Annotated in this window: 36 protein-coding genes and 1 tRNA gene; 20 read left to right on the plus strand and 17 right to left on the minus strand. The window is 56.2% G+C overall.

The genetic code is table 11. The features are described 5' to 3' along the window. Positions 1 to 151: 151 nt before the first annotated feature. Positions 152 to 227 (minus strand) — tRNA-Glu (locus tag QZ383_RS14195). A gap of 151 nt (positions 228 to 378) precedes the next feature. Between QZ383_RS14195 and QZ383_RS14200 the strand changes: the two genes are divergently transcribed. The 5 genes from QZ383_RS14200 (at position 379) to QZ383_RS14220 (ending at position 7,022) form a co-directional block, all read left to right on the plus strand. Further along, on the plus strand, positions 379 to 1,764 hold the full coding sequence (locus QZ383_RS14200; protein WP_291446405.1) for an NlpC/P60 family N-terminal domain-containing protein: 1,386 nt from the start codon (positions 379 to 381) through the stop codon (positions 1,762 to 1,764). Further along, a complete protein-coding gene (gene coaE / locus QZ383_RS14205) occupies positions 1,761 to 3,335 on the plus strand; it encodes a dephospho-CoA kinase (protein ID WP_291446407.1) in 1,575 nt (524 codons plus the stop codon). Before QZ383_RS14200 ends, coaE begins: the two co-directional genes overlap by 4 nt. A gap of 139 nt (positions 3,336 to 3,474) precedes the next feature. After that, the gene (locus QZ383_RS14210) at positions 3,475 to 5,532 is read left to right on the plus strand and encodes an ATP-binding protein (RefSeq protein WP_291446409.1); all 2,058 of its coding nucleotides are present in this window, start codon (positions 3,475 to 3,477) and stop codon (positions 5,530 to 5,532) included. Positions 5,533 to 5,547: 15 nt separating this feature from the next. Continuing rightward, complete coding sequence (gene ybaK / locus QZ383_RS14215) at positions 5,548 to 6,036, plus strand: Cys-tRNA(Pro) deacylase (RefSeq protein ID WP_291446411.1); 489 nt, start codon at positions 5,548 to 5,550, stop codon at positions 6,034 to 6,036. Positions 6,037 to 6,170: 134 nt separating this feature from the next. After that, positions 6,171 to 7,022 (plus strand): PhzF family phenazine biosynthesis protein, encoded by an 852-nt coding sequence (locus QZ383_RS14220; protein WP_291446412.1) that lies wholly within the window; start codon positions 6,171 to 6,173, stop codon positions 7,020 to 7,022. 126 nt (positions 7,023 to 7,148) lie between these two features. Here the strand turns inward: QZ383_RS14220 and QZ383_RS14225 are convergent, their stop codons facing one another. From QZ383_RS14225 to QZ383_RS14270, 10 genes are all read right to left on the minus strand, one after another. After that, a complete protein-coding gene (locus QZ383_RS14225; RefSeq protein ID WP_022659169.1) occupies positions 7,149 to 7,337 on the minus strand; it encodes a rubredoxin in 189 nt (62 codons plus the stop codon). A 15-nt stretch (positions 7,338 to 7,352) separates the two neighbouring features. Beyond that, positions 7,353 to 7,892, minus strand: a complete 540-nt coding sequence (locus tag QZ383_RS14230) for a bacterioferritin (protein ID WP_291446414.1) — start codon at positions 7,890 to 7,892, stop codon at positions 7,353 to 7,355. 104 nt (positions 7,893 to 7,996) lie between these two features. Further along, positions 7,997 to 8,404, minus strand: coding sequence for a transcriptional repressor (locus QZ383_RS14235; RefSeq protein WP_022659167.1), 408 nt, complete (start codon positions 8,402 to 8,404; stop codon positions 7,997 to 7,999). Between the two features lie 283 nt (positions 8,405 to 8,687). Beyond that, entirely contained in the window at positions 8,688 to 9,686 is a 999-nt protein-coding gene (locus QZ383_RS14240) for a glucokinase (RefSeq protein WP_291446416.1), read from the minus strand. A 27-nt stretch (positions 9,687 to 9,713) separates the two neighbouring features. Further along, positions 9,714 to 11,171: a D-glycero-beta-D-manno-heptose-7-phosphate kinase gene (rfaE1, locus tag QZ383_RS14245; protein ID WP_291446417.1), complete on the minus strand. Its 1,458-nt coding sequence runs from the start codon at positions 11,169 to 11,171 to the stop codon at positions 9,714 to 9,716. A 19-nt stretch (positions 11,172 to 11,190) separates the two neighbouring features. After that, complete coding sequence (locus QZ383_RS14250; RefSeq protein ID WP_291446419.1) at positions 11,191 to 13,176, minus strand: glycosyltransferase; 1,986 nt, start codon at positions 13,174 to 13,176, stop codon at positions 11,191 to 11,193. 61 nt (positions 13,177 to 13,237) lie between these two features. After that, complete coding sequence (locus tag QZ383_RS14255; RefSeq protein WP_291446420.1) at positions 13,238 to 14,419, minus strand: ABC transporter permease; 1,182 nt, start codon at positions 14,417 to 14,419, stop codon at positions 13,238 to 13,240. Positions 14,420 to 14,689: 270 nt separating this feature from the next. Continuing rightward, a complete protein-coding gene (locus QZ383_RS14260; protein ID WP_291446422.1) occupies positions 14,690 to 15,877 on the minus strand; it encodes a glycosyltransferase in 1,188 nt (395 codons plus the stop codon). Positions 15,878 to 16,017: 140 nt separating this feature from the next. Then, complete coding sequence (locus tag QZ383_RS14265; RefSeq protein ID WP_291446424.1) at positions 16,018 to 16,503, minus strand: hypothetical protein; 486 nt, start codon at positions 16,501 to 16,503, stop codon at positions 16,018 to 16,020. Positions 16,504 to 16,688: 185 nt separating this feature from the next. Next, positions 16,689 to 17,780, minus strand: coding sequence for a glycosyltransferase (locus QZ383_RS14270; RefSeq protein WP_291446425.1), 1,092 nt, complete (start codon positions 17,778 to 17,780; stop codon positions 16,689 to 16,691). Positions 17,781 to 18,009: 229 nt separating this feature from the next. On the opposite strand from QZ383_RS14270, the gene QZ383_RS14275 reads away from it, so the two are divergent. From QZ383_RS14275 to QZ383_RS14285, 3 genes are read left to right on the plus strand one after another with little or no spacing between them, the layout of a single operon-like run. Further along, entirely contained in the window at positions 18,010 to 19,035 is a 1,026-nt protein-coding gene (locus QZ383_RS14275) for a hypothetical protein (RefSeq protein WP_291446426.1), read from the plus strand. Further along, positions 19,035 to 19,802: an alkaline phosphatase family protein gene (locus tag QZ383_RS14280; RefSeq protein WP_291446429.1), complete on the plus strand. Its 768-nt coding sequence runs from the start codon at positions 19,035 to 19,037 to the stop codon at positions 19,800 to 19,802. The genes QZ383_RS14275 and QZ383_RS14280 overlap by 1 nt, the downstream gene beginning before the upstream one ends. A 34-nt stretch (positions 19,803 to 19,836) precedes the next feature. Next, the gene (locus QZ383_RS14285; RefSeq protein ID WP_291446431.1) at positions 19,837 to 20,694 is read left to right on the plus strand and encodes an EamA family transporter; all 858 of its coding nucleotides are present in this window, start codon (positions 19,837 to 19,839) and stop codon (positions 20,692 to 20,694) included. 169 nt (positions 20,695 to 20,863) lie between these two features. On the opposite strand, the gene QZ383_RS14290 is transcribed toward QZ383_RS14285, so the two are convergent. Then, positions 20,864 to 21,292, minus strand: coding sequence for a cupin domain-containing protein (locus QZ383_RS14290; RefSeq protein WP_291446433.1), 429 nt, complete (start codon positions 21,290 to 21,292; stop codon positions 20,864 to 20,866). Positions 21,293 to 21,656: 364 nt separating this feature from the next. On the opposite strand from QZ383_RS14290, the gene trpS reads away from it, so the two are divergent. The 3 genes from trpS (at position 21,657) to QZ383_RS14305 (ending at position 23,813) form a co-directional block, all read left to right on the plus strand. Continuing rightward, positions 21,657 to 22,724 carry a tryptophan--tRNA ligase gene (trpS, locus tag QZ383_RS14295; protein WP_291446435.1) on the plus strand — a complete coding sequence of 356 codons (1,068 nt, stop codon included), beginning with the start codon at positions 21,657 to 21,659 and terminating at the stop codon, positions 22,722 to 22,724. Positions 22,725 to 22,886: 162 nt separating this feature from the next. After that, on the plus strand, positions 22,887 to 23,327 hold the full coding sequence (locus QZ383_RS14300) for a MarR family transcriptional regulator (protein WP_291446437.1): 441 nt from the start codon (positions 22,887 to 22,889) through the stop codon (positions 23,325 to 23,327). An 84-nt stretch (positions 23,328 to 23,411) separates the two neighbouring features. Continuing rightward, the gene (locus tag QZ383_RS14305) at positions 23,412 to 23,813 is read left to right on the plus strand and encodes a pyridoxamine 5'-phosphate oxidase family protein (protein WP_291446439.1); all 402 of its coding nucleotides are present in this window, start codon (positions 23,412 to 23,414) and stop codon (positions 23,811 to 23,813) included. Positions 23,814 to 23,921: 108 nt separating this feature from the next. Here QZ383_RS14305 and QZ383_RS14310 read toward each other — a convergent pair whose 3' ends face one another. Both QZ383_RS14310 and QZ383_RS14315 read right to left on the minus strand, forming a co-directional pair. Next, positions 23,922 to 25,265 carry a sigma-54 dependent transcriptional regulator gene (locus QZ383_RS14310; protein WP_291446441.1) on the minus strand — a complete coding sequence of 448 codons (1,344 nt, stop codon included), beginning with the start codon at positions 25,263 to 25,265 and terminating at the stop codon, positions 23,922 to 23,924. A 3-nt stretch (positions 25,266 to 25,268) separates the two neighbouring features. Beyond that, positions 25,269 to 26,759, minus strand: a complete 1,491-nt coding sequence (locus tag QZ383_RS14315) for a HAMP domain-containing sensor histidine kinase (protein ID WP_291446443.1) — start codon at positions 26,757 to 26,759, stop codon at positions 25,269 to 25,271. A gap of 232 nt (positions 26,760 to 26,991) precedes the next feature. On the opposite strand from QZ383_RS14315, the gene QZ383_RS14320 reads away from it, so the two are divergent. The 9 genes from QZ383_RS14320 (at position 26,992) to QZ383_RS14360 (ending at position 37,438) form a co-directional block, all read left to right on the plus strand. Beyond that, positions 26,992 to 27,381, plus strand: coding sequence for a universal stress protein (locus QZ383_RS14320; protein WP_291446445.1), 390 nt, complete (start codon positions 26,992 to 26,994; stop codon positions 27,379 to 27,381). A 22-nt stretch (positions 27,382 to 27,403) separates the two neighbouring features. Then, a complete protein-coding gene (locus QZ383_RS14325; protein ID WP_291446446.1) occupies positions 27,404 to 28,342 on the plus strand; it encodes a sulfite exporter TauE/SafE family protein in 939 nt (312 codons plus the stop codon). 2 nt (positions 28,343 to 28,344) lie between these two features. Continuing rightward, positions 28,345 to 29,103, plus strand: coding sequence for a TIGR02186 family protein (locus QZ383_RS14330; RefSeq protein WP_291446448.1), 759 nt, complete (start codon positions 28,345 to 28,347; stop codon positions 29,101 to 29,103). Positions 29,104 to 29,190: 87 nt separating this feature from the next. Next, positions 29,191 to 31,803, plus strand: coding sequence for a PEP/pyruvate-binding domain-containing protein (locus tag QZ383_RS14335; protein WP_291446465.1), 2,613 nt, complete (start codon positions 29,191 to 29,193; stop codon positions 31,801 to 31,803). After that, complete coding sequence (locus QZ383_RS14340) at positions 31,778 to 32,164, plus strand: response regulator (RefSeq protein WP_291446450.1); 387 nt, start codon at positions 31,778 to 31,780, stop codon at positions 32,162 to 32,164. Before QZ383_RS14335 ends, QZ383_RS14340 begins: the two co-directional genes overlap by 26 nt. Before the next feature lie 313 nt (positions 32,165 to 32,477). After that, positions 32,478 to 33,131, plus strand: a complete 654-nt coding sequence (locus QZ383_RS14345) for a DUF599 domain-containing protein (RefSeq protein ID WP_291446452.1) — start codon at positions 32,478 to 32,480, stop codon at positions 33,129 to 33,131. Between the two features lie 437 nt (positions 33,132 to 33,568). Next, on the plus strand, positions 33,569 to 34,177 hold the full coding sequence (locus QZ383_RS14350; protein ID WP_291446453.1) for a hypothetical protein: 609 nt from the start codon (positions 33,569 to 33,571) through the stop codon (positions 34,175 to 34,177). Positions 34,178 to 34,224: 47 nt separating this feature from the next. Beyond that, positions 34,225 to 34,791, plus strand: coding sequence for a twin-arginine translocation pathway signal protein (locus tag QZ383_RS14355; RefSeq protein ID WP_291446455.1), 567 nt, complete (start codon positions 34,225 to 34,227; stop codon positions 34,789 to 34,791). A 475-nt stretch (positions 34,792 to 35,266) separates the two neighbouring features. Then, positions 35,267 to 37,438: an EAL domain-containing protein gene (locus tag QZ383_RS14360; RefSeq protein ID WP_291446457.1), complete on the plus strand. Its 2,172-nt coding sequence runs from the start codon at positions 35,267 to 35,269 to the stop codon at positions 37,436 to 37,438. Positions 37,439 to 37,603: 165 nt separating this feature from the next. Here the strand turns inward: QZ383_RS14360 and QZ383_RS14365 are convergent, their stop codons facing one another. The 3 genes from QZ383_RS14365 to QZ383_RS14375 form a co-directional block, all read right to left on the minus strand. Further along, entirely contained in the window at positions 37,604 to 38,407 is an 804-nt protein-coding gene (locus QZ383_RS14365; RefSeq protein WP_291446459.1) for a P-loop NTPase, read from the minus strand. A gap of 88 nt (positions 38,408 to 38,495) precedes the next feature. Further along, a complete protein-coding gene (gene cooS / locus QZ383_RS14370; RefSeq protein ID WP_291446461.1) occupies positions 38,496 to 40,391 on the minus strand; it encodes an anaerobic carbon-monoxide dehydrogenase catalytic subunit in 1,896 nt (631 codons plus the stop codon). A gap of 243 nt (positions 40,392 to 40,634) precedes the next feature. Beyond that, positions 40,635 to 41,339 carry a Crp/Fnr family transcriptional regulator gene (locus QZ383_RS14375; RefSeq protein WP_291446463.1) on the minus strand — a complete coding sequence of 235 codons (705 nt, stop codon included), beginning with the start codon at positions 41,337 to 41,339 and terminating at the stop codon, positions 40,635 to 40,637. Between the last annotated feature and the right edge of the window lie 1,074 nt (positions 41,340 to 42,413).

A 42,413-nucleotide genomic window follows, 5' to 3' on the forward strand; every position in this document is an offset into this window, starting at 1 on the left:
AGTTGCCAGACCGCAAGTTGTTGTAACAAATCAAAAGGAGTTTTGCTGACATGCTTAAAGCTTTAAGCTTTACGGAACCCCCCGCCTAGCGGGGGGGGGTTCTACATACAAAAAAGGCGCTTACAGTTAAAACTGCAAGCGCCTTTGAATTTGGCGTCACCAACGGGATTTGAACCCGTCTTAGCGGCTTGAGAGGCCGCCGTCCTAACCGGATAGACGATGGTGACAACGAGGAGTTAAATAAGGCTCTCAAGCCTTATTTGTCAAGCAGTTCATGCACAGGGCTGTAAAATCAGCCGTTGCCGTACCTGCGTTCAAGGTGCTAGGTATGGAGTTGCCGCTTGCGGCGGCGCAAATTTGAAGGAAGGAGCAGCCCTCATGAAATCTCGTCTTCACCTTCCCCTGCTTATCGCCTGTTTTGCCTTGTTGGCCGCATGCGGCGGCAAGGTTATTCCCACGCGCGATGGCGACATGCCCACGTGGATGGGAACCCTGGAAGACCTCCGGCGTTACCCGCAGAATCTGGATGTGTACGCCAAGGCCGCTGGGGAAGACAAACTGCTTGTTTCTCCTGCCGAGCAGGCCAATCAGGCGGCCAGATTTATGCGCATCACCTTTGGCCCGTGGGAAATGACCAAGACCTCCATCCGCAAGCGTGATGTGGCTGTGCTGTTCAACAAGGCGCGCGGCTACAAAATTGGCGATGTACGCTGGACGCAGTCGGAATGGGATGCCATGAGCGCCAACGCGGCTCTGGGCTCCTACCCCTCGCGCAGCCAGGCGGCCATAACCGTGCGCAATGCGAACCTGCGCGAACTGCCCACCAATGAGGCGCGTTTTTCCGAACCCACGCCAAATCCCAAGTCCAATCCCTTTGATTATTTTCAGTATTCCCTTTTGCCCGTGGGCACGCCGGTACTTATCGCGCACACAAGCCGCGATGGCCGCTGGCACTATGTGGAATGCCCTGTGGCTGGCGGCTGGGTGGCGGACGAAGATCTGGCCCCTGTCAGCCCTGAATTCAAATACATGTACCGCAACAGCACTTTTGCGGCCCTGGTGCGCGACCGGGTGAACCTTGTCACGCCCACAGGTTCCATACTTGCCAACATCGGCGCATTGCTGCCCATGCGCGGCGGATACTCTTCGCCTGCGGACGCCGGTTCCGGCGGTCAGGCCGCAATTGAACTGCTTGCCCCCATACGCGGTGCGGACGGTATGGCTCAACTGACCCCGGTGTCACTTACCACAGCAGACGCCGTTCCGTGGCCCCTGCGCATGACCCCTGGCAACGTGGCCAAGGTGGGCAATTTCATGATCGGCCAGCCCTACGGCTGGGGCGGCATGTTCGGCGACAGGGATTGCTCTGCCCTCACACGCGAGCTGTTCACGCCCTTTGGCATCTGGCTGCCGCGCAACTCCGTGGCGCAGGCGCGCACTGGCGCAGTCAACATGCTTGAGGGCATGACCACTGCGGAAAAAGAAGAGCAGATTCTGCGCAACGGCGTTCCCTTCCTCAGCCTTGTGGGCATGCGCGGGCATATCATGCTGTATGTGGGCAAGTATAATGGCCGCCCCGTCATTTTCCACAATGTATGGGGCGTGCGAACGGTTGAGGGCAGCGACACCGATGGCCGCTTTGTTATTGGCAGGGCCGTTGTCACCTCCATCACCCCCGGTGCCGAGCTGAAAAACCTTTACCGTACAACGACGTTTGCCGACAGGCTCCGCACGTTGAGCACCCCGGCGGATACCCTTCAGTGACAGAACTGCGCCATACAACAACCGCCGACGATGCCGGCCAGCGGCTAGATCGCGTGCTGCATCAGGTTGCCTCCGAGATGTCGCGGGCAGCGTTACAAAAAGCCGTTCAGGCTGGGCACTGCCAGGTGGACGGTCTGCCGGAAACCCGCGTAAATGCCAAAATGCGGGCCGGGCAGACCATCACGTTGCGCCTACCGGAAACCGCCACGACCTTGCAGGCGGAGGAAGGACACCTCGAGCTACTCTGGCAGGACGAACACATGGTTGTGTGCAACAAGCCTGCGGGCCTGACGGTGCACCCCTGCCCTTCCTGCCCGGAGCAAACCCTGGTGCAACGCCTGCTGGGGCGGTTTCCGCAACTGGGCAGGATCGAAGGCCAGCGCCCCGGCATAGTGCATCGGCTGGACAAAGACACGAGCGGCATCCTGCTGGTGGCCCTGACAGAGCAGGATCGCCTTGTACTCAGCGAGGCCTTTGCCCAGAGGGAAGTACACAAGGAATATCTGGCCCTAGTGAGCGGCAGGCCGCCCGCAGCGGGCGAATGCCGCGAACCCATTGGCCGCCACCCCACGGCCAAGGTGAAGATGGCCGTTGTGCCGGAATCGCGCGGCGGGCGCGTAGCCCATACGGAATGGAAAACCCTGTGGACAGCTCCGGACAAGCGCTTCTCCTTGCTTGCCGTGCGCATCCATACCGGGCGTACGCATCAGATACGCGTGCACATGACCCACCTTGGGCACCCCCTGCTTGGCGACAGGCTCTATGCGCCCAAGGCGGTACAGGCCCTTGCCCCGCGCCAGATGCTGCACGCGTGGCGCATCAGCTTCATCCACCCGGCCACGGGCAATCTTATGAATTTTGCCTGCCCGCCGCCGGACGACATGCTCATGGCTGCGCTTCAGGGCTGCCGCCGCATGCGCCGCGTGGTGGTAACGGGCAATCCCGGCAGCGGCAAATCAGCCTTTTCCCAATGCCTGGCCGATATGGCCGTGCCTGTCTTCAGCGCCGATGCAACTGTTGCCGCCCTGTACTCCCCCCGAGGGGAGGCTGCGCAATGGATCGGGCAGATCGGCGGCAACGCCCTGCTTACTCCAACAGGTGCTGTGGATAAAACCGCGCTGCTTGAGGCCATGCGCGCCAACCCCGTGTTGCGCCGCGAGGTGGAAAACATGGTGCACAGCCTGACCCACAAGGCGCTGGAAACTTTCTGGATACAGCAGGAATCGCTGGGAGTGCCGCTGGCCGTGGCCGAGGTACCTCTGTATTTTGAAACAGACTGGCAAAACAGCTTTTCACCAGCACCGCACGTTGTCGGGGTGCGCTGCGCCATGCCCCTGCGCGCGCAGCGCATTGAAGCCAATCGTGGCTGGACGCAAGACAAGCTGGAAGCTATCGAAGGCTGGCAATGGGCGCAAGACCGCAAGATGGCCGCCTGCAACACAGTTGTGGATAACGAAGGTTCGCTGGAATCTTTATGCGCCCAGGCCCAGGAATTTTTGACAAGCATGCGCACTCAGGATCAGAAGGATGAACAGGCCCTTGCGCTGCACCTCGCAAGGCTGTGGCAGTAACTACTGGAGTCAGATACTGTCTATCCACTCAAGTTCCATGAGTTTTTCACCTAATTTGCCATTTCTTGACACAATTCGCGGTATTCGCGTATAGGCTATCTTTAAATTTTCAGACCAAAAGCATCAGTTGAAGCAAAACATGTCAGACGCACAACAGCCGCATCAGGGCAATCTAGCCAATCCTCTGGTGCTGGCCTTGGAAATATCAAGTTCAGCCCTTCTGCACGTCAGCAAAGAGCCTTTTCTCAGAGCAGCCATGGCCAGTATTGGCGAATCCTTGCACTGTGAGCAGGTGTCTCTTGTGGAATTTGACGATGAGCAGTGGTCTGCCCCTGTAGTCTGGCGGTCGAGCATTCGCAGTGCAACTGGTGATATGCCTGCGGCAACGCTCAACGACATGTCGCCGGTGCTGGGCATGTTTAAAGAGGGCAAAAGCCTGTGTGTTGCTGATACCTCGGCCATGCCTGAAGGCCCGCAAAAAGCCCTGTTTCTCTCCCGTGGAATCACATCGGCAATCTGCGTGCCCATCGCCCATGATGGCCAGCTTTTTGGCGGCATCTGCCTTTTACGGCACCGCTATCGCGGTCAATGGTCCATTGAGCATTCCAGCCTTTGCCATCTTTTGGGCAGCATCCTAGCCATCACCTTGACGCATTTTCGTCTTTACGGGCAGTTGCAGCGCAAGCACAGACAACTGCACGATATTCTCGATGCTTTCACTGATCCTGTCTGCATTGTTGACATGGAGACGTACAAGATCCTTTTCGTCAACAACAGTGTTGAAGAAACATATCCGCGCAAAGACGGCACGTTGTCCAACATCTGCTACAAAAGGCTCATGGGGCGGGATACGCCCTGCCCCTTTTGCACCAATGCCATAATTGCCGCCTCCAGCGAGCCCTATCAGTGGACGTATGAAAACAAGACCACCAGGCGCACCTATACGGTGGTGGACAAGGCCATCAAGTGGGACAACGATAAAACGGTTCGCCTCAGCATTTCACGCGATGTGACGGATCTGCTGCAAACCCAGCACGAAAAACAGGATGCCGTGGTGGCCTCGCAGGCCAAAAGCGAATTTCTGGCGCATATGAGTCATGAAATCCGCACTCCCATGAACGGCATTATCGGCCTCACCCATCTGGCCCTGCAATCCAATCCCAGCGACGAGCAGAAAAACTATCTGCAAAAAATCCGCACTTCCGCCACAAACCTGCTGGCCATAATCAACGATATTCTGGATCTTTCCAAAATCGAAGCCAACAAGATGGTGCTGGAAGACGCCAACTATCCGCTGGAAGACGTGCTAGAATTCGTGCACACATCGCTGCGCTTCCCCATTGAGCAGAAGGGGCTTGAGTATGAATGCAAACTTGGCGACGATGTGCCGTTGAAGCTCTGGGGCGACAGCCTGCGCCTCAAGCAGGTCTTGCTCAACCTCATGAACAATGCCGTCAAATTCACTGCCGAAGGGCGCATAACCCTGCGAATTGACCGCGAGCTTTCTGGCGACAAAGACAGCCTGCACTTCAGAATTGCAGATACTGGCATGGGCATCAGCCGCGAATACCAGCAGCACCTTTTTGATCCCTATACCCAGGCCAATGCGAGCATCAGCCGCCGCTTCGGCGGCACGGGCCTCGGGCTGAGCATCTGCAAGCGCATTGCGGAGCTCATGCACGGCGCGCTGTGGTGCGAGAGTGAACTGGGCAAGGGCTCCACCTTCCACCTGAGCATCCCCTGCACCGCTGCCCGCAATATCTATTGCCCGCAGGAGCAGGCAGTTGTCACGGCAGAGCCGCTGGACGGAGCGGCGGAGTGCAGCATTCTGGTGGCGGAAGACAACGAAATCAACGTGGAAGTATTGCGCGCCATGCTACGCCAGCTGGGCTTTGAATGCGATGTTGCGCCCAACGGCAAGGAAGCCCTGCGCATGGCCATGGAAACCCCATATGATATTGTGCTGATGGACGTTAACATGCCCGTCATGGACGGTCTGACCGCCACACGCGAACTGCGGCAGATGCTGCCGGGAAATGACGAACAAAAAGTCCTGCCCATCATTGCCCTCACCGCCGCGACCTTACCTGACAACATCGCCGAAATCATCAACGCGGGTATGAACGATCACATTGGCAAGCCCTTCAGCATGGCTACCCTGCGCAATAAACTCGCCAAATGGCTTAAGCTGCACTGAGCACCCCGACAAATCATGGCTGCCGCAAAAGTTTCCAAAACCAATGCCGCCAGAATTCTTGAAGGCCTAGGCATTCCCTACGAACTGCACACCGCTGACGTGGACGAAAATGACCTGTCAGCCGTGACCATGGCACACAATCTGGGCGTTGACCCTGCCTGCGTTTTCAAAACCCTGGTAGCCAGAGGCGACAAAACAGGCGTGCTCATGGCCTGCATCCCCGCTGCTGCGGAGCTTGACCTCAAGGCGCTGGCCGCCGCATCCGGCAACAAGCATGTGGAAATGGTTCCGCTCAAGGATGTTCGCCCCCTCACTGGCTACATGCGCGGCGGCTGCTCCCCGCTTGGAGCCAAGAAGGCCTACCCGGTTTTTGTGGACGAAAACGCCATCCTGCTTGAAAATATCTTTGTGAGCGCAGGCCAGCGCGGCGTTCAGCTGCGTCTCAAGCCGGATGATCTGCTGCGCGCCGTTGAAGGGCAATACGCCCCTGTGGCGCGCATTTAGTCGCCGCGCCCGTTATTTTCCAGCATAAAATCAGCCCGCCGGGGCAGACACGCACAAGCTGCCGCTTGGGTATCATCACCAGCACTTCACGGCGCATGCTCGGCCCATCTGCCCATCGTGCAAGGAGATCATTCGTGCAGTATTATCACGCAAACGTGTTTTGCAAAGAACCCATGACCGGCAACGGGCTGACTGTTTTTATTACCAAGGCCTTTCCTGAGAACGCAGTCATGCAGCAAATCGCCAGGGAATTCAGGCAATTTGAAACAATATTCCTTGTGCGGCGCGGCGATGCCGCTTTTGACGCGCGCATCTTTACAGTTGAGGAAGAACTGGATTTCGCCGGGCATCCAGTTCTGGGCGCAGCAGCGGTTGTGCAGCACGAATTTTTTCAGGACTCCTCCAGCACGGTTCTGTTCAACCTGAACAGCAAGCAGGTCTCTGTTTTTTGCACGGCGCAGGACGATTCTTATGACTGCTGTATGGATCAAGGGCCAGCGGACTTCATCTGCGCCCCGGAGCCGGAAGCGTACGCTCACTATTTGCAGCCGCTGAATCTGGCCACGAACCATATTGCCGCCGGATTTCCCCTGGAGGTTGTTTCAACTGGACTGCCCTACCTTCTGGTACCCATTGCCTCAGGCCTGGAGCAGGCACGCATCCTCGTGACGAATTACGAATCGCGACTTGCACAGATCGGCGCAAAATTCGCCTATGTTTTTGACGTCAACGCGGTAGAAGGCAGAACCTGGGACAATGCAGGTATGGTGGAGGACGTTGCCACTGGCAGCGCCGCTGGGCCGGTAGGGGCCTATCTGTACAAGCACAACAGATTTTCTCCCGCGCAGGAAATACTTCTCCGGCAGGGGCGTTTTGCAGGCCGCGACTCAAAAATCAGCATCCGCAGGGACAAAGCCAGCGGCAACATGCTGGTGAGCGGTCAGGTCCGTCTGCTCGTTCGCGGGGAATGTCTTCTGGGCATGTAAACCCATCCTGCCAAAAGCTCTCAAAAAAACAGCGCAAAAAACAATAGCCCGCTTCCTTCTCTGCCATTGGCAGCGCAAGGAAACGGGCCTTTTCAAAACGCACCACAAGGGTGTTGGATTTCTGGCTTAGCCTTCGTCACTCAAAGGGCGAAAACTCTTTTTTGTTGCCCCGCAAACAGGGCATTTCCAGTCTTCAGGCAGATCTTCAAAACGGGTTCCAGCCGGTATCTTGTGGCGTTTGTCGCCCCGGTCGGGGTCGTAAACGTAGCCGCAATTGACCATCTGGCAACGCCACATATCCTTGGGTTCAGCCATGCTCTTCCCCGCCTGTTAGCCCGCTGCGGGCGTTGCGGTCACAAAGCCCTTGCTGGCCGGGCCAGTGGTGGAAGGCGTACCGGCAATCTTGGCAAGGTAAGTGTCGCCAAGTTTTTTGATATGCCCGTCAATATTGTCGTAATAGGTCAGGTGGGCCTGTTCTTCGTCAATGATCCGTTCAAAGAGACGGGCAGAAACAATGTCGCCCGCATCCTTACAGATAGCGAGAAAACCGCTGTAAGCTTCGATGGTGGCTTCTTCCTGATTGGCGTCAGCCTCGTAGATAGCGGTCACTTCCTGCCCGGTAACAATCTTGCCGTCTTTCTGGGTAGTGGGCTCACCGCCCAGTTCCTTGATGCGTTCGGCAAAATTTTCGGCATGTCGCATTTCGTCAATGGCGATAAGCTTCATGTTGGCAGCAAGCTCGCCATAATCCATATCATCCAGATTATAGTGCTGGTTCATATACTGATGGATGGCGAACAGCTCCATGGCGCGCGCCTTGTTCAGTACTTCTATGACTTTAGCCTTCCGGCTTTCCCTGTTTTCAGCCATGACGCAAGCTCCTTGGTTATAACAGGTTCAAGATGCTATTTGCATAATACGAATAGCAAAATCTCACAAGCAGCCGCGCACACGGAAAAACATTCGGGCAATAGTTACTGGGTTATTTCAAGCGATCTCGCGCAGGTTTCGCACACGCCATCGTATTCCACCCGCGAACTCAAAATACTCGCAAAACCCATTGCCTGCATGCCTTCAACTGTGGGGGCCTGCTTGACGTCTTCAACATCACCAACCCGGCCACAATAAATGCAGCGAACATGCTGATGGTTTGAAATATCGCCATCAAAACGTTTAGTTGATCCGGCAGCTTCAAGACGGCGGATCTCGCCGCTGTCTGCCAGAAAATCCAGATTCCTGTACACAGTACCCAGGCTTATTCGGGGCAAACGCTCGCGCACGATGCTGTACAGCTCATCCGCAGTAGGATGGCTCTTGAGCTTGCGCAGTTCTTCCAAAATAACTGCCCGCTGCCGGGTCATTCGTGTTTGTGTTTGAGCCATGCCAGCCTCCAGTGTTGCTAAAAATTACTGTTATCGCGGAATACTGTCAAGCCCAAACTCAACCAAAAGACTAAGACTTCTGCCTGGCGAAAAACAGTGCGCAATGGCTGCTTATCGGAAACATGGTTCCCATGCAAAAAAGAGTCGTGCGGGCAGATCCAGTCTAGCCAGAGTACGCGCGCCACAAGGGCATAAAAAACATACCATCGCAGTGCGGGTAAATAAATAACTTTCAGAAAGGCGTCAAGGCGTAACCCCAAATTGCATCAGTCCGGAGTGGGCGTTATTCCGGGCTCTTTTCAGCCTGGGGCATGTGGCAGGAATGCTCCACAGCCGCGCACGCCGCACCCCACAGGCCGCTGTTTCCATCGGCGATAAGATAAATGGGAACAGAGGCCGCAATGCCTCCGATATCAGGCACCAGACCAAGCTCTTGCAAAAAGGCCGGATGCGTCAGGCACAGGGGATTTTTGGCGGCAATGCCGCCCGCAATCCACAACCCGCCATGGCAGATCGTGGTCAGTATCCACTGACGGCAAAAACGGCCCCAAAATCTGGCATACCACAACAGCGTGGGCGTTTCGTGCGACAGGGCCTCAGCGCCCACGGCGGGAGGATAAAAAAACTGGCCCGAAAGATAGTAGTGCAGCACGGAGAGCCCTTCGCCGGAAAGCACATTTTCCGCCGTGGGGTAATCGCGTCCCAGTTCACGGGCTAGGAAGGCCTGATAGGCCTGTTCTTCCGGCCCCACAAAAGCAAAGGCCGTATGCCCGGCCTCAGAGGGCACGGCCAGCCAGCTTCCGGCAGAGTCAGGCCCGTCCGAGCTTACCAGCATGGCAGCGCCAAGGCCTGTGCCAGCGCCAAGCACGGCCCGGGTCTCTCTGGATTGCTCAATGGATCGTGTGCTGCTGCGTACAACTGTGGCCGCTGTACCGCAGGGCGTCAGCGTGGCGAAGGCCTGTGCGCTGAAATCGTTGAGCACCAGGCAGCAGGCCAGGCTGTACTGCTGCGCTACGCCATCAAGATCAATACGCAACTGCCCGTTGGTGAGTCTGCCGCGCAGGCCCTTCACAGGCCCGGCAAGCGCAATGACGAGGGAATCACCCGCAGAAAATGGATATTGTAAAAGCTGCTGCATGGCTTGCAGCACATCATGGGCATTGCCCAGATCAGCCGATTTTGCCCACACCGCAGACATCAGCGTGAGGTTGCCCTCGTATTCTGTGAACAGGGCAAATCTTGCGTTGGTTCCACCTATATCTGCTGCGAAAATGCGTTGCATGTACGGCTGAAAACTCCGGCTGCTGACCTAGGTGACATCCCGCTGGTTGTCGATTTTGCGCACTATGCCAGTGGTGCTGCAACCGTCTACCAGGCGGGCAAGATAGACCCTGCCGCCCCCCTGCTGCACAACATCGGCCCCGACCACATTGTCAATGGTATAGTCGCTGCCTTTCACGAGCACATCGGGCCGCAGGGCCGAGATGAGTTCAAACGGAGTATCTTCGTCAAAAAGCACAATGGCGTCCACGTCTGACAAAGCAGCCAGCAGCAAGGCGCGGCTGCTTTCGTTCTGGATGGGACGGGTCGGCCCCTTAAGGCGGCGCACAGAGGCATCGCTGTTGAGCCCCACAATCAGGTGGTCGCCCTGAGCGGCGCTCTGCCGGATAAGGGAAATATGGCCAGGATGCAGCAGATCAAAGCAACCGTTGGTAAAAACCACAGTTTCGTTTTTTCTGCGCCATTCCTCAATTTTTTCCACAAGATTCTGAACGTTAAAAAGCTTGGGATTGTCGGCCTGTTCGCGAAGCGCCTCGTTAAGCTCTGCAATAGACACCGGCGCAGTGCCCATTTTACCCACGGCGACCCCAGCCGCCGCATTGGCAAGGTGCATGCTTTCGGCCCAGGGCAGGCCTTTGCCCACGCATGCTGCCAGAGTGGCAATAGCGGTATCGCCTGCGCCGGAAACATCGGCCACTTCGCGCACGGCGGCGCGGCAGTAAACAGGTGCTTCGTCAGGAGTAAACAGGGCCATGCCCTTTGAGCCCCGTGTTATGAGCAGGCGCTCAATGCCGTAGCGGGAGCGCAGTTCCCCGGCAAGGGTTTCGCGGCGGGGTCTGCTGAGCGTTACGCCAGCGTTCAGTCCGCAGGCTGCGTCAAATTCCCCGGCATTGGGGGTAACGCAGTGCGCTCCGGCGTAGCGTCGCCAGTCGCTGCCCTTGGGATCAACCAGCACGGCGATGCCAAGGCGGCGGGCTTCTTCAATGATTATCTGGCACAAATTGCAGCCGCTGGCCGATTCAAGCAACACGCCCTTGGCGTAGTCAGAAAGAATAACCGCATGTCGCCCCGGTAACAGGGAAAGAACCTGTTTTTTCAGAGCGTCGGCTTCTTCTGCACCGAGGGGGGCGCTTACTTCCTCGTCAAGGCGCAGCAATTGCTGCCCCTGTGCCAGAACGCGCGTCTTGCAGGTGGTGCGGCGGCTGGGCGAAACGGCCAGCCCGTCTGCTATGCCCTCAGCCGCGAGCGCCTCGCGCAGGTCGCTGGCTGCGGCATCCTGCCCCACTACGCCAGCCACAGCTACATCAACGCCCAAGCGCATAAGGTTGCGCGCCACGTTGGCAGCACCGCCCGGCACAGACCAGCGTTTTGCCGCAGACACCACAGGCACCGGGGCTTCGGGAGAAATCCTTTTGACCTGGCCTGCAATATAATGATCAAGCATCACATCGCCCACAACCAGTATGCGTACTCCGTCAAAATTCATGAGGCTCTCCCGGCGTGGTTCAGGCCTTGCCGCAGGCTTTTTTGATCAGCTCGGTCAGCCGGGCTTCCGTGCGGTCTGTATCCACAAGGGTAACTACCGACTTGCGGGCGGCCTCGCCAAGGCGCTTGCGTTCCTCGGGTCGGGAGGCAAGAGCTTCCAGAACGTCAGCCAGCGCGCCCACATTGTCTTGCGGCACAAGGCGTCCATTACCGCCGTCCGTAATGGCTTCCGCATGGCCCGGCAAATCGCTCGCAACCACCGCAAGGCCAAAGGCAAGGGCTTCCACCAGAGCCGATGGCACGCCGTCGGCGTCTCCGCCGGTGGTCTTGCGGCCAGGAGCCACAAAAACATCCGCCCGGTTGTACATATCCGCCATGTTTTCATGGGGAATCTGCCCGGCAAACTGCACCGAACCACGAAGCCCAAGCCGCCAGACAAGCCAGCGCAAACGCAGCTTTTCCAGCCCCTGGCCCACAAAGGTCAGCGAAAAGTTCACATTTCTGTCGGCCAGCAGGCGGCATGCCCGAAGCAGGAGATCGTACCCTTTGCGGCGTGCAATGGTGCCCACAGCCAGCAGGTTGAAATCCGCAGCCTTATCCGCATCATTGGCGGCATCGGCCCCGGTGGGCACGGGCATCTGCTCTTCCATATCCTCCGGCGGCGTGAGGGTAAGGGGATCACGCAGCACGAGCAGTTTGTCTTTCAGCTCGGGCAGCAATTGCAGCATGGCAGCGCGCGTGGCTTCTGTATCGCAGCGCACAAATTCGGCATCCGCACCCTTGGCGGCCCAGTTGAGGCCTGGTTCCGTCATATCCTGAGCGCGCACGGCAAAAGCATACGGCACATGCATAAGGCGCGAGGCAACCCAGCTGGCTGTGGCTGGTCCGTGGGCCCCTGCTGCATAGAAAAATTCAATCTTTTCTTCCTGGCCCCAACGCGCCAGCATGGCCCCGGCGCAAAATGCGCGCAGGTGATCCCACCAGCGGCTGCCCCAGCGGCCACGCCCCGGCAGTTTGCGCCAAAGCGCCCACAGCTGGGAGGAAGAACCGCGCATGAGCCTGAGCATACCCAGGCAGGCCGCAAGCACACGCAATGCGCCGATGCGCCGCACAGCCAGCGGCAGGGCGTAGCCCTCGGGATTGCCCAGAAATCCGTTATCACGGATGGCGTAAATACGGGTGAGCAGCCCCGCAGCGTGCATGCGGTGGGCCTCATCCATCAGGCACTGACCGGAGGCCTCGGGAAAGCTCTCGGCAACCATGGCGCCGCGCACCACAGGAGCAACCCCATGGAGCAGATTGTGCGAAATGGTGTCGGGCATCTGCGGCAGGTTGCGCTGGCGGCAGTGCAGAATGCCGTCTTCAAGGGTGTAGATGCTGTCGCAGAATTCGGCCATTTTGGGATCATGCGTAACCATAACCATGGAAACGCCGCCCGTATGGCAGAGCGAACGAAAATTATCCATGATAAGGCGGCTGGTTTTAGCGTCCAGCGCGCCCGTGGGTTCGTCAGCCAACAGGATGCGCGGATTGTTGACCATTGCGCGGGCAATGGCCACACGCTGCTGCTCGCCGCCCGAAAGACGGTTGCTGCGGTAGTGCACACGCGCGGAAAGGCGCACAAGTTCAAGGGCGCGGATAACCCGCTCCCAGCGTTCTTCTGGCGGAATTTTCTCAAATATCAGGGGAAATTCAACATTTTCAAACACAGTCGAGTGGTCAAAAAGGTTGCTCGACTGCATGACAAAGCCCATGGTGCCACGGCGGAAACTGGCAGTCTGCTCACGGTCAAGCGTCAGCACATCCTTGCCAAGAATTTGCAAAGAGCCGGAATCAGGCGCGTGCAGCATGCCCAGCACGTGCAGCATGGTGGATTTGCCGCAGCCCGAAGGCCCCATGATGGCCACCATCTCGCCGGGAACAACTTCAATATTCACGCCACGCAGCACCGGTGAAAAACCGGCGTAGCATTTATATAAATCTTTGGCGACTATAACGGGTGCCATGATCCACCTTGTGCATGTGCGGCAGAGCCGCAAGAACGCGGGCCAACCCGCGCATTGTGTGCTATTCGAATCGCAGAGCGGTTACCACGTCCATGCGGCTTGCCTGCATGGCAGGGAACAGACCGCCCGCTATGCCAATGACGGCAGAAAAAACGATGCTTCCCAGGCTGCTGAAAAACAGCAGCGAATACGAAACGCCCGTCCCAAGCGATAAGGAACCGATCTCAACCAGCGCGCAGCCAATAAGAATGCCAAATATGCCGCCAGCAACCGATTTGCACAGAGCCTCGGCCAGGAACTGCGCCAGTATGTCTATATCCGAGCCGCCCATGGCCTTTTTAAGGCCCACTTCGCGCGTTCTGGCCCGAACTGCGGCAAACGTGCCATACCAGATGCCGAAACCGCCCAGCATGAGCGATGCGGCAATACCAAGCCACAGCAGAGCCTCAACCCACATGAAGGTGGTTTTGATGCGCTTGAGCTGATCTTCCTGCGTCTGCACCACGATATAGGGGGCGGACTGGTGCTCGCGCACCATCTGGGGAACAATTTTGACAAGCGGCGGCACGTCTTCCCAGCCAATGGCGCGGATAAAGAGCCTGCGCACCTTGCCCCGGCCCCAGTTGCGGTCGGCCATGGTGGTATAGGGCAAAAAGCCGCCCTGGCTCCAGCTGCCAAGCATGACGCCGCTGACAACGCCCACCACTTCAAAAACATCCTGCTCCAGAAAGAGCAGCTTGCCTATGGCTTCTTCCGAACCGCCAAATAAATTTCTGGCCGCGTCCCTGCCAAGCAGGCATACGCGCCTGTGAGAGTCCACATCTTCCTGATTGAGCAGCCGCCCGGCCACGAGATCAATGGAGTAGACCTCGGCGAAATACTGGTCGATGCCGATAAAGTCCACATTCAGCGTGCGCTCGCCGGTGCCGCGTATGGGGAAAGATTTATTATCGCGCAGGTTTCTGCTCACCAGGCTGACGCCGGGTAACTGGGAAAGGGCTTCCACAGTTTCAGGATAAAACTCGCGGTCGGGTTGACCGGGGTACTGGGCGTCATCCATGTATACCTGGATGACGTTGACGCCACCCATGAGCACCATGTCCTGCCCCACCTTGTACCGGATTTCGCGGCCAAGTACCGCCAGGACGATAAACGCCGTGATGCCCAGAGCGATGGAAAGCATCACCCCGAAGCCGCGCTGGCGCACAACCTGCCTGAGGCTGACGCGAATAAGGTCTGACATTGCAATCATGGCGCAATCACTACTCTGACAAAAAACGATAAAATAGGCCGTGGCTTATGCCGCGCACATGCGCAACGCCATTGCCGCATCCTGCTGTCGGGCTGCATACAGACATATTGCATACGGTCCGTGACAAAAGGGCAAAAGATAATACACGCCACCATAGGTGTATGTCAAAGCCTCTATTTTCATACCCTGTCACGGACCACATGCGCAAAAACAGAGAGACGATGGGGAAACCATGTTCTCATAAGGCGTGATTTCAAATTGCTACTTCGTTCCCTGACTGTGTTCAGAGCGCAGCACTACCCCACCCTTGCCGACTTCATACTTTATGCCGTGCCAGACAATATCCCACGACTTGATGCTCTGCCAGTAAACGGAGGTAAACATGCGCACGGCGTCCGCAAAAGCCATGCACCAGCGCCACAGCGGCACGGGCTTGGCAAGCAGACCACGCCACAGATGCAGCGCGCTGACCATCGCCGCCAGCCAGAACAGGGCAAGCAACACGCCGGCGCCGCTGCCCACGTTCACAATCCAGCCCAGAAAGGCCAAGGCCGCGCACACCATGGGCAGAGCCATCATAACACACATGAGGCCCAGCAGCTTCCACTGGCCGGGCATGCAGAACTTGAGAAAAAGCACCTGCCTGTCCATCCAGGCCCGCCAGACGGGCGTGGAGTGATTAACGGCATCAGTGTGCAGCAACGCGCCGGGGCAGAGCCGCACTTTTGCGCCGCGCACCTGAAGCAGGGCCGTGAGCGAGCAGTCGTCCACAACGTTTTCAAGCCACAACTGCGCCACGCCGTATTTTACGTAGGCCGCGCGGGTCATGGCCATAGCGCCGCCCCACAACTGGGTAAAGGCAGACATGGCTTGCAGGTAGCGCATAAGCATGACGCACAGCGTATAGGCCAGCGTTACGGGCTGGTCGTCGCGAGGTTCCACCACATGGTAACCGGTGCTGAACGAAGCTTCGCCCCTGGCCATGGGCGCTGCCAGATGCCGCAGAAAATCGGGTTCCGCCATGTGAGTGCTGTCGCAGAACACATAGACGTCCACTTCGTCGCCCAGAGCGGCAATACCCTGAAGGCTGTTGTGGTTTTTTTGCCCGCAACCAGTGGCGGTGCCTGCCACCACATGGCGCAGGGCGGGAAAATCCTTCTTAAGCCTGCCCACAAGCTCGGCGGCGGGTTCATTTTCTTCCGCAGTGACGAGAACGGGCACAAAACAGGGGTAATCCTGGGTCAAAAGGCTGCGCAGCGAGCCTTCCATACGCGGGTCGCGCCCCGCCACGGGCACTATCATGCCCACCGAGGGCCATTTGTCTTCAGGTATGGCGCGGTTGGCCTCGGCTTCTTCCTCAATACGGCGGGGCATGCTTTCGCCCCTGCGGGCCAGAATATACAACAGAGCGCATTGGGAGGTGGCCAGCAAAAACCATATCCAGAACATAGGCACTCCTTCATGTTATTGTTGGATGGATCAGCAATCGGCTGCAAGGGCGCGGATCCTTTGCAGCACTTGCAGCAAACGCATGTTCAGGCAAGCCCTGCCGGAGCAGGACGTGAATACACCCTGCCCGCAGCGCAATTTTATTGGGGCAAGGGGGCGCAGTCTTCTGGCGCAAGCGGCGCATCGTGGGTGCGCTTGCCCTCCAGACGTATGTTCATGCCGTTCTTCAGGCTGATGACGCCCTCGACTTTATCGGCAGAAGCAAGACGCCCCTTGAATGAATGCCCGGATGAATGGTGCGCCTCAATATCATTGTTACGCACCGTTCCATCTATGTGGTACACGTCAACCTTGCCGTTGTACAGACGCAGGTGCACCACGCCGCGCACCGTGCCCTGAGCGGAAACGCACACGCCCACACGGTATGTTGATGAATAGAGCGAGCCAGTCCAAAGTTCGCGCACTTCCACAGGGGTGTTGGCAGCAGACGGCGCTGGCGTTGCTGTGTCCCCGGCAGGAGGGGGCGTATTTTTCTGTTCGCCGCGCTGTTCCGCCGAGGTGCCGGAATCATGGCTCTGCGGAGGTTGAGCCTCGGCGGCGCGGGCCGCAAAAACACCCACGGTCATCAGGCAAAGGCAGACGCAAAGCGCCGCAAGACACAAAACTGCATATTTCAGCCGCGCGCGCCTGAGCCGTATTGCCCGCGTTGCCTGTGCAGCCCTGGAGCATGCACGCAGTGAATTTTGATCTAATTCCATATATTCCTGCGCCTTCCGCACTTGGGCAGAAGACTGATTGACAAGTTCAGCCGTCAGTTGCGGCGCAAGCCGGCAAAAACGGCCTGATGCGCCTCCACCATGGCAGTGAAGGAAAAATCCCGCTCCACGCGCAAACGCCCGGCCTGGCCCATGGCATCGCACAGCGCGCCGTCTTCGAGCAGGCGGCAGCAGTTTTCCGCCAGAGCCGCCACATCGCCCGCCTGTGAAAGCAGACCGTTCTGACCGCTCTCCACCAGCCGTGGAATGCCGCCAACCGATGTGGCGCACACGGGCAGGCCGCAGGCCATGGCTTCAAGAATCACATTGGGCTGACCTTCGCGCACGGATGAAAGTGCAAAGATGCGCCCAGCGGCATAGTGCCCGCGCATATCAAGCCCGCCGGGGATAAAGTCCACGTTGCTTCCGGCGGCGTGCTCCTTGGCCCACTGGTGCAGATTGGCCTCTTCCGGGCCATCCCCCACAATGCGCAAACGCGCCGAGGGGTGGCGTTGCAACACAATCTCAAAGGCTCGCAAGAGGGTCAGATGATCCTTGTCGCCCGCAAGGCGCGCCACGCAGACAATCTCGGGCGCTCGGGCCGAGGGCGCAGCCCCGGACGGCGCAAAAAATTCCGTATCCACCCCGTTGGGGATGTAGCTCAAACGGGATTGCGGCAAGCCAAAATAGAGCAAAATTTCATGCAATGCTTCGGAATTGCAGATCATATGATCCGTAAGCCGCCAAAGCCAGCGTTCATGCTGCCGCTTGGGGCCGCCGCCGCCACGGCAGGTTCCCACAATACGCGGGGCTTTTTTTTCGCCAAGCCAGCCCAGCCGCCCCCAGATGCGCCCCCATATATTGGGCAAAGCCGTGCAAGGCACGATGACATCTGGCTGCAACCTGCGCAGCTTTGAATACAGGGCTGCAAAAAACAGGGGCGGCACCTTGCGGGCATGCCCCATATGGTGCAGCTCTATGCCCGCATCCCGCGCGGCTTCATCCAGGTCAGTGGGGCCAGTGAGCGTAAGCATGACCGGCGTAAAACGAGTTCGATCCAGGCGGCGGGCCAGTTCAAGGGTCTGGCGTTGCGTACCGCCATAACAAAGATCCTCCATAAAAAAGAGGACGCGCTGTGGGATGGTCATGCTTCTCCTTCAGATAACCAGACGGCGGAAAGTTACGGCACAAAAGCCGAACAACCGTATGCATTATTGTATGCATTCCGCCCGGTTTTGCAAGGCCGCCCAAGACACCGCCGCATAATATACTAAAAATACAGGCAATTATTTTATGCCACCCAGGCAGACCACGCAGGTGAGCGGCCTGTGCGCGCTCCGCATTGCCATGCGCCCAGCTTGGGCTTACAGTTAAGGAATGACTGACTGCACCAACGATACATCCTTCAATAATCAGGCAGACAAACCCGCCCTGCGCGTGATTGTGAGCCTTGATGTGGAAGAAGAGGGACTATTTTCCGGCAATTATGCGGCGCAAGGCTGCGGCGTGCGCAATGTGGCCCTGTTGCGCAGGCTTGCCCCCCTCACCAGCGAACTGGGCTTTCCGCTCACGCTGTTTTGCGCGCACACGGTTTTTGCCAATGCCGAAGCCTGCTCCCATCTGGCCTGGATGCGCGACCACTGCGATGCAGAAATCGCCGCGCACCTGCACCACTGGAGCACGCCGCCGCTTGGGGATGACACGGCACAGCCCGCCACCCGTAAACAGGGGCCGCCCATCCGCACAGACCGCCTGCCGCGAGAATTGCTGCGCCAGCGCCTGCGCACTCTGCTGGATGCAGGACGCGAATTTCAGGGCGCGGATCTGACCAGTTTTCGTATGGGACGCTGGGATCTCAAATCCACGGTGCGCCCCCTGCTGGCGGAGGAAGGCATCACCTTTGACAGTTCGGTGTGCCCCCTGCGCGTCTTCCATGACGGGCCGGATCATTTTCTTGCGCCCTCCGACCCGTACTGGCTTGAGGACGCCCCCGGCCTGCTGGAATCGCCGGTTACACAGATTCCGCTTTCGCGCACGCTGGCGCGGCTGTGGCATGGTTGCGCCAGAGGCGCGGCCTGGGCCGATTCCTTTCATTTTTGGGGAGCGTTGAGCCCCAACCCGGTATGGCACAGCGCCGCCGTCATGCGGGCGGCTACGCGCCTGCACATGGCGCGCGGCGGGCGGGTTTTGAGCCTGTTCTGGCATTCGTCAGAAATGCTGCCCGGCGGCTCGCCCAACATTCCCGATCAAAAAGCTGCCGATGCCCTGTACAAAAAAATTCATGATTTTCTGGCGTGGCTGGCGCGCAATTACGCAGTGCGCGGGCTCACCGCCGCCCAACTGCGAAAGCAGGCCCCCTGCCTTGATTTCGGCCCCCGCCCGGCAGGCAAGGGAGACTGGTAATGCCCCGCGTGGTCTTTGTGCTGCTGGACGGCCTTGCCGCCGCCACGGCCCGTCGCTGCATGAGCTACATGCAGTCGCTCACCGATGCAGGGCTGGCGCGACATACGGAGCTGCGAGGTGAACTGCCGCCGCTCTCCCGCCCCATTTACGCCACCCTGCTCACAGGTCTGCGCCCGGTGCAAAGCGGCATTGTGCATAATGATGATGCCCGGCTCTGCCCCGCGCCCACCATTTTCAGCCGTGCGCAGGCCACAGGCCTGACCACCGCCGCCGCTGCCTACCACTGGATGAGTGAACTGTGCAACGTGGCCCCCTATGAGCCGGGGCGCGACCGAATTACAAATGATGCGGCCCTGCCCATTGCCCACGGCCTGTTTTACTGCACCGATGCCTACCCGGACGACGAACTTTTTCACGATGCGGCCTGCCTGCGGCGTCACCATGAGCCGCATCTGTTGCTGGCGCACAGCATGGGCATTGACAACGCAGGCCATCTGCACGGCGCAAGCAGCAAGGAATACCGGGATGCCGCCCGCAGGGCCGATGGGCTGCTGGCCCGCTGGCTGCCGGAATGGACGGCGGCAGGCTATGCAGTGCTGGTCACCAGCGATCACGGCATGGACGACGACGGCCGCCATAACGACAACAGCGAAGCCAGCCGGCGGGTTCCCCTGTGGCTGGCGGGTGAAGGGTTTCAAAACACCCCGCTGCCCACAGATCAAACGCAGATTGCAGGGCTTGTATGCCGTGCACTCGGCATTGAATAACCCCCTGCACCTCCCCACTATTATGCGGCAGAACATGTTCAACGGCTATGTATGGATTTTGCTGGCGGCCCTGCTGTGGTCGCTGCTGGGCGTTGTTTCCAAGTTTTGCCAGCATGCGGGAGTATTGCCGCTTGAAACGGCCTTTTGGCGGGCGACCATAGGCTGCGCCTTTTTCCTGGCGCATGCCGCTCTGACCGGAGGGCTGCGCATTCCCTTGCGCCACGCCCTGACATTTATGCTCTTTGGCGCATGGGGCGTTGGGGTATTTTTCGGGGCCATGCAGATGGCCATCAAGCTCAGCGGCGGCGCTACCGCCGTTGTGCTGCTGTATACGGCCCCGGTGTGGGTGGCTGTTTTTTCGCGCTTTCTGTTTGGCGAGCACATAACACGGCGCAAGGCACTGGCCGTGCTCATTGCCCTTTCCGGCACGGCGCTGGTCTGTTTTTCCGGCGGTAGCCTGCCGGGCGAAACATCCCTTGAGGGCATTGGCTTTGGCCTGCTCTCCGGCCTGTGCTATGCCACGCACTATCCCTTTTACCGCTGGTGGCAACGCCGCTATTCCACAGCCAGCATTTATGGTTTTATGCTGTTGGGCGGTGTGGTGGCACTTGGCTTCTGCGGCCCGGTGCATGTGGATCACGCCCCGGACACATGGGGCTGGCTGTTCGCCCTGGGGCTGCTTACCTGCTACATGGCCTACATCTGCTACGGACAGGGGCTGAAACGCATCAGCCTTGTGCGGGCAGCAGTTACCTGCCATCTGGAGCCGGTGCTCGGCACTCTTTGGGTCTGGCTGTTCTGGAACGAGAGCTTTAGTGCCTCAGGCTGGATGGGCGGCGCGCTGGTGCTCAGCGCGGTATTTCTGCTGACCACGGACAAAACCAGCGAATAGCGCTGATGCCTGGGTGATCTAGCGCTAAAGCCCGAAAGTGCCCACGAATGCCCCTCCACCAAATACAAACCCCATCAGACTTTCAAAGAAGCAGCGTACGGACTGCCGTGCTTTGTTTGCCTGATGGGGTATATTTATCGGGCCGAGCTTGCCCTGACGGCTCGAAGCATTAGCGCTGGCCGATCACATCCAGAAATACCAGCGGTACGTTGCCGCTACATTTGAGCGCATGGGTGTCGCCAGGGCGGGCGATGGTAATGTCGCCGCCTTTCACCGGGGTTTCCTTGCCCGCGCTGTCGGTGAACACGCCCTCGCCGGAAACGATGATGTAGGCATCTTCATTGTTTTCATGCTTGTGCATGCCAATGGAAGCGCCCGGTTGCAGGGTCATCCAGCCGATTTCCTTGATAACCATGTCCTTGGAGGCATCGTTGCGGGTAAAGCCGAACTGCCCAAACAAGGTTCCCTGGCCGCCCGCCACCTTATCGCGGTTCCAGGTTTTCAAAGAATCCTTGGGGTAGAGCTGCGGTTCGCCCGCAAGAGCCGTTCCGGAAAACACCAGAGAACACAGCGCTGCAGCAAAAAGCATCTTTTTCATGATCACACTCCCGTTGCATGAACACACTCTATAAATGCACATAACGCGATGGAATCACAGAACAATAAAAACGTATCAGATACAGGCGGCAAGCTGCTGCTGACGCCCAGACCATACGCCCGCGCAATGCCGTCCGCAAGTGAATAATTTCCCAATCAAAACGCCGAAGTCTCGTCCTTACCGGCCTTGCCCCTTGTGGCCTGCGCATGCTTGGTGTATAGGCAAAAGCCTACGCCCTGCTAAATGTGCAAACATTGCGGCACGGTTGCATATTTATGGAGCAAGCCCGCTCCGTACTGCAAAAAATTCACGCATGGAGGCTGCGTTCCTGATGCCCTAGCCCAGAGGGCACACGCAGAACATTATGAGCAATATCATTCTGACCGGGGATCGCCCCACGGGTAAGCTGCACATCGGACACTTCGCCGGATCGCTCAAGCAGCGCGTTTTGTTGCAAAATTCTGGCAAATTTGATGAAATCTACATCATGCTGGCCGATGCGCAGGCTCTGACCGACAATGCCGACAATCCTGAAAAAGTGCGCAACAACATCCTTGAAGTGGCGCTGGACTACCTTGCCTGCGGCATTGACCCGGAGAAATCCTCCATCTTCATTCAGTCCCAGTTGCCGCAGCTTTATGAGCTGAGCTTCCACTATATGAACCTTGTCACCGTGTCGCGCCTGCAGCGCAACCCCACGGTCAAGGCAGAGATTGCCCAGAAAAATTTTGAGCAGAGCATCCCCGTGGGATTCTTCACCTACCCCATCAGCCAGGCGGCAGACATCACGGCTTTTGAAGCCACCGCCGTGCCGGTTGGCGAAGACCAGAAGCCCATGCTTGAACAGACCGTGGAAATCGTGCGCAAGTTCAACAGCACCTACGGCGAAACCCTGGTGGAACCGCAGATCCTGCTGGAACAGAACGCCGCCTGCCTGCGCCTGCCCGGTATTGACGGTAAGGCCAAGATGAGCAAGTCCATCGGCAACTGCATCTATCTGAGTGATTCCGAAAAGGAAGTTCACGACAAGATTTTCAGCATGTTCACCGACCCTGGCCACCTCAAGGCTTCCGACCCCGGCAAGATTGAGGGCAATACCGTGTTCACCTATCTGGACGCCTTTGCCGTGCCGGAAGACTTTGCCAAGTTCAATTCGCCCTACCCCAATCTGGACGAAATGAAGGCCCACTACCAGCGCGGCGGCCTTGGCGATGTGGCGGTAAAGAAGTTCCTCAACGAAGTCATGCAGCAGATCCTCGGCCCCATCCGCACCCGCAGGCAGCAATACGAACAGGACATTCCTTTCGTCATTGACGTGCTCAAGAAGGGTACGGAAAAGGCCTATGGCAAGGCAGCCAAAACCCTTGAAAAGGTTCGCCGGGCCATGAAGCTGAACCATTTTGAAGCGGGCCTCAAGCTGCAATCCAAGTAAGCAACCCACGCAGACGGGCTGCCCGCAGCGCAGATAATTGCGCCGCACCATGCCAGCAATCCCCGGTGTCGCCATAAGCGAAGCCGGGGATTTTTTTTCTTCTGCTTTTAGCTGCTCATGGCAGCCTTGACATTAGTTCCATATCGAAATAAATTGCCCCCCATGAAGACCGACCACATTGTTGCCCTCATAGGCCGGGTACGCGAACAGGCCAACAACCTCATTGTCGCCGAGCTTGAAAAGCGCGGACACGGCGGCATGGCCCCTTCTCACGGCGCCATTTTGCAGGCCCTGTTTACGCGCGGTCCCATGCATATGAGCGCGCTTGCCGAAGCCATAGGCAAACAAAAAAACACTGTGACTACACTGGTCGGCAAACTGGAGCAGGCGGGTTACGTAACCAAATCTCCTTCGCAGGAAGATTCGCGGGTTACGCTGGTTTCGCTTTCCGGCAAAGCTCTTGCTGCCAAGGCTGATTTTGACGCCATCTCCCAGACGCTGCTTGATGCCGTGTGGGGTGACATGCCCCAGGCCGACAGGGAAACCCTTGTTGCCGGGCTGGAAAGAGTGCTGCGCAACATCAGCCTGAAAACCATATTCTGATACCGGCAAAAGCATTCAACGCACTGTGCTTTGGATGTTTTTTTGTGAAACAATAGTTCGATATAGAATAAAATGGAGCTCATCATGCAAAAAGTAATCGACTTTCTGTCAGCCAACACCACGGTTTTTCTTGCCACCGCTGATTCCGGCGCGGCCCGTGTGCGGCCCTTCCAGTTTCAGTTTGCGGAAAATGGCCGCCTGTGGTTCTGCACCGCGCGCTCAAAAGAAACCTTTGCCCAGTTGCAGAGCGACCCCCGGCTGGAGCTTGCCTGCATGTCGCCCAAAATGGAGACCCTACGCGTAAAAGGTCAGGCCAATCTGGACGATGACATGGCGATCAAGCGGCGCATTATTGAAAACAACGGCCTTGTGCGCTCCATCTACGGCTCGGCAGAAAACCCTGATTTTACGGTTTTCAGCGTTGATCACGGTACGGCCTTCATGTTTGATTTCAGCGGCAACCCGCCTCAGTCTTTCAGCTTCTAGCGCTCCCGAAGCACCACAGGCCCACCTGCAACCCTGCTAAAAAACGGCGGTTGCATGTGGGCCTGTGCACAAAATATGGATCATCCAACTGCGCGCCGCAGAGGCCCCCTACTCCACGCCGTATTCTTTAAGCTTGCGCCATAATGTAGTGCGGGGCATGCCCAGCACTTCAGCCGCAAGTTTTTTATTATATCCTGTTTTTTCCAGTATTTTAATCACATAATGGCGTTCCATCTCCGCAAGGGTGGGTAGCCCGCCGCCCTCAAGCGTATCAAATTCCAGCCGCCGGATATCTTCTGGCAAGTCAGCCTGCGTAATGGTTTCACTGTCGGTAAGTGCCACGGCACGTTCGATAATATTTTCCAATTCACGCACATTGCCAGGGAAACTATAGCCCATCAACGCCGCAAGCGCCTGATCGTCCAGAGCATAAACCTCTTTACGAAACGCCAACCGGTATTTCTCAATAAAATGCTGCACCAGAAGCGGAATATCTTCACGCCGGTCTGTCAGACGCGGCAAGGTTGTGCTGACCACATTGAGCCTGAAGAACAGATCCTCGCGAAAATTCCCCTTTTCCACCTCGGCCTTCAAATCCCGGTTTGTGGCGGCAATAACGCGGATGTCCAGATCCACGGCTCGTGTGCCGCCAACCCGCAAGATTCGCCTTTCCTGAAGCACATGCAGCAGCCGCACCTGCATGGCCAGCGGCATTTCGCCCACTTCGTCCAAGAATACCGTGCCGCCCGATGCAGCCTCAAGCAGGCCAATCTTGCCGGTTGCCGCCCCGGTAAAGGCCCCTTTTTCATAGCCAAAAAGTTCGCTGCTGATGAGTTCTTCCGTAAAACCACCGCAATTGAAAGTAACAAAAGGCTGGTTGCGGCGCGGGCTCAGATGGTGCAGGGCAAGGGCCACAAGGGCCTTGCCGGTCCCGCTGTCGCCCTGAACAAGCACGTTGCAGTCAACAGGCGCGACCTTGCGGATAAGCGAAAAAAGTTCCTGAATGGCCGGACTTTTACCCACTATGGAAGACAGCCCCGTAGTCCCCAGAAGAGCCTCTCGCAACTGGATATTTTCCATGCGCATTGAGATTTTTTCCTGCGCATGGCGGGCAAGAGTGCGAATCTCCGTAAAATTCACCGGCTTGGTTACATAATGGAAGGCCCCTTCGCGCATGGCCTCTATGGCGGTAGAAATAGTACCGTGCCCTGTTACAATGATGACTTCGGTTTCCGGCTTCAGCCCCTTGATTTTGGGCAACAGTTCAAGGCCGTTCATATCCGGCAGCAGCATGTCTGAAAAAACCACGTCAAAGGGCTGCTCTATCATTGCCTCCAGAAAAGAACGGGCGCTCATAAAGGCCTCAACCGCATACCCTTCTTTTACAAGGGCTTGGCTCAGGCGTTTGCAGACAACAGGCTCATCGTCAACAATGGCGACACGCAAGGGCATCTGTTACTCCTTTTCAGTAGTCTGCAAACAACCACCCACGCGGGGCAGCAAAACTGTAAAAACGGCTCCCTGCCCCGGGCTGCTCCGCACGCGGATCTGTCCCTCGTAGCGGTGTACCAGTGCATAGGTTACGGCAAGGCCAAGGCCCGTGCCCTTGCCTACCTCCTTGGTGGAAAAAAAGGGCTCAAAAATATGTTCCTGAATGGACTCCGGTATGCCGGGGCCTGTGTCGCATATCTCAAATGCCACCATGTTAGCATCTGCCTCATGGGCGCAGACGCTAACCGTTCCGCCCCTTGACGTGGCTTGAATGGCATTGAGCAGCAGATTCATGAATATCTGCTGCAAGCTGCGCAGATCACCGCAAATATCCGGCAGGGATTCAGGCACATCCGCATGCAGCACTACACCAGAAAGTATCACCTGATTTTTCAGCAGGTTCAATACAGACTCCACAACCTTTGCCGGGCACAGCCCCTCTGAGGCAGGATGCCCGGTGCGCGAAAAATCCAGCAAGTTGCGCACGATGTCAGAGGCACGCTCCGCCTGCTGCATGATATCATCAATCATCTCCTGCCCATCGGCATCAATGTTTTCCTTATAATCTTCGCGCAGCCCCTCGGCGCTCAACAGCACGTTGTTGATGGGATTGTTCAACTCATGCGCGATGCCAGCGGTGAATGTGCCAAGAGCTGCCATCTTGCGGGCTTGCAGCAGGTGCTCCTGATTTACGGCCAGTTCGTGCGACATTCTGTTGAAAGCGCGAATAAAATTTGCAATTTCGCTCAGCTGCTCGGCCCCGGTGGCGATGGGGCTGAAGTCGCCGCGCCCTACGCGGGCTGTACCCGCCGCCACCATGCCCAGCGGGCGCAGAACCCCTTGCGAAATAAGCTTGATGACCAGAGCCATAAGCAACAAAAATATCGACAAAAAAGCCACCGGCATAATATGGGTCTGCTTAAGAGCCTTGTGCGCCCGCTCGCGCTTTTGCCTGCGGATGTCATCTGCAGACTCTGTCAGCACTTTTCCCAGATTGCGCAGAGTCTGCTGCCCCGCTTCGCCGCCTTTTGCCAGAACCCGCATGGCCTGATCATAGTGGTAAAGCATATCCATGAATTTTTTTTGCTGCTCGCTCCCGGCGAGCATGGTCATATCTTCGGCCAGTTCTCCGGCAAGTGCGTTTATACGCTCAAGATATACAATGCCTTCACTCAGGCTGGCGGCGTCATTGTAGAAAAAATAATTCTTTTCATACCTGCGCACTTCAAGAATATTATTTAACAGATCGTCATATTTTTCGCCAAGCAACAACCGCTGACTCACAGTGGACAGGCTCCAGTAATTCAAGCCCGCCAAAACGCCGATGGACAGAAAGGTCACGGCAAAAAGGATGAATATTTTCCCCTTGATGGAGTGAAAAAAATCTCCGGAAGACGCAACCATGCGCTGAATGCCCCGCCTGTCTGCAATTTTCCCCACTTCCGCCTCGTCCATCGCCAACCTCCATGCCAGATCCCACGGCAATCATGCTTGGTGCGCAAGCTCCAATCCATCTGTTATTCATTTTGAAACATTTTTCACTAGCATTTTTTATATTCTTTTCAAAATGAACACAACGGATTTTAAAATTCCTGACGAAGAATAGATAACACCCAATATTTAAACCATATTTTTTTAAATCTCACCTTGGCATCACATTTGCCTATGCACCCCCACGAGGTGGCGCATGGAACACATTTTAGTGGCCGTTGATCAGCTACATCCCCAGCATGAAGCCATAACTCACGGGTGCTCTCTGGCAAAACGCATTCAGGCACGGTTACATGTGCTCTTTGTGCACAAAAAGTCGTGCGTGGTCACAAATCCTGCACGCCAGCGCCTTGAATTGCTTGTGGCATATGCCAGAACAGAAGGAATACACGTTGAATATACCATACTAGAAGGAGGATATGAAGAATCAATTATTTCATTTATACAAAACAATGGAATAACCCTGTTCATACACGAACTTGAACATACGGATTTACGTTCATTCGAGCGCAGTTTTTCTGTATTAAAGTCTGTTCGTCACAGGATTTCTTGCAGGGTTGAAACAGTAACTCCCCAAAAACATTGATGCAACACAGCGAGGCTGACGTATGAACATACCGCTGTATATGTACCTGCCCATTGCCGGAAACAGCGTAAACATGGCGGCAATCCTGGGTCTGGGCGGAACAGTTGGACTGCTCTCGGGCATTTTTGGCGTTGGCGGCGGCTTTTTTATGACGCCGCTGCTTATCATGCTGGGCATCCCCCCGACAGTTGCCGCAGCTTCCGACTCCAACCAGATTATCGGCGCTTCCACCTCCGGCACCCTGGCCCATTTTCGTCTGGGAAATGTGGATTTCAAAATGGGATTCCTCCTGCTTGCGGGCGGTGTGGCTGGCGGCTGCGTGGGGGTACGCGTCATCAAGCTGCTGCGTGCGATGGGCAATGCAGATTTTCTCATAAATATCACATATGTACTCATGCTTGGCCTTGTAGGCGGCTACATGTTTTATGAAAGTCTGCAATCCATGCGCGCCCCGAATGTCAGCGCTTGCACCAAAACAGCCAAGTGCGCCGAATCCCCATGCCAGCGGAGATTGCACAATTTGCCCTGGCAAATGGATTTTGTACGTTCCGGCGTGCGCCTCTCAGTACTCATGCCTCTGGGCCTGGGCACCCTGGTGGGCATACTTGCCGCCATCATGGGCGTTGGCGGTGGTTTCATCATGGTACCTGTCATGGTGTACCTGCTGCGCATGCCCATGCATGTTGTGGTCGGCACGAGCCTGTTCCAGATTCTGTTCACCTGCGTCAATGTCACCATCATGCAGTCCATTGAAAACCACACGGTGGATTTCATTCTGGCTCTGCTGTTGCTCATAGGGTCGTCATTTGGCGCGCAGATCGGTACGCGCATTGGCAAAAAGCTCAAGGCCGACCAGCTTAAGATCCTGCTGGCAACACTTGTTCTGGTGGTCATGGGTAAAATTCTCTACGACCTGTTGGCCCGACCAGATGTATTGCTGGCATACGCAGGAGGGCATTAATCATGCGTGGTCTGGTACTCTTGCGCATTATTCCGGCTGCGGCCCTGACCATCACCCTTTGCTTTGCAGGCTTAGCCGCACATGCCGCAGAAGCTGTGGTCCTCACGAAAAAACCATCCGACATCAACATTTCTGCCTCTTACACAGGGACAGTACTGCATGTGGAAGGGGTGGCCCCACAAGGCAGCGCCATTGTCGTCCGTTTTGCGGGCGAAAAAACAGATCTTGCCCTGAGGCAAAAGGGCAAAGTATTCGACTTGCTCTGGATGAACCTCGGCACCGTGCATTTGCACAATGTGCCGTCAGTCTTTCTGGTTGGGTCATCGCGCCCGCTGGCGGATGTGGGCGGTGCAGACCTGGGGCTTGAGGCCGTGCGTAAAGCAATAACCGCAGAAGAGAACAAGGGCGATACCCTTGATATCCCGGCTGAACTCATAAAACTGAAGCAACAGGACGGCCTGTACCGCGAGAGCACGCGGGGAATCACCGTGGCGGACAACGGCGATTTTACCGCAAATATGGCCATTCCCTCGCGCATGTCCCCCGGCGCATACACACTTGAGGTTTTCGCCCTGCGCAATGGCAGCATCGCAGGAAGTGTTTCGGCCCCGGTGGCAGTCAGACTTGTGGGCATGCCTGCATGGATAGATCACATGGCCAGGGACAACAGCCTGCTGTACGGCATATTGTCCACCCTGATAGCAATTTTTGGAGGCCTTGCCATTGGCATCGTATTCCAGAGCAGAGGTGGGGCGCATTAGAAGCATTCAGTCGTAAACGTGCTCTAGCCGCACGAACGGATACGGGGGAGCGGCAACGCCCCCCGCCGGAGGACGATCGTGGGAATTATGGCGCGAATAGCCAACCTGTTTATGGGCTGGCGCAACGAGCAAAGCGTAACCTTTGCCCTGCTGTTCAAGAAATTCAAAAGCATTCTTGAACGCAATAACCGCATCCTTGAACTCATGGCCGACATGGGGGACAAGCTTGGCGGCGAATACATTTTTGACAACAAATATATTGAAGACGCCACCTTCCAACTGAACGACCAGGTTTTCAAGCTCATTTCTGATATGAGCGTGCTCACACAAAGTAAAAATACGGCCCTGTTTCTGGCCTTTGAACGCATCCAGCATATTCTGGAGGAGGAAATTGCAGGGCGACGGCATCCGGAAGGAAGCCGCATGGTGCTGCCGTTTCAAGACATCGGCATTGAAGCAGAAGACGAAGTTGGCGGCAAAATTTCCCAGCTTGGCGACATCTCCAACCGCCTGCACCTACAAACACCCAAAGGTTTTGCCATCACTACCACGGCCTTTTTTGCCTTCATGTCGCACAACGGACTTCTTGATCTGGCCCAAAAAGGTATTGAGCAATGGGACGGCACAGATCAGGAACTCCACGAGCTGGCCGACCTTATGCAGTCGCGCATCATGGACTCTCCCCTTCCCTGGCGACTTGTGGCTCAGATTGACGCAATGATTGATGTGCTGAGCAAATGCTCTGCCCACCCCTTGCGCCTTGCCCTGCGCAGCAGCGCCTGGGGCGAGGACGGAGATTCCAGCTTTGCCGGACAGTACGCAACCGAGCTGAATGTGCCACCTGACCGCGTTGTTAAAGCATACAAAACAGTTGTCGCCAGCACCTATTCCCTGGAAGCATGGCGCTACCGCCTCGACCGTGGATACCACGAACACGAAGTGGCTATGGCTGTGGGTTGCCAGATCATGGCCGACAGCCGCATCAGCGGTGTGCTTTTTACCTGCACGCAAACTTCAAGCGCAACGTGCGAGTCCATGATCGTGAGCGCCACCTGGGGTGGGGGCGCTGCCGTTGTTGCAGGAGAAACCGCCACAGATACCATCTACTTGAGCCGCACGCCGCCCTATCCACCACTCACACGGGCAATAGCGCGAAAAACGCGCAGACTTGTGCCCGCAGCAAGAGGAGACCTTGTATGGGAGGACGTGCCGGAAGATTTACAAAATATTCCAAGCCTTACCGACAGCCAGTTGGAACAGCTTGCCCGGGCTGGCATGTCGCTTGAACGTTATTACAAACGCCCGCAAGATGTGGAGTGGACATTCGATTCCCGTGGTGAGCTGCATATCTTGCAATCGCGCCCCTTGCGGTCAGGCGGCGATGCAGGTTTGCCTGTTCCGGTGCAAAGCGCCACCAGAAAGGCAGAAATAATTTTTGCTGGCAAGGGTCTGGTGGCGCAACGCGGCGTAGCGGTGGGAAAGGTTGTACTGGTTGACCACAATACGGATCTTGACCAGTTTCCGGAGGGCGGCATTCTTGTTTCCAAGTTCACTTCCCCCCGCTATGCCCGCGTCATGCGCCGCGCCTGCGGTATTATTACTGATGTGGGTTCACCTACTGGACACATGGCCACTATTGCCCGGGAGCAGCGAGTGCCCGCGCTGGTCAATACGGAAGAAGCCACGCGACTGCTGCATGATGGTGATGAGATAACCCTTGATGCAACGCAGAACATTGTTTATCGGGGGCGCGTTGCAGAGCTGGACAAATTTGAGCGTTCAGAGCCTGACATGTTTGAAGAATCCTACGAATACAGACTGTTGCGCAGGCTGCTCAAGCACATTACGCCGCTCAATCTTGTCGATCCGCATTCGGACGATTTCAAACCCCAGGCATGCAAAACATACCATGATATAACCCGCTATATTCATGAAAAAGCAGTTGAAGCACTTGTGGTGCTAAGCCAGCGGCACGATGCCCTGCACCACGCTCCAGCCCGCCGACTGCTGGACGGCCCTCCTCTTGGCCTTACCATCATTGACGCAGGCGGCGGAACCAACTGCCCGCCAGAAGCGCCAACCTTGAATATGGAAGAAATAACCTCTGTGCCGCTCCTGGCCTTTTTGCAAGGAATGAGCATCTCCGGCATGTGGGACACTGCCCCGGTACCGGTCGATCTGGGCAGTTTTATGTCCAGCTTTACCCGCACGTTCACCGCCTCAATGGCTGGGCCGGAAGCAGTGGGGCGCAACCTTGCCGTGGCACTGCGCGACTACATGAACGTTAACATGCGCCTGGGCTACCACTTTAATACCATTGACGCCTATATCTCCGAGCAGATCAACGACAATTACATCTACTTTCGTTTTATTGGCGGCGTTACGGAGCTTGTGCGCCGTTCCCGCAGGGCCAGGTTTGTGGCGAACGTTCTTGACAGGTTTGACTTTCGCGTGGAAGTGCATGGAGACTTGGTGGTTGGCAGAATAAAAAAACTCTCCGTAACGCGCATGTTGGTTCGTATGCACATGCTTGGTGGCCTTGTAGGTTATGCTCGCCAGCTTGATGCCCGCCTGAACAGCGATGAACTGGTTGCAAAACACGCTCAGGCCTTTCTGGAGGCCATCAAATCCACAATCCCGGCTGAACTTGCCGAGCCAACGGGAGGAAAGAACAATGGCACTGCGCATCTTGGTGCTTGATGACGAACCTATTGTCTGCAAACGCCTGAAACCGGCATTTCAGAAGTCTGGTTATGAAGTTGAAACATTCACAGACAGCGCAGCTGCATTGCGCCGCATGGCTGAAACGGCTTTTGATGTAATTATAACAGACCTTAAAATGGAAGGAGTGGACGGATTTCAGGTTTTAGAACGCGCAAGAGAGCTGCTGCCACAAGCGCGTATTGTGGTCATTACCGGATTTGCGACGCTGGACACCGCGAAGGAATCGTTCCGCAAGGGAGCCTTTGATTTTGTGGCCAAACCCTTCAAGCTGGGCGGCATCATTGAATGCGTGCGCCGTCTGGAGGAAAGCATAACGCCCTCGCCCGCAAACCGTTAAAATACAGAGTGCCGCGACTGCAACCCCTTGCCTGGACGTGCTGGGTTCATGGCAATGAGGGAACCGCTGGCTGACCTGTTGCTTCAGATACACATGCAGGAGTATACAGTCACTGTGGGCGCAGTCCTAACGTGCCGACAACGCCAATACGGCCGAGCATCAAGCGCAGACTGGGATTTTGCCGCCCCACCAGGCAACTTGTTTAGGTTTAGCCCGCAGCCTTGTCGGAGCTGACGGCGTCAAATCCGCGCAACGGGATTAGCCACCAGTTTAACGGGGCATCCGCATTGGCTTTTTCTCCCTCGGGGGCTGCATGTATACTTTTGATCTTTTATGTTTCTGCATTTCCGTGGCTCTCTACACCGCGTATAATCTCTACATCCGTTTCAGGGAATCATCCAATCCCGGCTACACAATCCACGGCATATCACGGACGGCACGGGTTCAGTGGGTGGCATCCATTCTTGAAAAAAAGAATGGCATTCTTGCCGTGCAAACTCTGCGCAACGCCACTATGGCCTCTACCTTTATGGCCTCCACAAGCGTTCTGCTGGCCGTGGGGGTGCTCTCCCTTACTGGCAATGGGGAAAATGTCCGGCACACATGGCACTCGCTGAACTTTTTTGGTTCTGTGGAGCCGGGCATGTTTGCCTTCAAGATTCTTGCCCTTTTGCTGAATTTTTTTCTGGCTTTTTTTTGCTTTACCTCATCGCTCAGGTTGTACACGCATGTGGCCTTCATGCTGGGCGCGGAATCCGGGCAGCTGGATTCCGACCAGCTTGGCAGCATGGCAGAAAAATACCTGAATATGGGAGCAAACCATTTTTATTTGGGAATGCGCGCCTTCTATTTCACTGTGCCGCTGGTTTTCTGGATTTTTGGCGCGCAGTTCATGATTTTTGGCACTGCGTTTCTGATCAGCATCATCTTTATTCTCGATAAGACGCCACAACACAAAGAGAGTTAGATATTATCTTGAAATATCTTTCCATTATATCCATGGTAATCTCGTAAAAAATTCTGCATTTTAGCATAAGTTAATGCCGCTACATGCGCATTTATTTTAACTTTCTATGAATACAGTCATGCAAATAAAGTATATTTACAAATATAACAGCACATACGAGAAAATTACAAATTTTTCACAACTCATATATATTCATTATTTCAGCACAGCGTATTCAACTGTTATATATAAACGCTTCATGTAAGCATAATTAATGACACCCTCACCACTGTTATCATTCAAATGCATATTTTACATACATTTGAGTTAGGTATGCGATTTTTTTCAATCTTAACGCAAGTCAGATAGAATTGACGGCGTAGTAGGCAAGAGGTACTTTATTCTTGTCAAAGAATGTTTGTAATCAAATGGAAAAGTCAACCATGGGAGGGAAAGGCATGAAGATTGTGTTTTCTGGATTGGTTCTAGGACTTATGACCATATGTTTGGTGGCTTGCAGCAAAAACGCCCCTCAACCTTCTGCCCAGCCAAATGAAACGCTGGTGATGAGTTCTGAGGTTGAGAGCACGGTGGCAAAGGTTGAAGCTATTGATCTCAAAGCGCGCAAGTTAACCTTGAGCAGCCTTCAGGGTGATTTGTTTATTATTCATGTGAGCAAGGAAGCCGTTAATCTGCGGCGCGTAAAGAAAGGAGATATGGTCGATATTTCCTACGGGCGTGAACTGACAGTGTGGTTGGCGGAGCCTGGTTCTGTGGCTGACGAACAGGCTACGGCTGTTGTCAGGGCCAAACCCGGATCCCAGCCGCAGGGCATGGGAGTAAGGGAATCGAACTTTACCGCCAAGATACTTGCCATGGATAAAGTCAACGAGCTGGCCAAGCTTGAACTTGCCAACGGTTCTGTGGTGGTGGTCAAGGTGCAAAATCCAGAGAACCTCAAAAAGCTTAAGGTCGGGGATACGCTGGGCATAAGCTACCTTGAGGTTGTTGATATCGCCGTACGGAAGGGCTCCAAGCAGAGCTCCAAGCAGGGGTCCAAGCGTTGATTCAATAGGCTTGGTGTATTCGGCCATATTAATGAGGGGAATGGTCAATGAACGGGAAAATCCTTCGGCGTTTGATGATCTTTTTATCCCTGCTTGCACTTGTGGTCGTTGCTCTTCCCGCGCCCTCCATGGCAGACAGCGCGGCATCCATCAATTATGATGTTACTGCTGCGTTAAACCAGTTATACGCTTCAAGCCCTGCGGCAAAAAAAATGGGAAGCATGGCCAAGGGAATCCTTGTCTTTCCCAATATAGTCAAGGGCGGCTTTATCATTGGCGGTCAATTCGGCGAAGGCGCCCTGCGGGTGGGTGGCAAAACCAAGGGCTTCTATCGTAGCGTTGCAGCATCCTACGGGTTGCAGGCCGGGATACAGAAGTTTGGCTATGCCCTGTTTTTTCTTTCGGACGATGACCTGAAGTATCTGAAAAGCAGTGGCGGATGGGAGATAGGTGTCGGGCCTACCGTGGTTGTTGTGGATGAGGGAATGGCCAGATCGTTTACCACAACCACAGCCCGCTCTGGAGTGTATGCCTTTTTCTTCAACCAGAAGGGGCTGATGGCTGGCTTGGGTATTCAGGGCAGCAAAATAACTGAAATACATCCGGGCAAGTAGCCTCTGTTTTTTACATACTCGGAATTTGACCTTTTGAAATGCATAAACGGCGGCTTACGATTCAAGTAGGCCGCCGTTTTTTGTGCGCATGCGGTAGAAGATAGTGACCATTGGTGGGGACACTCATTATTGTGCTCAAGCCTACAAGTGCAATCGCCCCCTGAACCACCTGCCGATCTGCCCCTCTCCCCTTTCTTCTGAAAATCGTACGATCTTTACCGCTAACATCCCTGACCTCTTGATTGTTTTTTAGCATGATATTACATAGATTGATAATAAGTCACCCAACATACATGGCGGGATCGCTCAAATGGGCCTTCCTGCCGGGTGCGATTGCAGACAGCTTGCAGGCTGGCACGGCACACCCTGATGCCGTTGCCTTATGAGGTCTTTGACACGAATCCGAGCAAACGGCTCATAGTCAGACCATACACACTGAGCCGTAGAAGGTGGACTTGCAAGCGATACTCTGCATATGAACAGCAAACAGCTAGCCCAATCCCTCTTGTGCCTGCTTGATAATCTGAGCGGGAGGCCATTTTTTCTTGCCATACGGCGAGGGCTGTTTATTGTTTTGCCGCTCATAATGATCGGCTCATTCACCCTGCTGCTGCGTAATTTGCCCTTTGAATCCGCACAAAATGCCGTTGACGCACTGCTTGGCCCCGTGGGAATGCGCGCGTGCGACACCCTTGTGGCAGGCACATTCGGCATATCCGCCCTGGCACTGGCCTGCGCACTGGGCGGAGCCAGCGCCATGCGGGCCAACCTGACCAATCCCTCTGCCCCGGCAGTCAGCCCCATGCTGAGTTCGCTGGTGGTTCTCTCCTGCTTTTTTGTCATTGTCGCACCGGAAGAAACAAGTTCCTGGACCATCAGTTTTTCCATGGACAGAGGCCTTCTGCTTGCCATGTGCGTGGCTATGGCGGGCAGCGCCGTATTTGTGCGCTTGGCGCGGTACCGGATGTTTCATCTGTCGGAAGAAATGGCCGGGCATGATCCGGTTGTGCGCGATGTGGTCACGGTTATGCCTGCGGCCATGCTAACAATCCTGATTTTCGGGTTTATCCGCTTTCTACTGACACTATGGGGAGCAACAGACCTGCATGCAGCAACAAGCAGGCTGCTTACCCTGCCCTTTCAGCATAGCGGCAATGGCCTCGGCTTTGGCCTGCTCTACAGCTTCACCTCGCAAGTGCTCTGGTTTTTCGGCGCTCATGGCCCCAACGTGCTCAATTCGGTGGATGTGAACATCCTCACCCCTGCAGGCCTCGTTAATGCCAAAGCCGTAATGTATGGCAACGAGCCGCCTTTTGTGTTCACAAAAATATTTTTCGATACATTTACGCGCATGGGCGGCTCAGGCTCTACCCTGGCCCTCTGCTTTGCCGTTCTGGTACGCTGCCGCGACTGGGGCATGAAAAAACTCTGCCTGCTGGCGCTGGTTCCGGCCTTGTGCAACGTTAATGAGCCGCTTATTTTTGGCATTCCCCTGATGCTCAACCCCGCCTTTGCCATTCCCTTTCTTCTGGTGCCAACGGTACAAACCGTAATGGCCTACCTTGCAACAATCATTGGCTTTGTGCCGCATACCACAGTGGGTGTGGCCTGGACCACCCCCCCGCTCATCAGCGGCTATGTTGCGACTGGCAGCATCAACGGCTCCATTTTGCAGATGATAAACCTTGGGCTGGGCTTCTTCATATATCTGCCCTTTGTGGCTCTCTCTGACGCCGTGCGCGAGAAGCACGGCAAGCAGGTTATGCACAACCTGTTGCAAATTGCCAGCCGCTGTGATTTGGGCTCTCCCGACAATCGCAAGTGCCTGAACATTCCCGGCGAAGTGGGCCGCCTTGCCCACACGCTTGCCACAGACCTTGAACGGTCGCTAAACGCCAATGACGGCCAGCTTTATCTTGTATTTCAGCCGCAGTGCGACTACACGGCAAAGCGCGTGGCAGGCGTGGAAGCCCTGCTGCGGTGGGATCACCCCATATATGGCCCTGTGGCGCCGCCCATTATTGTTGCGCTTGCCGAAGACACAAACCTCATTGACCGGCTCGGCAAGTTCGTTCTGCTTGAAGCATGCAAACAGCGCGCTGCATGGCATGCCACGGTTCCCCATGACCTTGTGATCGCCGTGAATATCACTCCCAGTCAGTTGCGCAATGCCAACTTTGCCCAGATGGTGCTTGGTACGCTGCACGGCCTGGGCCTTACACCCACCCAGCTGGAGCTGGAGATTACGGAATCTTCCATTCTGGAGCCGGACGCCCGAACCCTCGATCTGCTTACCCGTTTGCGTGTGCTTGGAGTACGCCTTGCCATTGATGATTTCGGCATGGGGCACACCTCGCTGCGCTACATCCGCGCCTTCCCAGTAACAACGGTCAAGGTTGACCGATCCCTCACGGAAAGCCTCAACAGCAACGTGCAGGAACAGATCGTGCGCAGCATTCTGGATTTGAGCCGCAGCCTGCGCATATCCACCGTGGTGGAAGGAGTGGAAGACGAGCAGCAGTTGCGCGTTTTTACGGGCATCGGCTACCATACGTTTCAGGGATATTATTTCAGCCGCCCGCTTTCTGGTGCGGACTGCCTGGACTTTGTGCTGCGCTACAACGGGCAAAAGGATCAGGAAACCTAAGGAAGCAGGCCAGCAATTTTTTTCGCTCTTCGCCCCAAGCACGCAAAAGGCCCCGGCATAACCGGGGCCTAAACTTTATCTTATAGCCTGAACTCTCACCAATCCGCCGCATATCTACCCGCGCGCGGACAATGTCTCTTGGCGGGCAAGTCTACATCCTTCGCTTCAGATGGATTCGCCTTCAATTTTTTGCAGCAAACTGGCGCAAAAATTGTCCAGCATCTTTTCTGTTTCATCGCCCAGCCCCAAAACAGAACCAGAGCGCAACTGGCGCGCCCGTAACGCCTCAAGATCAGGCATGCTGACGCGCTGTTGCGGCAGATCGGCAATAGCTGGCAGATCTGCGGCATGGTCAGGTGTGGCCTTGTTCAGCACCAGCACCTGACGGTGCAGCCCGAGATCGCCAGCCATACGGGCAACCTCCGCCGCTGTTTCCAGCGAGCGCATACTCGGCTCGGAAACCACCAGCAGGGCATCCACATGGGCCACGGTTCCTCGGCCCAGGTGCTCCACACCAGCCTCCATGTCCACCAGCACCCATTCACGCCTGTCGAGCACCAGGTGCGCCAGCAGGGCCTTGAGCAGGGCGTTGCTTTCACAAGCGCAGCCGCCCCCGGCGCTGGTCAAGGGCCCCATGACCAGCAGGCGTTTGTCTCCAGCGGTTTCCCCCCCCTCCCCTACAACCGGCAAGGGGGCTGACAGAACCTCGGGCAGATCGCTGACATGCGGATCAAGATCCATCATGCCGCCCTTGCCAGCGGGGCGAATACGCTCTTCAATCAGTGCGGCGCGCTGGGTGAGGGCCTCCGGCAGATCAGCCCGCGCGAGGCCAGAGGCCTGCCCGAGCGAAAGCGCCGTGTCGGCATCCACAAGCCAAACTTTTTCTCCGCGCCGCGCCAGATAATCACCAAGCCAGGCGGTGATGGAGGTTTTGCCCACGCCGCCCTTGCCAGAAACGGCAATCTTCATGCAATCCCCCTGTGGTTTATGTACGTATCCTCGCGCCTTGCGCAGAGCGGGCAGGCTCTGCCCACCCGCCCTGCAAAAACACACTGGCCTAAGGTTGCAGGCCAAGGCCCTGCCGCTTCTGCCGGATGCGCACATCCAGCAGATCAGCCGCCTTTTCGGGATCGTCATTCACCACAAAGGATGCGCCCACAATCTGTTCCAGACCGTTCAGGGCGATATCCGTCACCTTTTCTGAGCCGAGGATGTTAGGCGGCAGACCCAGATGCGTGTAAATGCCACTGGCAACGGCATACAGGCCGATGGCCGCCGCTTTTTCAGAATACCATTCCGGTGAGGACGCACCCACTGGCAGATCGGAAATATCCACGCCCAGAGCATTGGCGATCAGCGCGCACAGCTGCAAAATACGGGCGTTATCCACGCAGCTGCCGAGGTGCAGCACGGGCGGGATGCCCAGCGCGCCGCACAGGCTTTGCAACCCCGGCCCGGCCATGGAAGCGCCCTCGGGCACCAGCAGCCCGGCCTTGCCCGCCGCAGTGGTTACGCAGCCTGTGGCCAGAACCATAATATCTTTTTTGATAAGCGCCTTCATGAGGCCCACGTTGGCCGAGTCGTGCTTGATCTTGGGGTTGTTGCAACCAACAACGCCCACAAACCCGCGCACAGTGCCAGCCTTAACGGCATCCAACAAGGGATCAAGCGTGCCACCCAGAGCCTCAAGAATAGCCTCGTTGGAAAAACCGGTCATGATGCTGACAGGTTCGCCGGGGATCTCCACACGCTTGGGGTCGCGCTCCAGGAATGCGTCCACCGCCATGCGCACGATCTTGCGGGCTTCTTCCCGCGCGTTTTCGGGATGGAAGTTAAAATGGATGGCCCCGGTAAAGCGGGCCTTGGCGGCTGTGTCAATGAAGCGGGTGTGGTAGCAGCCAGCCACCTGCACCAAGCTCGGCATGATGCACTGGTAGTCCACCACCACAACTTCCACAGCGCCAGTCACGATCGCAAGCTCCGTCATCAGGTGGTTGCCCGCCATAGGGATACCCTGCCGCATGAGCAGCTCATTACCGGTACAGCACAACCCGGCAACAGTGATGCCTGTTGCTCCGTTCTTTTTGGCAAGCTCAATCATTTCAGGGTCGCGAGCTGCGTCCAGAATCATCTCGGACACCACAGGATTGTGGCCGTGCACCAAAATATTGACTGTGTCCTTTTTGATTACGCCAAGGTTGGCGGTGGACATCTTGGGCTTTGGAGTACCGAAAAGCACGTCGCACAATTCCGTAGCGATCATGGAGCCTGCCCAGCCATCGGCCAGTGCGCAACGCGCCGCATGCAGCATAGTATTGGGTGCATCATTATCGCAGCCCATGTGGGTGCGGTGCATCATTTCGGCAATTTCGCGGTCAACGCCGCGCGGAGTTATGTCGAGCTTTTCCCACAACTCGCGGCGCTTGGCCGGAACGCGGGAGACAAAGTTGACCGCCTTGCGCCTGCTGCCAAAATCGCTGTAACAGGCGTCCACCACATCGGCGGCCACATCAAGAGCCTCACGCCCTTCTGTCGCAACGCCGAGTTCAGCGGCAATGCGGCGCAATTTTGCCTCGTCCCGAATCTGGTAGCCGGGGGCACGGCCTTCCACCACTGCCTCCAGAGCCTCAATCACATCACGTCCGTGATCCGAATGCCCGGCAGAGCCGCCAGCGATAAAACGGCCAAAGTTGCGGGCCACAATTACATCGGCGTCTGCACCGCACACGCCACGAGAAAGTTTCCCGCCGGGTTCGGCCTTGGCACTGATGCGGCACGGCCCCATGACGCAGTTGCGGCAGGTGGTGCCAAGCTCGCAAAAACGGCAATGCGGCGTTTGCTGATCCAGCCTGTCCCAGGCAGTTTCTACACCATCTACTCTGGCCTTTGCCAGCATGCGTTTGGCATCATCCCATATGGACATGTCATTGATGTCGCGCTTCTTGCTTTCCATAACTGCCCCACAAAACTTGAGGTTACACGGCGCGCCAAGTCTGCGCCGCTATCTTTGACATACTGGTATCACAGTCAGGCAAGAGCGTCTGTCAGGTGTGCGACAAAGGAATGGTGATGATTTTTATAACAAAATAATCAACTGAAATGACAGTATTATTTTGAAATATCCTGTAAAAATTAATAGTAAAAAAGTCTGAAATTAAGAAATTAAAAGGACTGAGCAGAAGAATATCCTGGCGGATTAGTCCAGAAGTTCGCGAAGGCGGCCTTCGTCGAGAATGCAATATACGCCGCGCTGCTCCTTGAGCAGAATGCCCGAGCGGGTCAGGTCTGTCAGCAAGGTGGAAATGGTCTGACGAGACGCCCCGAGGGTCTGGGCCAACATCTCGCCCGAAAGCTGCAAACGGGCGCGGCGGCGGCCATCAGGACCAGGGGAGTTTTCTTGAGCGACCGAAACAAGATGTCGAGCCAGGCGGGCGGAAACATCACGCAGAGCGAGTCCGTCAACAATACTGAACGTATTTTTGAGAATACCGCCAAGCACGCGCACAACAGTCACCGTAAACTGCGGCACGGACATCATGCGTTGATTAAACGTGTGGGTGTCCACCAGTAGAATGGTGGCATCTTCCACAGCCTGAACCTGTGCGCTGGAGTGGCTGACATACACATCGCCCGGTTTGAGAAAGGCGAGGGTAAATTCCTTTTCGCCATAGGCAAGATATACGCGCACAAGGCCCTTGCTCACAATGAACACGTAATTGCCAGCTGTCAGCCGCTCCCCTGCTGAAGAAAGTGGAGTTGGGGAACTTTCCAGTTCTTCATCATAGCTGGGCGTAAAAATCATGCTGTTTTTGGGGAACCTGCGCTCATGAAAAGCGGAAAGCAACGAGGAGAATTCCGGCTTGGCCAGTTCTTCCAGCAAATTGACTGAGGTAAACTTCATGGGATTCTCCTGCTTCCGGCATGCTCACTGATCCACGGGGATACTCAGCATGACGACATTTAATCGGTCATTCCACAGTACCCCCTCACTACCAATTTAAACATATAGTCCATGTGCAAATTCGTCAAAGATTTCGCAACAAGGCAAGGTTTGGGTCGCCTGAGTGGTGTGCAATTTCTGCTCATCGCAGAGTTTAAGTATTTTGCTGCCCTTCGGGCACTTGATTCCGCATCCTGTAGCGCGCTTTCACCTCAACGGCCTGGGATTTACCTCTCAGTTGAGGCGAACCTTTAGATTTTGCTGCCCTTCGGGCATGGGATTCCGCCGTCGGCGGAGTTTGGGACGCCTGTGCGGGGCGCGCAGCAAGGCGGGGCCGGTTATGGGGCTATGCCCCCTTCTCGGCCCCCCTTGCATCCCCCCCGAAGCACCCCGAAGAGGGACTACCAATTACCCCAGCATGGCGAGGGCAACGCGGCTGAAGCTCCGGGAGCTTCCTTCACTCGCTGCGCTCGGTCAGGCGATCTCCCTCCGCGCCGCGTAAATGCCAGATGGCGCTTTTGCTTTGGATAAAGTCCGTTTCAGCCAACTCCCCTGACAACAATTATACATTTAAAGCTGGTCGTTGGCTCAAGATGTCTCGCCACAATCGCGGGAATGATGTGAAATGGTTGTGGTGCCGTTTTCCATCTTGCCTTTTGCAGGTCGTGATTAGGAGAGGGTTGTGGAGTTGCCTTCCTTAGACTCGCCGGAGCGGAGGCGGAGGCGATGTGCTGGTGTTGGTCGAATTTGCAAAATACGCATTTTGCGACCTGAAAAGGAAGCGCCGGGATTTTGAGCGCAGCGTACTCAAGTACGTGAGCATCAAAATTTCGGCGCTGACGCGTTCAGGGCGTAAAAGACGGGTTTGCGTAAATGCGGCTGACGGGCTCTGGACGCAACCAGGAGAGACCGGGGAATAAAACCCAAAGAGCAAGGGGGGAGTTGGAAGGAAGAGGATGGGCGGAGGGGAAGAGTAAAGGGGGGGGATAAACGACAAAGCCCCTTGCGCTAGTAGCAGCAAGGGGCTTTGGAGCA

The sequence above is a fragment of the Desulfovibrio sp. genome (genome assembly GCF_019422935.1).
In the GTDB taxonomy this organism is placed as follows: domain Bacteria; phylum Desulfobacterota; class Desulfovibrionia; order Desulfovibrionales; family Desulfovibrionaceae; genus Desulfovibrio.

Coding starts and splice junctions, on each gene's coding strand:
- QZ383_RS14255 (WP_291446420.1), bottom strand. CDS start 14,419: ATGTCAGACCTTATTCGCGTCAGCCTCAGGCAGGTTGTGCGCCAGCGC.
- QZ383_RS14290 (WP_291446433.1), bottom strand. CDS start 21,292: ATGAAAAAGATGCTTTTTGCTGCAGCGCTGTGTTCTCTGGTGTTTTCC.
- QZ383_RS14200 (WP_291446405.1), top strand. CDS start 379: ATGAAATCTCGTCTTCACCTTCCCCTGCTTATCGCCTGTTTTGCCTTG.
- QZ383_RS14330 (WP_291446448.1), top strand. CDS start 28,345: ATGCGTGGTCTGGTACTCTTGCGCATTATTCCGGCTGCGGCCCTGACC.
- QZ383_RS14260 (WP_291446422.1), bottom strand. CDS start 15,877: ATGTTCTGGATATGGTTTTTGCTGGCCACCTCCCAATGCGCTCTGTTG.
- QZ383_RS14340 (WP_291446450.1), top strand. CDS start 31,778: ATGGCACTGCGCATCTTGGTGCTTGATGACGAACCTATTGTCTGCAAA.
- QZ383_RS14275 (WP_291446426.1), top strand. CDS start 18,010: ATGACTGACTGCACCAACGATACATCCTTCAATAATCAGGCAGACAAA.
- ybaK (WP_291446411.1), top strand. CDS start 5,548: ATGGCTGCCGCAAAAGTTTCCAAAACCAATGCCGCCAGAATTCTTGAA.
- QZ383_RS14225 (WP_022659169.1), bottom strand. CDS start 7,337: ATGGCTGAACCCAAGGATATGTGGCGTTGCCAGATGGTCAATTGCGGC.
- QZ383_RS14325 (WP_291446446.1), top strand. CDS start 27,404: ATGAACATACCGCTGTATATGTACCTGCCCATTGCCGGAAACAGCGTA.
- QZ383_RS14270 (WP_291446425.1), bottom strand. CDS start 17,780: ATGACCATCCCACAGCGCGTCCTCTTTTTTATGGAGGATCTTTGTTAT.
- QZ383_RS14345 (WP_291446452.1), top strand. CDS start 32,478: ATGTATACTTTTGATCTTTTATGTTTCTGCATTTCCGTGGCTCTCTAC.
- QZ383_RS14230 (WP_291446414.1), bottom strand. CDS start 7,892: ATGGCTGAAAACAGGGAAAGCCGGAAGGCTAAAGTCATAGAAGTACTG.
- QZ383_RS14315 (WP_291446443.1), bottom strand. CDS start 26,759: ATGGACGAGGCGGAAGTGGGGAAAATTGCAGACAGGCGGGGCATTCAG.
- trpS (WP_291446435.1), top strand. CDS start 21,657: ATGAGCAATATCATTCTGACCGGGGATCGCCCCACGGGTAAGCTGCAC.
- QZ383_RS14365 (WP_291446459.1), bottom strand. CDS start 38,407: ATGAAGATTGCCGTTTCTGGCAAGGGCGGCGTGGGCAAAACCTCCATC.
- QZ383_RS14280 (WP_291446429.1), top strand. CDS start 19,035: ATGCCCCGCGTGGTCTTTGTGCTGCTGGACGGCCTTGCCGCCGCCACG.
- QZ383_RS14375 (WP_291446463.1), bottom strand. CDS start 41,339: ATGAAGTTTACCTCAGTCAATTTGCTGGAAGAACTGGCCAAGCCGGAA.
- QZ383_RS14335 (WP_291446465.1), top strand. CDS start 29,191: ATGGCGCGAATAGCCAACCTGTTTATGGGCTGGCGCAACGAGCAAAGC.
- QZ383_RS14240 (WP_291446416.1), bottom strand. CDS start 9,686: ATGCAACGCATTTTCGCAGCAGATATAGGTGGAACCAACGCAAGATTT.
- QZ383_RS14310 (WP_291446441.1), bottom strand. CDS start 25,265: ATGCCCTTGCGTGTCGCCATTGTTGACGATGAGCCTGTTGTCTGCAAA.
- QZ383_RS14250 (WP_291446419.1), bottom strand. CDS start 13,176: ATGGCACCCGTTATAGTCGCCAAAGATTTATATAAATGCTACGCCGGT.
- QZ383_RS14360 (WP_291446457.1), top strand. CDS start 35,267: ATGAACAGCAAACAGCTAGCCCAATCCCTCTTGTGCCTGCTTGATAAT.
- QZ383_RS14300 (WP_291446437.1), top strand. CDS start 22,887: ATGAAGACCGACCACATTGTTGCCCTCATAGGCCGGGTACGCGAACAG.
- QZ383_RS14210 (WP_291446409.1), top strand. CDS start 3,475: ATGTCAGACGCACAACAGCCGCATCAGGGCAATCTAGCCAATCCTCTG.
- QZ383_RS14355 (WP_291446455.1), top strand. CDS start 34,225: ATGAACGGGAAAATCCTTCGGCGTTTGATGATCTTTTTATCCCTGCTT.
- rfaE1 (WP_291446417.1), bottom strand. CDS start 11,171: ATGAATTTTGACGGAGTACGCATACTGGTTGTGGGCGATGTGATGCTT.
- QZ383_RS14350 (WP_291446453.1), top strand. CDS start 33,569: ATGAAGATTGTGTTTTCTGGATTGGTTCTAGGACTTATGACCATATGT.
- QZ383_RS14320 (WP_291446445.1), top strand. CDS start 26,992: ATGGAACACATTTTAGTGGCCGTTGATCAGCTACATCCCCAGCATGAA.
- QZ383_RS14285 (WP_291446431.1), top strand. CDS start 19,837: ATGTTCAACGGCTATGTATGGATTTTGCTGGCGGCCCTGCTGTGGTCG.
- QZ383_RS14265 (WP_291446424.1), bottom strand. CDS start 16,503: ATGACCGTGGGTGTTTTTGCGGCCCGCGCCGCCGAGGCTCAACCTCCG.
- QZ383_RS14305 (WP_291446439.1), top strand. CDS start 23,412: ATGCAAAAAGTAATCGACTTTCTGTCAGCCAACACCACGGTTTTTCTT.
- cooS (WP_291446461.1), bottom strand. CDS start 40,391: ATGGAAAGCAAGAAGCGCGACATCAATGACATGTCCATATGGGATGAT.
- QZ383_RS14235 (WP_022659167.1), bottom strand. CDS start 8,404: ATGGCTCAAACACAAACACGAATGACCCGGCAGCGGGCAGTTATTTTG.